The 56,318-nt window shown below is 70.1% G+C and carries 56 protein-coding genes and 1 riboswitch (2 of these 57 only partly in view); of the genes, 30 read left to right on the top strand and 26 right to left on the bottom strand.

Features of this window, described 5'->3' with window-relative positions; genetic code table 11:
• The 13 genes from adhE to AC3DEV_RS07210 all read left to right on the top strand — a co-directional run.
• Positions 1-353: the final stretch of a bifunctional acetaldehyde-CoA/alcohol dehydrogenase gene (gene adhE / locus AC3DEV_RS07270; protein WP_488371684.1), read on the top strand. Its footprint begins 2,269 nt before the window's first position; 353 of the gene's 2,622 nt are visible here — the last part of the coding sequence; the start codon falls outside the window, past its left edge; the stop codon is at positions 351-353.
• Positions 343-780 (top strand): SRPBCC family protein, encoded by a 438-nt coding sequence (locus tag AC3DEV_RS07265; RefSeq protein WP_154830652.1) that lies wholly within the window; start codon positions 343-345, stop codon positions 778-780. Before adhE ends, AC3DEV_RS07265 begins: the two co-directional genes overlap by 11 nt.
• Positions 781-896: 116 nt before the next feature.
• The gene (locus tag AC3DEV_RS07260) at positions 897-2,036 is read left to right on the top strand and encodes a hypothetical protein (RefSeq protein WP_488371683.1); all 1,140 of its coding nucleotides are present in this window, start codon (positions 897-899) and stop codon (positions 2,034-2,036) included.
• Positions 2,037-2,123: 87 nt separating this feature from the next.
• Positions 2,124-4,421 carry an accessory Sec system translocase SecA2 gene (gene secA2 / locus AC3DEV_RS07255; protein WP_488371682.1) on the top strand — a complete coding sequence of 766 codons (2,298 nt, stop codon included), beginning with the start codon at positions 2,124-2,126 and terminating at the stop codon, positions 4,419-4,421.
• Positions 4,418-5,182, top strand: a complete 765-nt coding sequence (locus tag AC3DEV_RS07250; protein ID WP_259820298.1) for a CDP-alcohol phosphatidyltransferase family protein — start codon at positions 4,418-4,420, stop codon at positions 5,180-5,182. The genes secA2 and AC3DEV_RS07250 overlap by 4 nt, the downstream gene beginning before the upstream one ends.
• Before the next feature lie 47 nt (positions 5,183-5,229).
• Entirely contained in the window at positions 5,230-5,634 is a 405-nt protein-coding gene (gcvH, locus tag AC3DEV_RS07245; protein ID WP_067715784.1) for a glycine cleavage system protein GcvH, read from the top strand.
• 121 nt (positions 5,635-5,755) lie between these two features.
• Positions 5,756-6,175, top strand: coding sequence for an oxoglutarate dehydrogenase inhibitor Odhl (odhI, locus tag AC3DEV_RS07240; RefSeq protein WP_172812138.1), 420 nt, complete (start codon positions 5,756-5,758; stop codon positions 6,173-6,175).
• Positions 6,172-6,906 carry a transcriptional regulator FtsR gene (gene ftsR / locus AC3DEV_RS07235; RefSeq protein WP_488371681.1) on the top strand — a complete coding sequence of 245 codons (735 nt, stop codon included), beginning with the start codon at positions 6,172-6,174 and terminating at the stop codon, positions 6,904-6,906. The genes odhI and ftsR overlap by 4 nt, the downstream gene beginning before the upstream one ends.
• 80 nt (positions 6,907-6,986) lie before the next feature.
• Positions 6,987-7,487, top strand: coding sequence for a bifunctional nuclease family protein (locus AC3DEV_RS07230; protein WP_096907250.1), 501 nt, complete (start codon positions 6,987-6,989; stop codon positions 7,485-7,487).
• 248 nt (positions 7,488-7,735) lie between these two features.
• A complete protein-coding gene (locus tag AC3DEV_RS07225; protein ID WP_069390214.1) occupies positions 7,736-8,377 on the top strand; it encodes a MerR family transcriptional regulator in 642 nt (213 codons plus the stop codon).
• Between the two features lie 34 nt (positions 8,378-8,411).
• Positions 8,412-8,511, top strand: a riboswitch (glycine riboswitch).
• 177 nt (positions 8,512-8,688) lie between these two features.
• Entirely contained in the window at positions 8,689-11,568 is a 2,880-nt protein-coding gene (gene gcvP / locus AC3DEV_RS07220; protein WP_488371680.1) for an aminomethyl-transferring glycine dehydrogenase, read from the top strand.
• Positions 11,569-11,618: 50 nt separating this feature from the next.
• Positions 11,619-12,446 (top strand): 8-oxoguanine DNA glycosylase OGG fold protein, encoded by an 828-nt coding sequence (locus AC3DEV_RS07215; protein ID WP_488371679.1) that lies wholly within the window; start codon positions 11,619-11,621, stop codon positions 12,444-12,446.
• Positions 12,447-12,472: 26 nt separating this feature from the next.
• A complete protein-coding gene (locus AC3DEV_RS07210; protein ID WP_488371678.1) occupies positions 12,473-13,321 on the top strand; it encodes an alpha/beta fold hydrolase in 849 nt (282 codons plus the stop codon).
• Positions 13,322-13,336: 15 nt separating this feature from the next.
• Here AC3DEV_RS07210 and AC3DEV_RS07205 read toward each other — a convergent pair whose 3' ends face one another.
• A complete protein-coding gene (locus AC3DEV_RS07205; RefSeq protein ID WP_488371677.1) occupies positions 13,337-14,893 on the bottom strand; it encodes a fatty acyl-CoA synthetase in 1,557 nt (518 codons plus the stop codon).
• Between the two features lie 42 nt (positions 14,894-14,935).
• Positions 14,936-15,184, bottom strand: a complete 249-nt coding sequence (locus AC3DEV_RS07200) for a hypothetical protein (RefSeq protein WP_488371676.1) — start codon at positions 15,182-15,184, stop codon at positions 14,936-14,938.
• 140 nt (positions 15,185-15,324) lie between these two features.
• Between AC3DEV_RS07200 and AC3DEV_RS07195 the strand changes: the two genes are divergently transcribed.
• The gene (locus tag AC3DEV_RS07195) at positions 15,325-15,708 is read left to right on the top strand and encodes a YchJ family protein (protein ID WP_096905534.1); all 384 of its coding nucleotides are present in this window, start codon (positions 15,325-15,327) and stop codon (positions 15,706-15,708) included.
• Here AC3DEV_RS07195 and AC3DEV_RS07190 read toward each other — a convergent pair.
• The 7 genes from AC3DEV_RS07190 to AC3DEV_RS07160 form a co-directional block, all read right to left on the bottom strand.
• Positions 15,705-16,247: a hypothetical protein gene (locus tag AC3DEV_RS07190; RefSeq protein ID WP_488371675.1), complete on the bottom strand. Its 543-nt coding sequence runs from the start codon at positions 16,245-16,247 to the stop codon at positions 15,705-15,707. The two genes, AC3DEV_RS07195 and AC3DEV_RS07190, sit on opposite strands and share 4 nt — an antisense overlap.
• Positions 16,248-16,302: 55 nt before the next feature.
• Entirely contained in the window at positions 16,303-17,304 is a 1,002-nt protein-coding gene (locus AC3DEV_RS07185) for a TY-Chap domain-containing protein (RefSeq protein WP_488371674.1), read from the bottom strand.
• Positions 17,305-17,383: 79 nt separating this feature from the next.
• Positions 17,384-18,199: an NUDIX hydrolase gene (locus tag AC3DEV_RS07180; RefSeq protein WP_067715878.1), complete on the bottom strand. Its 816-nt coding sequence runs from the start codon at positions 18,197-18,199 to the stop codon at positions 17,384-17,386.
• Positions 18,200-18,251: 52 nt separating this feature from the next.
• The gene (locus AC3DEV_RS07175) at positions 18,252-18,872 is read right to left on the bottom strand and encodes a TetR/AcrR family transcriptional regulator (RefSeq protein WP_067715815.1); all 621 of its coding nucleotides are present in this window, start codon (positions 18,870-18,872) and stop codon (positions 18,252-18,254) included.
• Entirely contained in the window at positions 18,869-19,327 is a 459-nt protein-coding gene (locus tag AC3DEV_RS07170) for a DUF3817 domain-containing protein (RefSeq protein ID WP_096905531.1), read from the bottom strand. Before AC3DEV_RS07170 ends, AC3DEV_RS07175 begins: the two co-directional genes overlap by 4 nt.
• Before the next feature lie 85 nt (positions 19,328-19,412).
• Positions 19,413-21,959: a DEAD/DEAH box helicase gene (locus AC3DEV_RS07165; protein ID WP_159148027.1), complete on the bottom strand. Its 2,547-nt coding sequence runs from the start codon at positions 21,957-21,959 to the stop codon at positions 19,413-19,415.
• Positions 21,960-21,986: 27 nt separating this feature from the next.
• A complete protein-coding gene (locus tag AC3DEV_RS07160) occupies positions 21,987-22,937 on the bottom strand; it encodes a proteasome assembly chaperone family protein (RefSeq protein WP_067715823.1) in 951 nt (316 codons plus the stop codon).
• A 286-nt stretch (positions 22,938-23,223) separates the two neighbouring features.
• Here AC3DEV_RS07160 and AC3DEV_RS07155 point away from each other — a divergent pair, with 286 nt between their 5' ends.
• On the top strand, positions 23,224-24,381 hold the full coding sequence (locus AC3DEV_RS07155; RefSeq protein WP_488371673.1) for a DUF4192 family protein: 1,158 nt from the start codon (positions 23,224-23,226) through the stop codon (positions 24,379-24,381).
• A gap of 11 nt (positions 24,382-24,392) precedes the next feature.
• Here the strand turns inward: AC3DEV_RS07155 and galE are convergent, their stop codons facing one another.
• A complete protein-coding gene (gene galE / locus AC3DEV_RS07150; protein ID WP_069390204.1) occupies positions 24,393-25,373 on the bottom strand; it encodes a UDP-glucose 4-epimerase GalE in 981 nt (326 codons plus the stop codon).
• Positions 25,370-26,059 carry an iron-dependent transcriptional repressor DtxR gene (locus AC3DEV_RS07145; protein WP_069390229.1) on the bottom strand — a complete coding sequence of 230 codons (690 nt, stop codon included), beginning with the start codon at positions 26,057-26,059 and terminating at the stop codon, positions 25,370-25,372. The genes galE and AC3DEV_RS07145 overlap by 4 nt, the downstream gene beginning before the upstream one ends.
• Positions 26,060-26,288: 229 nt before the next feature.
• Here AC3DEV_RS07145 and AC3DEV_RS07140 point away from each other — a divergent pair, with 229 nt between their 5' ends.
• Together AC3DEV_RS07140 and AC3DEV_RS07135 are read left to right on the top strand one after the other, a co-directional pair.
• Positions 26,289-27,521: an acetoin utilization protein AcuC gene (locus AC3DEV_RS07140; RefSeq protein ID WP_096905527.1), complete on the top strand. Its 1,233-nt coding sequence runs from the start codon at positions 26,289-26,291 to the stop codon at positions 27,519-27,521.
• Between the two features lie 57 nt (positions 27,522-27,578).
• The gene (locus tag AC3DEV_RS07135) at positions 27,579-30,329 is read left to right on the top strand and encodes a bifunctional acetate--CoA ligase family protein/GNAT family N-acetyltransferase (RefSeq protein WP_488371672.1); all 2,751 of its coding nucleotides are present in this window, start codon (positions 27,579-27,581) and stop codon (positions 30,327-30,329) included.
• A gap of 178 nt (positions 30,330-30,507) precedes the next feature.
• Here the strand turns inward: AC3DEV_RS07135 and AC3DEV_RS07130 are convergent, their stop codons facing one another.
• The 4 genes from AC3DEV_RS07130 to AC3DEV_RS07115 all read right to left on the bottom strand — a co-directional run bounded on the left by AC3DEV_RS07130 (position 30,508) and on the right by AC3DEV_RS07115 (position 34,105).
• Positions 30,508-31,476 carry a sigma-70 family RNA polymerase sigma factor gene (locus AC3DEV_RS07130; RefSeq protein ID WP_096905525.1) on the bottom strand — a complete coding sequence of 323 codons (969 nt, stop codon included), beginning with the start codon at positions 31,474-31,476 and terminating at the stop codon, positions 30,508-30,510.
• A gap of 162 nt (positions 31,477-31,638) precedes the next feature.
• Complete coding sequence (gene dtd, locus AC3DEV_RS07125; protein ID WP_067715834.1) at positions 31,639-32,076, bottom strand: D-aminoacyl-tRNA deacylase; 438 nt, start codon at positions 32,074-32,076, stop codon at positions 31,639-31,641.
• The gene (locus AC3DEV_RS07120) at positions 32,073-33,668 is read right to left on the bottom strand and encodes a DUF7782 domain-containing protein (protein ID WP_488371671.1); all 1,596 of its coding nucleotides are present in this window, start codon (positions 33,666-33,668) and stop codon (positions 32,073-32,075) included. Before AC3DEV_RS07120 ends, dtd begins: the two co-directional genes overlap by 4 nt.
• Positions 33,665-34,105, bottom strand: coding sequence for a DUF3099 domain-containing protein (locus AC3DEV_RS07115; RefSeq protein ID WP_132063283.1), 441 nt, complete (start codon positions 34,103-34,105; stop codon positions 33,665-33,667). Before AC3DEV_RS07115 ends, AC3DEV_RS07120 begins: the two co-directional genes overlap by 4 nt.
• Before the next feature lie 58 nt (positions 34,106-34,163).
• Between AC3DEV_RS07115 and AC3DEV_RS07110 the strand changes: the two genes are divergently transcribed.
• Together AC3DEV_RS07110 and AC3DEV_RS07105 are read left to right on the top strand one after the other, a co-directional pair.
• The gene (locus AC3DEV_RS07110; protein WP_017837712.1) at positions 34,164-34,409 is read left to right on the top strand and encodes a DUF3039 domain-containing protein; all 246 of its coding nucleotides are present in this window, start codon (positions 34,164-34,166) and stop codon (positions 34,407-34,409) included.
• Positions 34,402-36,240, top strand: coding sequence for a DEAD/DEAH box helicase (locus AC3DEV_RS07105; protein ID WP_488371670.1), 1,839 nt, complete (start codon positions 34,402-34,404; stop codon positions 36,238-36,240). Before AC3DEV_RS07110 ends, AC3DEV_RS07105 begins: the two co-directional genes overlap by 8 nt.
• 75 nt (positions 36,241-36,315) lie before the next feature.
• Here AC3DEV_RS07105 and AC3DEV_RS07100 read toward each other — a convergent pair whose 3' ends face one another.
• Together AC3DEV_RS07100 and ppgK are read right to left on the bottom strand one after the other, a co-directional pair.
• Positions 36,316-37,677, bottom strand: a complete 1,362-nt coding sequence (locus tag AC3DEV_RS07100; protein ID WP_120283123.1) for an RNA polymerase sigma factor — start codon at positions 37,675-37,677, stop codon at positions 36,316-36,318.
• A 178-nt stretch (positions 37,678-37,855) separates the two neighbouring features.
• Positions 37,856-38,701: a polyphosphate--glucose phosphotransferase gene (ppgK, locus tag AC3DEV_RS07095; RefSeq protein ID WP_488371669.1), complete on the bottom strand. Its 846-nt coding sequence runs from the start codon at positions 38,699-38,701 to the stop codon at positions 37,856-37,858.
• A 226-nt stretch (positions 38,702-38,927) separates the two neighbouring features.
• On the opposite strand from ppgK, the gene AC3DEV_RS07090 reads away from it, so the two are divergent.
• Positions 38,928-39,803: an inositol monophosphatase family protein gene (locus AC3DEV_RS07090; RefSeq protein ID WP_488371698.1), complete on the top strand. Its 876-nt coding sequence runs from the start codon at positions 38,928-38,930 to the stop codon at positions 39,801-39,803.
• Here AC3DEV_RS07090 and cei read toward each other — a convergent pair.
• The gene (gene cei / locus AC3DEV_RS07085) at positions 39,793-40,431 is read right to left on the bottom strand and encodes an envelope integrity protein Cei (RefSeq protein WP_206471992.1); all 639 of its coding nucleotides are present in this window, start codon (positions 40,429-40,431) and stop codon (positions 39,793-39,795) included. The two genes, AC3DEV_RS07090 and cei, sit on opposite strands and share 11 nt — an antisense overlap.
• A 203-nt stretch (positions 40,432-40,634) precedes the next feature.
• Between cei and AC3DEV_RS07080 the strand changes: the two genes are divergently transcribed.
• The gene (locus tag AC3DEV_RS07080; RefSeq protein WP_067715850.1) at positions 40,635-40,937 is read left to right on the top strand and encodes a DUF4193 domain-containing protein; all 303 of its coding nucleotides are present in this window, start codon (positions 40,635-40,637) and stop codon (positions 40,935-40,937) included.
• 28 nt (positions 40,938-40,965) lie between these two features.
• Here the strand turns inward: AC3DEV_RS07080 and AC3DEV_RS07075 are convergent, their stop codons facing one another.
• Positions 40,966-41,472, bottom strand: coding sequence for a DUF3093 domain-containing protein (locus AC3DEV_RS07075; RefSeq protein ID WP_120283141.1), 507 nt, complete (start codon positions 41,470-41,472; stop codon positions 40,966-40,968).
• A gap of 53 nt (positions 41,473-41,525) precedes the next feature.
• Between AC3DEV_RS07075 and dut the strand changes: the two genes are divergently transcribed.
• The 4 genes from dut to AC3DEV_RS07055 all read left to right on the top strand — a co-directional run bounded on the left by dut (position 41,526) and on the right by AC3DEV_RS07055 (position 44,139).
• A complete protein-coding gene (gene dut / locus AC3DEV_RS07070) occupies positions 41,526-42,005 on the top strand; it encodes a dUTP diphosphatase (protein ID WP_488371668.1) in 480 nt (159 codons plus the stop codon).
• A gap of 80 nt (positions 42,006-42,085) precedes the next feature.
• A complete protein-coding gene (locus AC3DEV_RS07065; RefSeq protein WP_120283145.1) occupies positions 42,086-42,985 on the top strand; it encodes a DUF3710 domain-containing protein in 900 nt (299 codons plus the stop codon).
• Positions 42,963-43,424: a single stranded DNA-binding domain-containing protein gene (locus AC3DEV_RS07060; RefSeq protein WP_488371667.1), complete on the top strand. Its 462-nt coding sequence runs from the start codon at positions 42,963-42,965 to the stop codon at positions 43,422-43,424. Before AC3DEV_RS07065 ends, AC3DEV_RS07060 begins: the two co-directional genes overlap by 23 nt.
• Positions 43,425-43,503: 79 nt before the next feature.
• A complete protein-coding gene (locus AC3DEV_RS07055) occupies positions 43,504-44,139 on the top strand; it encodes a DUF3159 domain-containing protein (protein WP_240341332.1) in 636 nt (211 codons plus the stop codon).
• A gap of 94 nt (positions 44,140-44,233) precedes the next feature.
• Here AC3DEV_RS07055 and AC3DEV_RS07050 read toward each other — a convergent pair whose 3' ends face one another.
• The 3 genes from AC3DEV_RS07050 to AC3DEV_RS07040 all read right to left on the bottom strand — a co-directional run bounded on the left by AC3DEV_RS07050 (position 44,234) and on the right by AC3DEV_RS07040 (position 46,488).
• Positions 44,234-45,193 (bottom strand): DUF2189 domain-containing protein, encoded by a 960-nt coding sequence (locus AC3DEV_RS07050; protein WP_119191653.1) that lies wholly within the window; start codon positions 45,191-45,193, stop codon positions 44,234-44,236.
• Between the two features lie 177 nt (positions 45,194-45,370).
• Positions 45,371-45,895: an alkylhydroperoxidase, AhpD family gene (gene ahpD, locus AC3DEV_RS07045; RefSeq protein ID WP_067717410.1), complete on the bottom strand. Its 525-nt coding sequence runs from the start codon at positions 45,893-45,895 to the stop codon at positions 45,371-45,373.
• Complete coding sequence (locus tag AC3DEV_RS07040; protein ID WP_067717408.1) at positions 45,892-46,488, bottom strand: peroxiredoxin; 597 nt, start codon at positions 46,486-46,488, stop codon at positions 45,892-45,894. The genes ahpD and AC3DEV_RS07040 overlap by 4 nt, the downstream gene beginning before the upstream one ends.
• 152 nt (positions 46,489-46,640) lie before the next feature.
• Here AC3DEV_RS07040 and AC3DEV_RS07035 point away from each other — a divergent pair, with 152 nt between their 5' ends.
• On the top strand, positions 46,641-47,576 hold the full coding sequence (locus AC3DEV_RS07035; RefSeq protein WP_488371666.1) for a hydrogen peroxide-inducible genes activator: 936 nt from the start codon (positions 46,641-46,643) through the stop codon (positions 47,574-47,576).
• Positions 47,577-47,596: 20 nt separating this feature from the next.
• Here the strand turns inward: AC3DEV_RS07035 and AC3DEV_RS07030 are convergent, their stop codons facing one another.
• Genes AC3DEV_RS07030 through gndA form a run of 3 tightly spaced genes read right to left on the bottom strand, consistent with a single transcriptional unit; the run spans position 47,597 to position 51,341 of the window.
• On the bottom strand, positions 47,597-48,544 hold the full coding sequence (locus AC3DEV_RS07030) for a hypothetical protein (RefSeq protein WP_488371665.1): 948 nt from the start codon (positions 48,542-48,544) through the stop codon (positions 47,597-47,599).
• Complete coding sequence (locus AC3DEV_RS07025) at positions 48,541-49,827, bottom strand: DEAD/DEAH box helicase (RefSeq protein WP_271800066.1); 1,287 nt, start codon at positions 49,825-49,827, stop codon at positions 48,541-48,543. The genes AC3DEV_RS07030 and AC3DEV_RS07025 overlap by 4 nt, the downstream gene beginning before the upstream one ends.
• A gap of 41 nt (positions 49,828-49,868) precedes the next feature.
• Positions 49,869-51,341 (bottom strand): NADP-dependent phosphogluconate dehydrogenase, encoded by a 1,473-nt coding sequence (gene gndA / locus AC3DEV_RS07020; protein WP_119191654.1) that lies wholly within the window; start codon positions 51,339-51,341, stop codon positions 49,869-49,871.
• 297 nt (positions 51,342-51,638) lie between these two features.
• Between gndA and AC3DEV_RS07015 the strand changes: the two genes are divergently transcribed.
• Together AC3DEV_RS07015 and AC3DEV_RS07010 are read left to right on the top strand one after the other, a co-directional pair.
• Complete coding sequence (locus tag AC3DEV_RS07015; RefSeq protein WP_488371664.1) at positions 51,639-52,403, top strand: hypothetical protein; 765 nt, start codon at positions 51,639-51,641, stop codon at positions 52,401-52,403.
• A gap of 107 nt (positions 52,404-52,510) precedes the next feature.
• On the top strand, positions 52,511-52,927 hold the full coding sequence (locus AC3DEV_RS07010) for a PaaI family thioesterase (RefSeq protein WP_096905514.1): 417 nt from the start codon (positions 52,511-52,513) through the stop codon (positions 52,925-52,927).
• 100 nt (positions 52,928-53,027) lie between these two features.
• Here AC3DEV_RS07010 and AC3DEV_RS07005 read toward each other — a convergent pair whose 3' ends face one another.
• Positions 53,028-54,467 carry an NAD(P)/FAD-dependent oxidoreductase gene (locus AC3DEV_RS07005; RefSeq protein WP_472982802.1) on the bottom strand — a complete coding sequence of 480 codons (1,440 nt, stop codon included), beginning with the start codon at positions 54,465-54,467 and terminating at the stop codon, positions 53,028-53,030.
• Between the two features lie 228 nt (positions 54,468-54,695).
• Here AC3DEV_RS07005 and AC3DEV_RS07000 point away from each other — a divergent pair, with 228 nt between their 5' ends.
• Both AC3DEV_RS07000 and AC3DEV_RS06995 read left to right on the top strand, forming a co-directional pair.
• Positions 54,696-56,036, top strand: coding sequence for a class I SAM-dependent methyltransferase (locus AC3DEV_RS07000; protein WP_488371663.1), 1,341 nt, complete (start codon positions 54,696-54,698; stop codon positions 56,034-56,036).
• A gap of 10 nt (positions 56,037-56,046) precedes the next feature.
• A protein-coding gene (locus tag AC3DEV_RS06995; RefSeq protein WP_163375753.1) for a nitroreductase family deazaflavin-dependent oxidoreductase crosses the window boundary here: on the top strand, positions 56,047-56,318 show its 5' portion. 208 nt of this gene lie beyond the right edge of the window; only the first 272 of its 480 coding nucleotides appear in the window; it begins with the start codon at positions 56,047-56,049; its stop codon lies beyond the right edge, outside the window.

Below are 56,318 nucleotides of genomic sequence, written 5' to 3'. Positions count from 1 at the left end.
GATACAACGCGAGTCTGCCCACCAAGTTCATGCCGGCCCCGGGGTACTCCGCCTACATCGCACCGGAAAAATACGCCCAGCTCGGCCGCGTCGTGTTCGGCGGTCGCGAGCCCGAGGAGAGCCGGCGTCGGCTCTTCGACGGAGTCGACGCGCTCCTGCGCCGTCTGGAGATTCCCCGTACGCTCGCTGAGCTCGACATCGCCGAGCACGACTTCCTCGAGGCGCTGCCGGAACTGGCGATGACGGCGTTCCAGGACCTGAGCAATCGCACCAACCCACGGATGCCGATGGTCGCCGAACTCACCGAGCTACTCCGACTCGGCTACTACGGGGAGGCCTCCGTTGCCCACTGACACCGCCACTCGGACGGTTGAGATCGCCGTGCCACTGGCCACGGTCCTCGAGACGATCCGCGACCTCGAGGGGCAGACCGAGTGGGTCCCCGAGATCCTCGAAGCCGAGGTCCTCGAGATCTATGAGGACGACGGGCTGCCCGCCACCGCCCGGTTCAAGGCGTCGGCCACGGTGGGCACGGACGCCTACGTGTTGACGTACGAGCACCGGGACGACGGTCTGGACTGGTCGATGGTCGAGGGGCGGCTCCAGACCGGGCAGGAGGGGGTGTACGACCTCGTGGAGACCGGCCCGGGGTCGACCTCGGTCTCGTTCCGCCTGACCATCCACCACAATCTCCCCCTACCGGGATTACTGCGCCGACGTGTGATCAAGGGGCTCGTCGACAACACTGTCAACGGGTTGAAAAGGCACCTCGAATCCTGAGTGGGTGACGGTGACCCGGAAGTGGCGCCGGGGAACACGGGGCCGGGGCCTACCGTTGTATCCGATAGGTATCCCGTGAGAAGAGCCGCGCGCCGGACGCGCGGGCGAGGAGGGGCATGGCCGACGAGCGCACGCCACAGACGGCACGGGACCGGATCGTGTCCGACGTCGACCGGATGTGCCGGGGGGAGGGGCAGGCCCCGGTGGCGGAATTGTCCGACAGGGCCGCGTTGCTCGTGGCCTGCGGGCTGGTCGAGCCCCGCGTCGGCGACGTCGTCCTGGCCCGGTTGCACCGTAATCTCCCGTTCCCGACGGTCAACGGGTTCCACCAGGTCCGGATCATCGAGGAACAACGTCACGACCTCCGACGGATCCTCGGCACCCCGGTGCCGTCCATGTTGCGCATGGCGTTGCGTACCCGGTTGGCGGATCTCGATCGGAGGTATCTCGTCCTGCGGACCGGGTTCACACGGGGTACCGGCGTCTGGGCGTTCCGGGTGAAGGACATCCGCGCCGACCGTCGACGCGGTGTGCACCTGGACACCGATGACCGCGGCCGGTTGTTCGACGCACTGGCGTCGACGCCGACGATGGCCGCCGTTCCGCTCGTGCCCCGGACCCTCGCAGAACTCGGGACCGTCGCCGCGGCCAGGGGTCAGCGTGAGATGGGCAGGGTGGTGCTGCCACAGCGGGTGCAGTCGGTTGTCCAGTCGCTGCCCTCGCTCCCGCACATCCGGGCGGACCGGCGCCGGATCCCGGAGATGTACACGGCCACGCTCATGGAGGTCGGTGGTCTGTACGACCGGTTGTCCCGCGCCTACGCGCGGGGCGGACGGTCGGTCGAGGAGATCCGGCTACAGTTCGATGCCGAGGCCGAGGTGGTCGGACTCGCCGGGGACCTGTGTCGACTTCGTGAAGCGGCGGCCACGGCCGGGGTACCGCCTGCGAGCGACGGATTCACCACCCTGACCGGCATGGGCACGTCGATCGACGGGGTGTGGGTAGAGGTCGTCGACCGGGCGGTCGCGTTCCGTGAGCTCGTCGAGTCGGTGGAGTCACGGGCGGATGCCGCGGTGGCGGAGGCGGAACGCCTCGCCGGGATCGCGCGCGACAACGGTGTGGCATCGCCCGCGACGCCCTACCGCCCCTCACCGGCGGACGTGGTGGCGGAGAATCTCGCGGCCCGGGCGGGGGATCGCATGCTCTCGACGGAAGCCATGCGGCGGTTGCGGGGCCAGATCGACCCGGAGCGCTAGACGCCGTGACCGGCGGGGCACGTCCCCGCCCGCGTCCCGCCTGCGTACGGTGGACGCATCTGTTCGTGACCGGGAAGGACTCCACGCGTGGGATTGGCCAACCGCTTCTGGAAGCTCATGGGCTCCACCCAGGGACGCGACACCTCGCGCGCGCAGAGCGCGGTCGAGGCCTCGCACGAGTACGACGGGTGGGCGGCGGGACTGGACGACGGCGAGTTCGCGGACACGGCGCACGACCTGCAGCTCTTCGGGGATCCTCCCGAGGACCTCGCCCGCTTCCTCGCACTGGCCAGGGAGGCCGCCGACCGGACGGTGGGGCTGAGGCCGTTCGACGTCCAACTCCAGGGCGCGTTGCGCATGTTCTCCGGCGATGTCGTGGAGATGGCGACGGGCGAGGGCAAGACCCTCTCCGGGGCGGTGGCGGCGGCGGGGTACGCCCTCCAGGGACACACCGTCCACGTCGTCTCCGTCAACGACTACCTCGCCGCCCGGGACGCCCGCTGGATGGGCCCGATGTTCGAGCTGCTGGGACTGTCGGTCGGCCACGTCACCGAATCCTCGACACGCGATGAACGGCGTGACGCCTACGGCTGCGATGTCACCTACGGCTCGGTCTCGGAGATCGGTTTCGACGTCCTCCGCGAGCAATTGGTGACCAACCCGTCGGACCTCATCTCCCCGACGACGGACGTGGCCCTCGTGGACGAGGCCGACTCGGTGTTGGTGGACGAGGCTCTCGTGCCGTTGGTGCTGGCGGGGTCCACGTCCGGGGAGGCGCCGACAGGGGAGGTCCTGGCCGCGGTGCGCAAGCTGCGCCCGGGGCGGCACTACGAGACCGATTCCGAGCGGCGCAACATCTTCCTCACCGAGGACGGTGCCGAGGCCATCGAGACCGAACTCGGCATCGCCGACCTGTACGACGCCGACCACGTCGGTACCACCCTCGTGCAGGTCAACGTGGCCCTCCACGCGTGCTTCCTCCTGCGCAGGGACGTGGACTACATCGTCCGCGACGGACGGGTGCAACTGGTCAACGCCTCGCGCGGGCGCGTGGCCGAGCTCCAGCGGTGGCCGGACGGACTCCAGGCCGCCGTGGAGGCCAAGGAGGGCGTCCCGGTGTCCGAAGCGGGCCAGATTCTGGACAGTCTCACGGTCCAGGCCTTCATCGGGCGGTACGACAAGGTGTGCGGCATGACCGGTACCGCGCTCGCCGCCGGTGCCCAGCTGCGCGAGTTCTACTCCCTGGGCGTGTCCCAGATCGACTCCAATGCGCCGAACATCCGTTTCGACGAGGCCGATCGGACCTACATCGACACCGACAGCAAGACTCGCGCCGTGGTCGAGCACATCGTGAGCGTCCACGCCACCGGCCAGCCGGTCCTGGTGGGCACACACGACGTGGCCGAGTCCGAGGAACTGGCCGCGCGGCTCGCCGAGAAGGGTGTCGACTGCGCGGTCCTCAACGCCAAGAACGACGAGGAGGAGGCGGCGATCATCGCCGAGGCGGGCGACGTGGGGAACGTCACCGTCTCCACCCAGATGGCCGGCCGCGGGACGGACATCCGGCTCGGTGGTTCCGACGAGTCGCGGCGCGACGAGGTCGTGGAGCTCGGCGGACTGCACGTGGTGGGTACCGGTCGACACCGGACGGAGCGACTCGACAACCAGCTCAGAGGACGGGCGGGGCGTCAGGGCGACCCGGGTAGCTCGGTGTTCTTCGCGTCCATGGACGACCCGGTGGTGACCTCGGCGCTCGAACCCGAGAAGATCCCGACCGCCCACGACCGGATCACCGGGTTGCTCAAGGGCAATCGCGGTCGTGACGCCGTCGATCACGCGCAGCGGGTGACCGAGGGACAGATGCTGGAGATCCACGCCAACACCTGGCGCTACAGCCGTCTCCTCGCCGAGCAGCGCGACATCCTCGCCGAGCGACGTGCCGCGCTGCTCCGCACGGACAAGGCGTTCGAGGAACTCACGGCACATGATCCCGAACGGAGTGCCCGACTGGTGGAGGCGCACGGCCGCGACGCCGTGGTGCAGGGATGCCGCGAGATCATGCTGTGGCATCTCGACCGTGGTTGGGCGCGACATCTCGAGACGATGAACGACGTCCGCGAGTCGATCCACCTCCGCGCGCTGGGACGCGAGAACCCCCTCGACGAGTTCCACCGGATCGCGATCGACCACTTCCGCGATCTCGCCTCCGACGCGGTCCGCAAGTCCGAGACCACGTTCGCCGAGATCGAGTTCACCGCCTCCGGGGTGGACCTCGAGGCCAATTCCATGGCACGGCCCACCTCGACCTGGACCTACATGGTCCACGACAACCCGATGGCGGCCGGCGGGACCGTCTTCTCCGGGATGATGTCGACGTTCCGATGAGTGCGGCGCGTGACGGTCGACGGGAGACCGACCTCCGGGAATGGCGGACCGGCGAGGGCAAGGTCCTCGGGGCCAGGATCCCCCCGCCGCGGGACGGCCACCTGTCCGCGGCGGTCCCGCCCGGCCTGGGGCCCGATACGCCCGCGAGGGTTCCGGAGGTCAGCGACCGGTTCTGGACGTTGCCCAACGCGATCTCCCTGGGGCGCATCGCCCTGATCCCGGTCCTCGTGCTGAGCATCCTCGCGTGGGATGACCCACCCCTGGCGTTGTGGCTCCTCGGGGTGCTGGTGGTGTCGGACTGGCTCGACGGCAAGATCGCCCGCCTGTGGAACATGCGCTCGACCTGGGGTGAGCGTCTGGACCCGATCGCCGACAGGATCCTCGTCGCCGCCGTCCCCGTCTCCTTCGCCGTGGCGGGATACATCCCGGTGTGGATCGTGGTGGTGCTGATCGCGCGTGATCTCCTGCTGACGGCCACGCTCCCGGTCTATCGCCGGCGCGGGCTGGACCCCGAGGTCACCTATCTGGGCAAGGCGGCGACCTTCGCCCTGTTCTGGTCGCTCCCACTGCTGCTGACCGGCCACGCCGGAGTACCGGGAGGCCAGGCCTTCGAACTCGTGGGGGAGGCGTGCCTGTACTGGGGTGTCGGCCTGTACGCCTGGAGTGGGGGCATCTACGTCTGGCAGGCGTCGAGGATCGCGCGGGCGGTTCCCCCGCGCGGGGTCCGATCGGCTGATGTGGGGGCGCCCGACGGTGTGTAATGTCGCCAGATGGAATTCGAAGTGAGCCACTCGAGAAGGGCGCGTCAGTGAGCGATCAGAACATCCCCGACCAGCTCCGGTACACCGATGAGCACGAGTGGGTGGAGCGGGTGTCGGACACCCGCGTGCGCATCGGAATCACCGAGTACGCGCAGTCCAAGTTGGGCGACATCGTGTTCGTCCAACTCCCGGATGTCGGTGGGGAGACCGAGTCGGGTGAGCCCTTCGGTGAGGTCGAGTCGCCGAAGAGCGTGTCCGACCTCTACGCGCCACTGAGCGGCAAGGTCGTCGAGGTCAACACCGCCCTCGAGACGTCTCCCGAACTGGTCAACTCGGATCCGTACGGTGAGGGGTGGATCGTCGTCCTCGAGATCGCCGATGTGGACGACCTGGAGTCCCAGCTCGAGCAGACCCTCGATTCGGACGGGTACGCCAAGATCACCGAGGGCTGAGCGGGTAGTCGCCGCCCCCGGGCCCCGCGACCGGGGACTCCGACATAGAATCAACAGCACCGCACGGTGAGCCCCCGCTGGGCTCGGACGAGGAGATACGAACGTGACCGAGAACAAGAACATGCCCGAGGCGACCGCCGAGACCACCTCGGTGTTCCGTGCCGAGCTCCTCAACGAATCCGACCAGCAGGCGGCCCAGTCCGACTCCGCCGTCACCGGTGTCGAGGGGCTCCCCGAGGGGCAGGCGCTGCTCGTGGTTAAGCGTGGCCCCAACGCGGGGTCGAGGTTCCTGCTCGACCAGGCCACCACGTCCGCGGGACGGCACCCGGACAGCGACATCTTCCTCGACGACGTGACGGTGAGCCGGCGGCACGCCGAGTTCCGGAGCGAGAGCGAGACCTTCACCGTCGTCGACGTGGGGTCGCTGAACGGTACCTACGTCAATCGTGAGCCCGTGGACTCGGCGTCGCTGTCCAACGGCGACGAGGTCCAGATCGGCAAGTTCCGTCTCGTCTTCCTGACGGGTACGCCCGGGCAGTGACCGCCGCCGGGCAGGGCGCCCCGAGGGAGGAGTACCTCTCCATCGGGGGCGTCATCGCACTTCTGAGTGCGGAGTTCCCGGACCTGACGGTGTCGAAGGTCCGGTTCCTCGAGAACGAGGGGCTGGTCACCCCTGAACGCACCGCGAGCGGGTACCGGCGCTTCAGCGTCGAGGACCGCGAGCGGCTGCGGTACGTCCTGACCGCCCAGCGCGATCGGTATCTGCCCCTCAAGGTGATCCGGCAGGAGCTCGACGCGCTGGACGCCGGCATCGCCGACGGGTCGACCACCGCGCTGCGGCCGCGGCCCGGCGAGGACGGCGTCCCCGGGTCGACCCCGGACGACTTCCGAAGCGACACCCTGAAGAGGCTCACCCGCGAGAACGTGGTCGAGCAGTCCGGGGTGGACGCCGCTCTGGTCGACGCGCTGATCGACGCGGGCCTGATCGCCGCGGGCCCCGGCGGGTTCTTCGACCCGGAGGCGGTGCTCGTGGCGCGGACCGCGCACGACCTGGCCGCGCACGGGGTGGATGTGCGTCACCTCAGGGGGTTCCGCACGGCGGCGGATCGGCAGACCGGGTTGATCACCCAGATCGCCGGCCCGGTGGCTCGCCAGGGCGATGCCGATGCCCGTGACCGGGCCGCGGAGTTGGCGCGGGAGATCGCGGCACTGTCGGTGTCGCTCCATTCGACCCTGGTGACCGTCGCCGTGAGGCACGCCCTCGAGTCCTGACGGGAACAGCGCCCGCTCGCGGTGAACCGGATCGGGGCTACGCTTGAGACGTGGGAGAGGCGGAGAACATGGGAAAGAACATGCGCGAGGTCGACATCGTCGGCGTCCGTTTCGAGGAGCCGGAGTACGCACCCGTACTGATCCTGCACGAGAAGGACGGTGGCCGGTACGTACCGATCTGGATCGGGGCGGCCGAAGCCGCGGCGATCAGCCTCCAACAGCAGGGGGTGCGGCCGAGCAGGCCGCTGACCCACGACCTCGTGGCCGCGCTACTGGACACCTTCTCGCATCCGCTGGAGCAGGTGGAGATCATCGGAGTGTCCGAGGGGACGTTCTTCGCGGAGTTGGTCTTCGGCGACACGAGGGTGTCCGCGCGCCCGTCCGACGCGGTGGCGGTCGCACTGCGGACCTCCTCGCCGGTACTCGTGAGCCGGGAGGTGCTCGACGAGGTGGGGATCTCCCTCGTGGAGCAGGGCGAGGAAGAGGTCGAAGCCTTCCGGGAGTTCCTCGATCAGGTGAACCCTGACGATTTTCTCGGCGGGCCGGAGGCGCCCAGAGAACCGGGCGGGTCATCGTCCTGACGCCTGCGAACTGCGAGTTTGGCATTCACAATGGCCACACCGATACCAGTTCGCAGGTCAGGACAGACTCTAAACTTCAACTTGAGGTTGAGGTTTACCGCGTGTCCTATTGATCAGGGCCCCCGGCGGGCATAGCGTTGCCCTCAGTGAACTACACCGATGGTGTTCACGCGTCCAGGATCCGGGCCTCGCCGCCCGGTACCGTGTCGTCACGATCGTGGCGACACCCGCAGCTTGAGGGAGCAATCGTGGCCGACCACACCCGGGTCTCGGAGCCGTCCGTCGCCGATACGAACACGGAGAGTCTCTTCGGGGACCGAGGAGAGGGCACCCAGGCTTCCTTCGACGAGGTGCAGCCCGGGTTGTTCCCCGATGACGGGATCCCGGACGGCACGAGCGGGTACCGGGTCCCGATCGCATGCCAGATCGCCGGGATCACCTACCGGCAGCTCGATTACTGGGCACGCACCGACCTCGTGGTGCCGTCGATCCGCAATGCGGCCGGCTCGGGTAGCCAGCGCCTGTACTCGTTCAAGGACATCCTCGTCCTGAAGATCGTCAAGCAGCTGCTCGACACCGGTATCTCGCTCCAGAACATCCGGAAGGCCGTGGATCAGATCCGGTCACGGGGCGTGGAGGATCTGGCGACCATCACCCTGTTCTCGGATGGCCGCACCGTGTTCGAGTGCACCTCCAAGGAGGAGGTGTTCGACCTGCTCCAGGGCGGGCAGGGCGTGTTCGGCATCGGTATCGGGGGCGCGATGCGTGAACTCGCAGGGTCGATCGCCGAGTTCCCCGCGGAGACGGTCTCCGAGGACGACATCCTCGCACCGGTGGAGGACGAGCTGGCGGCCCGTCGGCGCGCTCGCGCCTCACGCCGCACGGGCTGATCGGCGCCGGTGGTCTAGACTCGGCCATGCGTTCACGCGACTCACGGGAGAGCTCCGCGGCCTTGTCGGTCGCGGGCGCCGAAGGAGCAACTCCTCTCCGAGAATCTCTCAGGCACCCGGACCGTGTAGTCGCCTAACGCCTCTGGAGAGCGGTGGAACAGACCACCCGCCCACGGGGAAAGCCGGGGCCGCACACGCGGCCCGGTGAATCTCTCAGGCGCCGGCACCCGTCCGGCAGGGGACAGAGCGGAGAGGGTAGCACCGGCCCGCAGGCCGCCTTTCCGGGCGGCCCCGCCACCTGAGGAGCACCTGTGACGACGACCCCTGACACCGCCCGGACCGGAGGCGAGTTCGTCGCCCGCCATCTGGGCCCCGACGCCCACGGCCTGGAACGCATCCTCGACACCATCGGCGTGGGTTCGCTGGATGAACTCGCCGAGCGGGCCGTGCCCTCGGTCATCCTCGACGAGGTGGGACCGGACGGGCGCGCGGAGGGGATCGACGCCCTACCGGAGCCGCTGTCGGAAGCGGACACCCTCGCGGCGCTGCGCGAACTCGCCAACCGCAACACCGTCGCCGTGTCGATGATCGGACAGGGCTACTACGACACGCTCACTCCGCCGGTACTGATCCGGAACATCATCGAGAGCCCGGCGTGGTACACGGGCTACACCCCCTACCAGCCGGAGATCAGCCAGGGCCGTCTCGAGGCGCTCCTGAACTTCCAGACGATGGTCTCTGACCTGACCGGTATGGACATGGCTAACGCTTCCATGCTGGACGAGGGCACGGCCGCGGCCGAGGCTATGACGATGCTGCGACGGGCCAACCGCTCCTCCAAGAGCCCCCGCTTCGCCGTCGACACCGACATCTTCCCCCAGACCGCGGCGATCCTCGCCACCCGCGCGGAGCCCCTGGGCATCGAACTGGTCACGGCAAACCTGCTGGACGACGGCCTGCCCGAGGGCGAGTTCTTCGGGGCGCTCGTGCAGACCCCCGGCGCGTCCGGTCGTGTCGCCGACGTGTCCCGGCTCATCGAGCAGTGCCACGAACGGGGCGCCATGGTCGCCGCGGGTGTCGACCTGCTGGCGGCGACGGTCCTGACCCCAGCGGGAGAGAAGGGCGCGGACGCGTGCTTCGGCACCACCCAGCGCTTCGGGGTCCCGATGGGCTTCGGCGGGCCGCACGCCGGATTCCTCGCGTGCCGCAGCGCGCACGCCCGCAACCTGCCGGGTCGACTGGTCGGGGTGTCGACAGACGCCGACGGACAGGTCGCGTACCGGCTCGCCCTCCAGACCCGTGAGCAGCACATCCGTCGCGAGAAGGCGACGTCCAACATCTGCACCGCCCAGGTCCTCCTGGCGGTCCTGGCCGCGATGTATGCGTCCTATCACGGCGCCGACGGTCTCTCGGCGATCGCCCGCCGGGTGCACGCCCACGCCGATGCTCTCGCCCGGGCACTGCGCTCGGCCGGGGTCGAGGTGGTCCACGACGCGTTCTTCGACACGGTCCTGACCCGTGTACCGGGACGCGCTGATGAGGTACTGGCCGCCGCCGCCGAGCGTGGGGTAAATCTGTGGAAGGTCGACGACGACTCCGTGTCGATCGCGTGTGACGAGGCCACCACCGCCGAGCACGTCGGGATCGTGCTCGAGGCATTCGGCGCAGGTGCCGTCGGGGCCGTCGAGATCTCGGTGGACCCGGGACACGGGGATCGCACGAGCGAGTTCCTCCAGCACGACGCGTTCGTGCGGTACCGCACCGAGACCGCGATGCTGCGATACCTGCGTGCGCTCTCGGACAAGGACATGGCGCTGGACCGGACCATGATCCCGCTGGGCTCGTGCACGATGAAGCTCAACGCCACCACCGAGATGGAGCCGATCACGTGGCCGGAGTTCAACCGACTCCACCCGTTCGCCCCCGCGGACCAGAGCGCCGGACTCCGCGAACTCGTCGCGGATGTCGAGCAGTGGCTCGTCGACATCACCGGGTACGCGGCGGTCAGTCTGCAGCCCAACGCCGGTAGTCAGGGCGAGTACGCCGGACTCCTCGCGATCCGCGGTTATCACCGATCGCGCGGGGAGGAGGACCGGACGGTCTGCCTCATCCCGTCGTCCGCCCACGGCACCAACGCCGCCTCCGCGGTCATGGCCGGGATGAAGGTCGTCGTGGTGGCGTGCCGTGAGAACGGCGATGTCGACGTGGACGACCTGCGCGCGAAGGTGGACAAGTACGGCGCCGAACTGTCGGCGATCATGATCACCTACCCGTCCACACACGGCGTCTACGAGCACGACATCGAGGAGATCTGCGCGATCGTCCACGATGCCGGGGGTCAGGTCTACATCGACGGGGCCAACCTCAACGCGCTGGTCGGGGTCGCACGTCCGGGCCGGTTCGGGGGCGACGTGAGCCACCTCAACCTGCACAAGACCTTCTGTATCCCCCACGGTGGCGGTGGCCCCGGAGTCGGCCCCGTCGCGGTCGCCGAGCATCTGCGCGATTTCCTGCCCGGGCATCCCCACGAGGACGGCCTGGGCTCGGGTGGAGTGGTCTCCTCGGCCGCGTTCGGCTCCGCGTCGATCCTGCCCATCACGTGGGCGTACGTGCGGATGATGGGGGCCGACGGACTGCGCCGGGCCACGCTCACCGCCATCGCCAGCGCGAACTATCTGGCCCGGCGTATCGGGGAGCACTTCCCGGTGCTGTACTCCGGTGACGGCGGGTGGGTCGCCCACGAGTGCATCCTCGACCTGCGCTCGCTCATCGACTCGGTCGGCATCTCGATCGACGACGTCGCGAAGCGTCTCGCCGACTACGGCTTCCACGCGCCCACCATGAGCTTCCCGGTGCCCAACACGCTCATGGTCGAGCCGACCGAGAGCGAGGACCTGTCCGAACTGGACGCGTTCTGTGATGCGATGGCGGCCATACGCTCCGAGATCGACCGCGTCTCTGACGGTGAGTGGACGGTGGACGACAACCCGCTCAGGGGCGCGCCCCACACGGCTGAGAGCGTGTCCGCCGACGAGTGGACGCACGCCTATCCGCGCAGCGTCGCGGGGTACCCACTGGGGTCGACCTGGCGCCCGAAGGTGTGGCCGGCCGTCCGCCGGATCGACGGGGCCTACGGCGACCGCAACCTGGTCTGCTCCTGCCCGCCGTTGGACGCGTTCGCACAGGACTGAACCGGCGCCGGGGTCCGGTGTTGTCGTACCCGCATGACACGGTACGGGGCATGACGACGACCGGACCCCACCCGATCCCCGCACTCCCCGCGGCCTGCCGCGAGTGGTGCCGCGCGCAGCCTCCCGCGCTGCTGGTCGCCGACGAGTACGTCGGGATCGATCTGGACCTGTGGAACCTGCGCCTCGCGGAGAAGGGCGTCGACCTACGCCTGGTCGCCGGTGGCCTCGACGGCGGGCGGGTCGAGTCCGGGCCCGGGTACCTCCGCAGGAGCGACCTGTGGGCGGCGGGTCGGCGTGCCCGGGGCAGTCTCGAGGAATCCGTCGTGGCGCTCTACATGTGCGCCGCCTGGCTGTCCGGCCACCCGTCGCGATCGGGGGTGAGGCGCGGGCTGCCGGACTTCCGGGTGGCCGAGCGGGACCGGCACGGTCGGGTATCGGTCTCCTCCCACGGATACCCACTCGTGCTGCACGAGGTGGTGGACTGGCTCGACGCGCCGGTGGAGGCGATGAACCTCCTGCGGCACGGGGCTCCCGCCGGCAGAGCGGGGCGCGGCGTTCCCGACCTGGGGTACCCCCTGGCGTCGCTGTACCTGTCGTCGTTGGGCATGGCCTGGTCGGCGCCGGATATCGTGCCGGTCGATCCGGCGGGGATCGGCACCCTGATCCACGCCGGGTGGACCGAGATCGACTCGTCCTCCCGGCTGACCCCACGGCGCTACCAGCGTTACCTGGACGTGGTCGCCGCGTGGGCGCGCGAGGCGGCCGTCGACCCGCTGGTGATCGAGATGTGGCTCGTCCGGGAGTGGCACGACCGGCGGGCACCGGCCGACTGCTCGGGCGCGTCCGACCGGACGCATCGGGGAACCCGCCCGCGCTGACCCGGTGGCGCGCTAGGGTCCGCTCCATGGAACCCCGGAGAACGACCGTGGACGTCCCGGTAGGCACCCTCGACGTCCTGGTGTGGGAGCCGGACGGCCACGCGGCCGACACTGCACCGGTGCGGACGGTGGTGGCCCTGCACGGCTTCCCCGAGTCGGCGTGGGAATGGGAACGCGTCGCCGCGGACCTGGTGACTCAGGGTGTCCGGGTGGTGGCCCCCATGCAGCGTGGATACTCGCCCGGAGCGCGTCCGCACGATGTGGCGGACTATGCCATCGAGCACCTGTCGGCTGACGCCCTCGCCGTGGCGGACAGTCTGGGGCTCGAGCGTGTCCACGTGGTCGGTCATGACTGGGGGGCGTCCGTGGCATGGTGGCTGGCCGCCCACCACGCCGATCGGGTCGCCAGCCTCACGGCCATCTCGATCCCGCATCTCGCGGCGTTCTCCGACGCGATCGGGGCGGATCCCGATCAGCAGGCCCGGTCGGCGTACTTCGGATTGTTCCGACAGGAGGGCAAGGCCGAGGACGTGCTCCTCGAGGGAGATGCTCACCGATTGCGTGCCATGTTCGGCGGGCAGGTACCGCCGGATCTGGTGGACAGGCATCTCGAGGTGTTCGGGGAGCGCTCGGCCCTGACCGCAGCCCTGCACTGGTACCGCGCGATGCGGAGGTACGACCTCCCCGACGTCACTGTCCCCACTACATTCCTGTGGGGCGGGCAGGATCCCGCGGTCGCGCGCAGCGGGGCCGACGCGACGGCGGAGCGGGTGACGGCCGAGTACCGTTTCGTCCCGCTCGATGACCTCGGTCACTGGATACCGGAACAGGCCCCCGCGTTGGTGGCACGCGAGGTCCTGGCCCGGATCGCCTGACCGCCCCGAGGCGTGTCAGTCCTGCCGCAACTCCCGCTTGAGGAGCTTTCCGGACTGGTTGCGGGGCAGTTCATCGACGAACACCACCCGCTTGGGCACCTTGAACGGGGCGAGGTGCTCGCGCGTGCCCGCGACGATCTCGTCCTCCGTGGCGTGAGCTCCGTCCTTGAGGACGACGACCGCGGTCACCGCCTCGATCCACTTGGGATCCGGGGTGCCGATCACGGCGACCTCGGCGACCCGCTCGTCCCGGTACACGGCGTCCTCCACCTCGCGGGAGGCCACCAGGACACCGCCGGTGTTGATGACGTCCTTGATCCGGTCGACCACCTCGACGAACCCCTCCGGGTCACGCACCACGAGGTCCCCGGAGTGGAACCACCCGTCGCGGAACGCCTCCTGCGTGGCCTCGGGCTTGTTCCAGTACCCCTGGCACAGTTGCGGGGAGCGGTAGACGATCTCGCCCTGCTCGCCGGCCGCGACCTCGGCACCGCTCTCGTCGACGACGCGCGCCTCGACGAAGAAGACGGGACGGCCGGCACTGGCCGGGCGTGCATCGTGCTCCTCGGGACGCAGGACGCACGCCAGCGGCCCGATCTCGGACTGCCCGAAGCAGTTGTAGAAACCGAGTTCGGGGTACTTGTCGCGCAGGCGCTGCAGCACGGTGACCGGCATGATCGACGCGCCGTACTGGGCCTTGCGCAGGCTCGACAGGTCACGCGTGTCGAGGTCGGGGTGGGAGGCCAGCGGAACCCAGACCGTCGGGGCGAGGAACAGCGACCCGATCCCGTCCTCCTCGACGCGCCGGAGGATCTCCGGGATGTCGGGCGCGGCCATCAGGTGCACCGTCGCCCCCAGCGAGAGGTAGGGCATCGCGAACACGTGCATGGCCGCGGAGTGGTACAGCGGCATCGTCACCAGTGGTGCGTCATCCGCTGCGAGGTCGAGGGAGAGGATGCAGCTGACGTATTCGTGCGCCAGTGCCGAGTGCGTCATCATGGCGCCCTTGGGCCGGGAAGTGGTGCCCGAGGTGTACAGGAGCTGCGCGAGGTCGCTCCCGGATGCGGGGGAGTCGACGGGCCGGGCCTCGCCCCGATCCACTGCCGCGCCCAGCAGCGTGCCGTCGACGGGGTCCCCGGCGGCGGGTTGCAGCGCGAGAGTCTGCAGCGACGGCAGGGTCTGGACGACGGTCTCGAGGGTCGGCGCCTGTGCGGGGTCGACCAGCAAGAGTGAGGCGCCGGAATCCGTCAGGAGGTACTCGAGCTCTCCGCCCGTCAGGGCGTAGTTCACGGGCACGTGGGTGTATCCCGCCCGTGAGGTCGCGAGGAAGCCGATGATGTAGGCGTCGGAGTTGACCCCGTAGGCGGCTATCCGCGCACCGTCGTCGAGCCCGCGACCGGCGAGCAGGGAGGCGACCCGGTCGACGGCGGTGTCGAGTTCGGCGTAGGTCCAGCGACGGTCGGCGAAGGTCAGGGCGACCCGGTCGGGGAACCGGCGGGCGGACCGTCGCAGGATCGAGTCGACGGTCCCGGCGCCGGCGGACGAGAGGGGGGACAGAGGGGTCGTGGTCATGGTCCGACTCTATAGCGGACGGTGACGTCGTACCCCGGGTGGTCAGTCGTCGGACCGGAGGAGGTCCAGGACGGCCCGGGGGATCTCCCCGGTGGCCTCGCGCGGGGTCCACGGTTCACTCGGGACCCACTGGGATCCGCATCCGCGGCACGCGAACAGCGGCTCTCCCCGACGCTCGACCGGGGTCTCGTTCCAATTGCACAGGTCGCGGCAGGAGCGCACGCGCAGGGGTGCGAGGTCGGGGTCCGGGCGGCGTCGCGCGAGCGAGCGGAGGGAAGCGAAACCAGTCATGTCACCAGCGAGGATAGACCGTCGGGAAGGCCGGGGGTGGACGCGCGGCGTCCGGTGGCGGTACGGGGCGGGTCGGTGGCCGCCCGGTGCGACGGCGGTAACCTGATCGGATCGGATCGCAGGGTGAACGGAGTGGACCGATGAGCGCATGCCCGTGCGGCAGTGGGGACGGGTTCGGGACGTGCTGCGGTCCGATCGTCGAGGACGGCCTTCCGGCGCGCACCGCCGAGCGGTTGATGCGGTCGCGGTACACGGCGTTCGTGCTGGGGCACACGGACCATCTCTGGCGCACGTGGCATCCCCGGACCAGACCGCCGACGGTCGAGGCATCCGACGTGGAGTGGACCGGGCTCACCGTCGTGGAGGTGGTCGCCGGAGATGAGGGCGACGACGACGGGGTGGTCGAGTTCGAAGCGCGGTACACCGGCCCGGAGGGCCCGACCGTGATGCGGGAACGGTCGCTGTTCGAGCGCAGGGGCGGGCGCTGGACGTACCTGACGGGGTCGGATCCCGCGGGCGACTAGGACCGGGCGGGGTCGTCCGGCTGGCGGGTCACGATGAACGAACCGATCGTGCCGGGGGTGGTCACATCGATCCGGCCGATCCTGACACCGCGGGGCACCGTCCAGGCCACCATTCCCCGGATCTCCTCGCCGGGGGTGGCCAGGACCGAGGGGACCAGCGGGTCGTCGACGATTCCCGCGGGGTTCTGGATCCGCTCGAAGGGTCGTCCCGAGGGGTCGAAGGCGGAGAAGTCGGCCGGACCCAGCTCGGGCTGCCCGGACGACTGCACGGCACGGACATCCACCACCAGCACGGCGTCCGAGTACGCGGAGGACGGCTCGATCCGCAGGTTCGACACGGTGACGGTGGCGTCCCACAGATCGCCCGAGACGGGGAACGGGCGGTCGAACTGCTGGGATGAGGGCAGCGGGCCGCTGGGCTCGGCGGTGGGGACGGGCACGGCGCGTTCGTCGTCGTCGTCGCCGAGGAGCGACGGAGAGCAGGCACTGGTCAACACGGTCGCCGCCGTGATCACGGCGGCGAGGGCGGCGCGACGCATAGGGGCGCTCCTGTGGCGGGATCGTGCGCCGGGCCGGTCCCGGCAGTCCCTGATCCTACGGCCCGTCGGGGTCGGGGTCATCGGAGGCTCGCAGGTCCCGCGAGTGTTTGCCCGCGACCCGGCGTACGAGGTCCGGGTAGACGTCATCGAGCTCCGCGGAGATCTCGGCCAGCTGGATCTTGAAGTTGACCGGCACGAACACCCGGTCGACGAACTCCGACTCGGCGGTGATCGCCTCGCCGTCGAAGACGTACCGGCACCACAAGGAGTCGCGGTTGAGGATCGCGACCTCGGTCTCCGCGGCGGCTGCGTCCTCCACCGCCGACACCAGCGGACTGCGGAACACGATGAGCGGCAGGGAACGGTGCGCGCGCACGAAGAGCAGGACGCACCCGGCGGGGACGGTGAAGACATCGTGCTCGTCGGCCCGGACGCGCCGCCGGTAGACCTCGGTGAGGGCCGCTTCCACAGCCCGGGTCGCCTGGTCCGGATCGGTGATCGGCTGCGGGCGGAAGTCATCCTCGCCGCCCGGGGGGCTCCCGGCGTCGGACGGGTCCCCGTCCGGGTCCCCGTCCGGAGCCCCGGGCTCGACCGGACACGCGCCGACGAGGTCATCCGGATCGGAGTCGGTGACATCGTGCAGGAACACCGGGTGTCGGATCCCGAACACCTGTTCCAGGGTCCCGGCGACGAGGTGGGACAGCTCGCGGGCCCGGTCCGTCGTCAGGCTGACACGTGGGCCGGCGGCGGGATCCGGTTCACGACCCGTGTCGGCGGCCTGCCATCCGAGGGCCGAGAGCTGCGCCAGTTGCGCGGGGCGCAGGGGGGTGGGGGTGTCCTCAGAACCGCCGCCGGAGACCTCGGCGTCGACCCGCCCGGAGGCGACGGCGGTGAACCGGATGTACGGCGTGTGCGCGGAGGGCGCACCGAGGACGGGTACCGCCAGGTCGAAGATCGCGCCGGGGACCAGGTCGCGCAGTAGATCGGCCAGGTGGGAGGCGAAACGGTCCCACCCGGCCGCGATCGACGCGTCCACGTCGAACTCGAATGCCGGCATGCAAGGCAGTCAACCACCGAGCCACCGTCTCCGTGAGCGGTTCGACAGGGTCCGGCGCACGGGTCCCGGCGCGCGCCGGTCAGTTCCCGGTCGGCGGATGCCCTGCCTGATAGTCCGACCAGTACTCGTCGGAGCCGTCGAACCCGACCCTGATGCCGCCGCGGTGCTCGATGATCTCCGGTTGGATCGGCGCGATGGTCCGGGACGCGGCCAGTGCGGAGTCGACGTCAGCGAACTCGGCGAGGTGGCGTAGCTGGGTCCAGGTGGGCGGCAGCAGCATCGAGTGGCCCGTACGGAAGTCCGCCAGCAGGTCCACGGGGCGGGCCCACATGGTCAGGTCCACCTCGGTGGTCAGGTCGTCCGGCTCCTGCCCGCCCGGCAGTGCGGCGAGGAAGAACCGGGTGTCGTACCGGCGCTTCTCGACCTCGGGAGTGATCCAGTGGTCGAACGGACGGAGACGGCCGGCGGCCAGCGAGAGCTCCTCCCGCTCCAGGAAGCCGCTGAACGACAATTCGTGGGCTTCGAGCTCGGCCCGGGCCGAGTGGTACCTGCCGGCATCCGAGACCGCGGCTCCGTCGAGGTGATCCGCCAACAGGACACCGCACTCCTCGAACGTCTCCCGGGCGGCGGCGCAGACCAGCCGGCGGGCCCGCGGCTCGTCGCACCCGAGGCGCTCGGCCCACCAGGTGGGGGCCGGGCCCGTCCACGCGAGGTCGGGGTCGTCGTCGGCGGCGTCCACCCCTCCACCCGGGAAGACGGTCATCCCACCGGCGAACGCCATACCCTTGACGCGGCGGGCGACGAACACCTCCGGGCCGGCGGTGGAATCGCGGATCACCATCACGGTGGAGGCGTCCTTGACGGGGCGGGCGGTGCTCTGGTCAACCTCGGTCATGCTGTCAGTCTCGCCCGACGCGGTGGCGCGCCCCACACCGGGGTGGGTGTGGTCAGTCGGAACCCGTGGCGGCCGGAGGCAGGACGCCGTAGAGCACGTGGCGGACCTGCTCGGTGACAGTCCCGCGGCTGTCGCTGACGGGGGAGCGCTCCACCCCGCACCGCACGATGGTCATGTAGAGCACGTCGAACACGGTCTGGGCCGGACCGGCGAGGTCGTCCGCGGTCGCGGAAGTGCCCGAGTGACCTGCGAGGACGCCGGCGATGAGGTCGCGAAGCTCTCCGAGGATGCGTTGCGCCTCCGCGCGGTGCGGCCCGGGCTCCCCGAACAGCGTCTCGCGGTGGTACGCCGCGATGTTCTCCGGCTGCCTGTCGAGCGCCACCAGGAGAGGTTCGCACAGGGTGACGAGATCGTTCACCGGGTCGCCGGTGGCCGGGACGGTCTCGACCATCGCGCGGAACTCGTCGTTGGCGACCATGCACAACAGTTCGCCCTTGGACTGCGCGTACCGGAACAGCGTCCCCGTCCCGACCTCGGCCAGATCGGCGACCTCCTGGGTGGTCACCGAGGAGTAGCCGCGACGGGTGAACAGGTCGCGGGCGGCCGCGTGGATGCGCCGCTGCTTGTCGGCCTTGTTCAACTCCCGGCGGCCGGGTTCGCGGGTGGGGGTCACGAGAACCACTCGGTCGGCGGGCCGGCCATCAGCAACAGCGAGAACACGATCGCCACCACGACGAGCGTCGCCACCAACGCGAGGGCGGGCGACCGCACCGCGAAGGCCAGCACGCGCTCCGGGAGCGTACGCGGGGCGTCGCCCTCCGGGCCGACCCGCCACGGGCCGTCGAGCAGTCCACGACGCTCCACCGACCGCTCGAACGGGACGGTCGCATAGGGGATCACGGCGGAGGCCAGACCGAGGACACCGGTCCCTGCGGTCCACCGCTTGTCGGTCCAGACCGCGACGGTGGCCACCGCGTAGCAGAGGAACACGAACCCGTGGACGCTGCCGCCGACCATGGTCGCCCAGTCGAATCCCAAGCCGTACTTGCCGATCATGCCCAGGATCAGGAGCGTCCAGGTGACCACCTCCGCGAGCGCGAGTCTCTTGTACAGGATGCGGGGGGTCACAACTGTCCTCCATCGATCGGGTCGGGGTTCGTCGCACATGCTACGGACCCGGGCCGCGCGGGTAGGTTCCAGGTCGGGGGCGGGTTCACCCGTGGAGGGCGAGTGAGGCGAAACGCACCTCGCCCGCCTCGTCGCAGGCCGCCAGGTCCACCACACCCTCGATCGCCCAACCGTGGTCGCCCTCCGGGTCGTCGAGCACCTGCCGGACCCGCCACGTATTGGTCTCCACGCCGGGGCCCGACTCGGTGACCGTGAACAGTGCGGGGCCACGGGCCGCCGGACCGGTTCCGATGGCGTCGTACTCGTCCCAGTAGGCGTCGATCTCCGAGTCCCAGTCGGGGTGGTCGGGCACGTCGGCGTCAAGTTCCGCCAACCGCTCGATGTCGTCGCGCGAGAGCAGTTCGACGCGGCGGAACATCGCGTTGCGCACCATCACGCGGAACGCGCGCCTGTTCGCGGTGACGGGCCTGGTGTTCCCGGCGGACTCACCGAACGCGAGCTCCGCGACCTGGGCGGACGACACATCCGGGTCGGTGAGGAGCTCCCACTCGTCCAGCAGGCTCGAGTCCACCTGTCGGACCAGTTCGCCCAGCCACTCGACCAGGTCCTCGAACTCCTCGGAGCGTCGGTCGGCGGGGACGGTCTGGCGCAGTGCCCGGTAGGCGTCGGTGAGGTAGCGCAGGACGGCTCCCTCGGAGCGGCCGAGCCCGTAGGCCGAGACGAGGTCCGAGAACGTCATGCCCCGTTCGACCATCTCCCGGATGACCGATTTCGGTGACGGTTCGATCCCGGCGACCCACGGATGCCCTGCGCGGTAGGCGTCGTAGGCGTCGGCGATGAGGTCCCCGAGCGGCTTGGGCCACGAGATGTCCTCGACCAACTCCATGCGCTCGGAGTACTCGACCCCGTCGGCCTTGAGCGCCCCGATCGCCTCCCCACGGGCCTGGCGCTGCTGGGCGTACAGGATCGGCCGGGGATCGTCGAGCACGGCCTCGATCACCGAGACCAGGTCCAGCTCGGGGGTGGGGGACTCCGGGTCGAGCACCTCCATCGCAGCGATCGCGAACGGCGCCAGCGGCTGGTTCAGCGCGAAATCCCGTTGGAGGTCCACCGTCAGCCGGACGTGCCGCCCGTCGCCGTCGGGCTCCGGGAGCCGTTCCACGATCCCGGCGGCCTCCAGCCCGCGGAACAGCTCGATCGCGCGGAGCACGTGCCGACGTACCCGCGCGCGGGTCTCGTGCGAGGACAACAGCAGGTGCCGCATGTGGTCGTAGCAACTGCCGGGTCGGGAGATGATGTTGAGCAGCATCGAGTTGCTCACCTCGAAGCGACTGGTCAGTTGCTCCGGCTGCGCGCCGACGAGCTTGTCGAAGGTCGACCGGGACCAGTTGACGAACCCCTCGGGGGGCTTCTTCTTGCCCGCCTTGGCCTTCTTCTTGGGGTTGGCGGCGGCTTTCGCGGCGGCCTTGGCGTTCTCGATCTCGTGCTCGGGGGCGAGCACCACCACGAACCCCTCGGTGTCGAACCCGGCCCGACCGGCACGGCCCGCGATCTGGTGGAACTCGCGGGCCTTGAGGACCCGCTGACGACGGCCGTCGAACTTGGTCAGGCCGGTGAACAGCACGGTCCGGATGGGCACGTTGATCCCGACGCCGAGGGTGTCCGTACCGCAGATGACGGTGAGCAGGCCGTCCTGCGCCAGCCGCTCCACCAGCCGCCGGTATTTGGGGAGCATGCCCGCGTGGTGGACGCCGATCCCGTGGAGCAGGAGTTTGCGCAGGGTGCGGCCGAACGCGGTGCTGAACCGGAACCCGCCGATCTCCTCGGAGACCGCGGCCTTGCGCTCCTTGGTCGCCACCGAGAGCGAGGTCAACGCCTGGGCCTGTTCGAGTGCGGCGGCCTGGGTGAAGTGGACGATGTAGACGGGGGCCTTGCCGTCACGGAGGAGCAGTTCCACCGTCTCGTGGACGCCGCTGAGCTCGTACTCGAACGACAGGGGGACGGGGCGTTCGGTGCCGCCGATGTGCACGCACTCCCGACCCGTGCGCCGACGCAGGTCCTCCCGCAACCAGTCGACGTCCCCGAGGGTCGCGGACATGAGTAGAAACTGCGTGTCGGGCAGTTCGATGAGCGGCACCTGCCAGGCCCACCCGCGGTCCGGCTCGGAGTAGTAGTGGAACTCGTCCATCACCACCTGGCCGATGTCGGCGGCCGACCCCTCTCGCAGGGCGATGTTGGCGACGATCTCGGCGGTGGCGCAGACGATGGGGGCGTCGGCGTTGACCGAGGCGTCGCCGGTGAGCATGCCCACGTTCTCGGCGCCGAAGACCTCGCACAGGGCGAAGAACTTCTCGCTGACGAGCGCCTTGATGGGGGCGGTGTAGTAGCTGCGGACACCTCGTGCCATCGCCGAGAAGTGGGCCCCCAGCGCCACGAGGGACTTGCCGGAGCCGGTGGGGGTGGCCAGGATCACGTGGCTGCCGGCGGCGATCTCGAGGACGGCCTCCTCCTGCGCCGGGTACGGCGTCAGCCCCCGGTCGGCGGCCCACGCCACGAACGCGTCGAACACCGCCTCGTCGTGCAGGTCGGCGGGGACGTCGTCGAGGTCGGCGAGGAGGTGGGGCAGATGCACCGGTCCGAGCCTAGTCGCCGAGGTCGGTCAGCCGTTCATCTCCGGGCCCCGGCCCGACCCGTCGTCCTCGGCCTGCTGGGCCAGGAACCGCTCGAACTCGGCACCGATCTCGTCGCCGGAGGGCAACGGCTTGCCGCCGGGGTTGAGTGAGTCGGAGCCCAGGCGCGTCTCCATGAACTGGTCGTACTGCTTCTCCATGAGCTCGACGGCGGTGAGGACCTCGGGGTTGTTCTCGATCTGCGCGTTGACCTGCGCGGTGAACTCCTCGGCGGCCTTCTCCAGTCCGGTGGTCGGCAGCTCGAGGTCCGCGAGCCGCGAGACGTTGTCGACGAGGTTGAGCACCGCCGCGGGGTACGCGGTCTGGGAGAGGTACTGGGGGACGTGCACGGTGAAGCCCGCGGACGGGATCCCGTGCTCGGCCATCCGCAGCTCGAGCAGTGAGGTCACGTTGCCGGGCACGGAGAACTCGCCGGGCCAGGCGGTGAACCCCTGGATGAGGTCCACATCACTGGCGTGGGCGCTGGAGTTGGTCGGCCGGGTGTGCGGCACGCCCAGCGGCATGGCCCCGAGTCCGATCGACATGCGGACGCCGAAGGTGGCGGCCAGATCGATCACGGAGTTGGTGAAGCCGTCCCACTTCAGGTCGGGTTCGAGGCCCGAGAGCAACAGGAACGACGTGCCGTCGGTGGCCTTGACGGCGTGCAGTTGGATCGTCGGCTGGTCGTACTCGGAGAACCGATCGAACGAGTACTTCAGGTGGGGGCGGCGGGACCGGTAGTCCACCAGCTCGTCGACGTCGAACTCGACGATCAGCTGGGAGTCCAGGGTTTCGCGGAGGTGTTCGGCCACGCCCTGGATCGCCTGGCCGGCGTCCGAGAACCCCTCGAGTCCGTGTACGAGGACCGGCCCGCGACCGTCCTCCGAACGCAGGTCGGGAACGGGTTCGATCATTCGGTACAGATCGCTGTGCCTGGCCATGTCGACTCCTCTCGTCACCACACCCCGTCCGTCGGGAGTACGGGGTCGCCCGGTCGTCCATCCGGGACGGGGTTCACAACTGTGACAACGACACCGCGCCCGGGTTGATTCCCCGGTGGCGGTCCCCCGGCCGTTCCCCACAGGTCGTCCCCCTCTCCACAGGCGGGGCGCGACAGGACGCCCGCAGGCCTCCGGTGGCCGACCACGTGCTCGATGGTGAGACCGGTGCACGGCACCTGCGGGCCGGGACCCGGGCGGGGCCCAGGACGCGCGAGACAGGAGACGGATGAGGACGATGACGACCGGCGAGATGATCGACGATGACGGGGCGGACGGACGGGCGACGGTGGTGATCTCCTCGCCGGAGGAGTTGATCGCCTCCATACCGGCGATGCTCGGGTTCCCACCGGGCCGGGGGTCGGTGGTGGTGCTGTGCGGCGAGACGGCCGACGGCGGGCAGGGGCCGGTGGTCCGTATGGATGTCGACGGGTTGCTGGGGGCGGGACGGGGCAACCCCGATGACGACGAGTTGCTCGACGGTGACGACGACGTGGACGGTTATCACGACGGCGGTCCCGACGACGCTTCCGTGGGGCGCTCGAACCCGGCTGTCGATCCCGGTCCCGCGCGCGGGTTGGCGCAGTTCTGCGCGCGGGAGGGGATCGGGTCGGTGCATCTGGTCGTGGTGCACGAGGACTGCGTGGAGGACTACCACGCGGGCTTGCGGGCGGAGGACGCCGCATCGGCGTTCGAGTACTGGCTGGGTGTCGCGGGCACAGAGGTCGCGGCGGCCTACGGCGTCGGCGAGTTCGCCGAGGGCGCACCGTGGGTGGAGCTGTTCGGGATGGTCCGTGGGGTCCAACTCGATCCCGACTCGACGCAGATCGCCGCGGTCCACGCGTACGGTGGCCGGGTCCGGGCCGGCTCGCGGGACGAGATAGACCGGATGTACCTCGTGCGGGACGCGGACGCCTGCGACGAGGATCCCCACGAGTCGGGGCCGCCGCGGGTGGACGGGGCCCGTCGGGTGGCGGAGGCGGTGGTGGCCGAGGCGGTCGAGCGTCACGACGACGCCGCACGTCGACTGGAGGTGGGGGAGAGTGTCGACGACGACGAGCTCGCCGGAATCGGCCGGGACCTGCTCGTCATCGCGGTTCGGGACGAGATCTACCGGCGGCTGGCCCAGCGGGGTCTGGGCGACGGCGACGGCCGACGTCTCGTGTGGTGGGCGGTCGCGCGTCGGAGGCCGGGGCGCGAACGCTCGGTGGCGCTCCTGCTACTCGGCGCCGCGGCCTACTTCGACGGTAGCGGGGTGCACGCCTGGTCGGCCCTGTCGGCGGCCCTGGACGCCGACGCCGGCAACTCCCTCGCCCGGCTCCTGATCGACAGCCTGCACGCGGGCCTGTCTCCGGAACGGCTCAGGCAGGTGGCCGCGGCCGCCTGAGCCGCTCCGGGTCAGCGCGGAGCCGAGTGCGCGCGGTCGCCGAGCGCCTCGGTGAACGCCCAGGCGTCCTCGACGACCGTACGCAGGTCGGTGCGGGAGGGGTTCCACCCGAGTTCGGCGATCGCCCGGGCGCTGGAGGCCACGAGCACCGCCGGGTCGCCGGCGCGACGTGGGGCGACGACGTCGGGGATGGGATGTCCGGTGACCTCCCGGCACACGTCGATGACCTCACGGACGGAGAACCCCTCACCGCTGCCCAGGTTGAGCACCCGGTGGGTGCCGGGAGTGTTGGTCTCCAGCGCCAGCAGATGGGCGTCGGCGAGGTCGGCGACGTGGATGTAGTCGCGGATGCACGTGCCATCGGGGGTGGGCCAGTCGTCACCGAAGACCTTGATATCGGCGCGATGGCCGAGCGCGACCTGCAGCACGAGGGGGATGAGGTGGGTCTCCACGACCCGGTTCTCGCCCGCACCGTGATAGGCCCCGGCGACGTTGAAGTAGCGCAGGCTGGTCGCGGCGAGACCGTACGCGGTGGCGTACGACGTGATGGCGTGATCGATCGCGAGTTTGGTGGCCCCGTAGGTGTTGGTCGGACGCGTGGGCATGTCCTCGGTGATGGGGACCTGCTCGGGCTCGCCGTAGGTGGCGGCGGTGGAGGAGAACACCAGGTTGCCCACCCCGGACTCACGCATCGCGTCGAGGAGGGCCAGGGACGTGACGACGTTGCCCTGCCAGTACTCCCCGGGCTTCTCGACGGACTCGCCGACGAGGGAACGCGCGGCGAAGTGCAGGACTCCGTCGAACGAGGAGTCGAGAACCTCCGGCGCGCGTACGGCCACGTCCCCCTCGACGAACGTCGCCCCCTCGGGAACCCCGTCCCGGTTACCCGTGGACAGGTCGTCGAGCACCACCACCTCGTGACCGCGCTCGATCAGGACCGTCGCGCAGACCCCGCCGACATACCCGGCGCCGCCGGTGACGAGCAGCTTCACGAGACGATCTCGACCTGGATCGCGTGGGCGTGGTCGCCGTCGAGTTCCACCGTGCGCCCCTCACCGGAGTCGAGCTCGACGAGGTGCCCGCGGCGGGTGGCGGTGACGGTTCTGAGCGGTTCGACGCCCGCGGCCCGGAGCTCGGAGATCAGTTCCGTGTCGATCTGCACGTTCTCACCGATCGCCCGGATCCGGACCCGGTGGGCCACGTCGCTCTCCAGCGCCGAGAGCCTGATCTGGTTGGGGTCGTCGAGGGCGGAGGCGGGGTACCCGATCCGCTCCAGCCCGGGGATCGGGTTGCCGTAGGGAGAGGTCCGGGGGTCATCGAGGACCTCGATGAGCCGCCGCTCGACGTCGTCGCTCATCACGTGCTCCCAGCGGCACGCCTCGGCGTGGACCTTCTCGAGCTCCAGTCCGATCACGTCGACCAGGAGACGCTCGGCGAGGCGGTGCTTACGCATCACACCCACCGCGAGTTCCCTGCCCGTGGCGGTGAGCTGGAGATGCCGGTCGGGGGCCACGAGGACCAACCCGTCGCGCTCCATCCGCGCGACGGTCTGGCTCACGGTCGGCCCGCTCTGCTCGAGGCGCTCGGCGATCCTCGCCCGCAGCGGGATCACGCCTTCCTCCTCGAGCTCGTAAATGGTGCGGAGGTACATCTCGGTGGTGTCCACCAGGTCCTTCACGCTGCAGTCCTCCACGGTCGGATCGTCGATAGGTGTGCGACTCCCCGCAGGCGCGGGCGCCGTCAGGGTTCTGCCTCCGAGACTACCGTCGGGCCACCGACCGGGGTGGAGAGCGGACAATCGGGGGCCGAGCCCGGTGCCACACGCGTAGATTCACGGGTGACGTGCCCCACTGCTCGCTCGGGGTGCTCGGGCCGGGAACGACCCGGCCCACGGGAGGACGGTGGCTATGGCCGGGATCGGGGACGGCGTCGCGGCGAAGGTCGTGTGGAGTCCGTCATTGCTGGAGTACCGGCATTCCGCTGACCACCCGATGAGTCCACGGCGGCTCGATCTGACCATGTCGCTCGCGACCGAGCTCGGCGTCCTGCAGGGTGTCGAGATGCTGGACCCCGGGTCGGCCAGCGAGGACGAGCTACTGAGGGTCCACACCTCCCGCTACATCGACGCCGTCAAGGCCGCCGGCGACCTGCCGCCCGGTGAGCATGTCGGGATGAGCCACGGGCTCGGGACGGCCGACAACCCGACGTTCCCGGCGATGCACGAGGCCAGCGCGGCGGTCGCGGGCGGCACGCTGACGGCCGCCCGGGCCATCGCCAGCGGGGCCGCGACGCGTGCGGTCTCCGTCGCCGGGGGGATGCACCACGCCATGCCCGCTGCCGCCGCCGGGTTCTGCGTCTACAACGACGCGGCGGTGGCGATCAGCTGGTTGCTCGACAACGGGTACGACCGCGTCGCCTACGTCGACATCGACGTCCACCACGGGGACGGCGTCCAGACCGCGTTCTACGAGGACCCGCGGGTCCTGACGGTGTCCCTGCACCAGCACCCAGCCACCCTGTGGCCGTCCACCGGCTGGGCGTCGGAGACCGGTGTCGGCCGCGCGGAGGGCACCGCCGTCAACCTGGCGTACCTCCCCGCGGTCACCGATGATCTCTGGCTGCGGGGCTTCCACGCCGTGGTCCCCGGAGTGCTGCGGACGTTCGAACCCCAGATCATCGTCATGCAGGCCGGGTGCGACTCGCACCGTGAAGACCCGCTCGCCGACCTCTCGTTGACCGTCGACGGTCACCGGCAGTCGTATCTGGAGGTCGTGGCGCTGGCTGACGAACTCTGCGAAGGGAGACTCATCGCGATCGGCGGGGGCGGCTACGAACTGGTGCGGGTGGTCCCGCGGTCGTGGACCCACCTCATCGCTGCCGTGCTGGGGGTCCCGCTCGACCCGGCGACCGCGATCCCGGACCAGTGGCGGGCCGCGGCCGGCAGGTTTACCGTCCCCGACCGCGTCCCGCAGACGATGGGGGACGGGGAGACCCCCGGCTACACCCCGTGGGAGCCCGCGGGATCCGATCGGGGGGTGGAGATGGATCGTTCGCTCGCCCGACTCGACCAGTCGATCCTCGACACCCGCCGCTCGGTCTACCCCCTGCTCGGACTCGACCCGGACGATCCCCGCGACTGACCGGCGGCGCTGCAACAGACTCATCGACCCCCTACCCCTCAGTCCCTGGAGGACCCCATGGCGCACCCCGGCGACCGCGAGACCGTTGACACGGTGACCGAGAACCCGACCGACGCCACCCCGGCGGTGGACCCACCCGAGCACGCGTCGACCGACACCTCCGTCGACGAGTACCCGGAGGGCTATCCCCACGAGTGGGCTGCGGACGTACTCGGATCCGACGGGCGGGCCGTGCGCGTGCGGCCGATCCTGCCCAACGACGCCGAGAAGATCTCCCGGTTCCACACCAGCCTGTCCGAGCGCACCCGCTACCTGCGTTACTTCGGATCGCACGATGTGCTGTCCGACCGTGAACTCGCCCGGATGACCAACGTCGACTACCGCGACCGGATGGCGTTCGTCGCCGAGTTGGGCGCGGAGGTCATCGGCATGGCGATCTACGAGCGACTGCCGAACTCGACCTTCGCCGAGGTCGCGTTCACCATCTCCGACCAGCATCAGGGGCGTGGGCTGGGGTCGATCTTCCTCGAGCACCTGGCCGGCGCCGCGGCCGAATGCGGGATCGACCACTTCGAGGCCGAGGTGCTCTCCGAGAACCGGTCGATGATCCAGGTGTTCCGGCGGGCCGGGTACGAGATCTCCCGTTCGTTCGATGGGTCCACTCTCCACCTGGAGTTCGCGATCGACCCATCCGAGGCCCTGACCAATGTCCGGAACTCGCGGGAGGCGGCGGCGGAGGCACGGAGTCTGGCGCGTGTGCTCAACCCCAGTTCCGTCGCCGTGATCGGCGCCTCGGACCAGGTGGGCAAGATCGGGCACACGGTACTGCGCAACCTCATCGGCAACGGGTTCTCCGGTCCCGTGTACCCCGTCAATTCCGATGCCACGTCGGTGCAGTCCGTGCGCGCCTATCCGAGCGTCAGGGACATCCCGGATCCCGTGGACCTCGCGGTAGTGGCAGTACCGGCGGCGTCCATGTCGGAAGTCCTCGACGACTGCCTGTCGAAGGGCGTGTCGACCCTCGTTGTCATCTCCGCCGGGTTCTCGGACGTCGGCAGCGCCGGCGTCGTCTCCGAACGGCGTCTGGTCAGCGAGGCCCGCGCCCACGGGATGCGCGTGGTCGGCCCCAACGCGCTCGGGGTGATCAACACCTCACCCGACGTGCAGCTCAACGCGACCCTCGCAGAAGTCGTTCCGGGACCCGGCCGCACGGGGTTCTTCTGCCAGTCGGGTGCGCTCGGGATCGCCATCCTCGCCGCCGCGGCCCGACGTGGGCTCGGGCTGTCCACGTTCGTCTCCGCCGGTAACCGCGCCGACGTCTCCGGCAACGACCTGCTGCAGTACTGGGACACCGACACCGCCACCGAGGTGGTGCTGCTCTACCTGGAGAGCTTCGGTAACGCCCGCAAGTTCTCCCGGATCGCCCGACGCGTGGCGCGCAACAAGCCGGTGGTGGTGGTCCGCCGAGCGGCCGACGATCTGGAGTCGGGCGTCGAGGGGCTGACGGCGAACGCCATCGGTGGACTGTTCCGCGACTCCGGCCTCATCCAGGTGGATTCCATCACGGACATGTTCGACACCGCCACGCTCCTGGCCTACCAACCGCTGCCCACGGGAGGTCGCCTCGGCATCGTCGGCAACTCCTCCGCGGTCGGACGCCTCGGCGGGGACTCCGCGCGTCAACAGGGCTTCACCGTGGCGCATTCGGTCGATCTGGGTGCCGGCGCGTCCCCGGAGGAGTTCCGCGAGGCGATCGCGGACGTCCTCGCACGTGACGAGGTCGACTCGGTCCTGACGGTGTTCGTCCCTCCGGTCGCGACGGAACCCGACGCCTATGCCGAGGCGATCCGTTCCGCCGCGGGCGAGAGCAGCAAGCCCGTGGTGAGTACCTTCCTCGCGGGGGAAGGGCTGCCGGAGGGACTGACGGTGACCGACGAGTCCGGGGTGGCGGCGCGGGGCTCGATACCCTCCTACCCGTATCCTGAACGAGCGGTGTCCGCACTGGTGCGCGCCCGTCGGTACGCCGAGTGGCTCGACAAGCCGGCCGAGGAGCCCGCCGAGTACGAGGACATCGACCGCGCACGCGCGCGGGAGCTCGTGGACTCGCTCTGCCAGCTCCACGCCGGAACCGAGTCGTTCGAGCTCACGCAGGGCCAGGTCCGAGCCCTGTTGGAGTGCTACGGGATCGACATCGTCGACTACCGCGTCGTGACGGATGTCGACCAGGCCGTGATGGCCGCCGACGAGTTGGGCTACCCGGTGGCGGTCAAGGCGATGAGTGACCGGTGGCGGACCCGCAGCGATCAGTCCGGGGTGCGACTCGACCTCGTCGACTCTGCCGCGGTGCGGCATGCCTTCGCGTTCCTCCAGTCCACGACGGGCTCACGTTCCCTGCACGTGCAGAAGATGGCGACCAAGGGGGTCGCCGTGACCATCCGGGTCGCCGATCACCCGATCTTCGGCACCCTCATCTCGTTCGGACTGTCCGGGATGTTGTCGGATCTGCTGGCCGACCGGGCGTTCAGCACGCTGCCGATCTCACCCCGCGAGGCGGCCGCCCTGCTCGACCGGCCCCGGGCCGCAGCGCTCCTCGACGGGTATGCCGGGGACGCGCCTGTGGACCGTGACGCGTTGGTGGAGCTCATGGGGCGGGTTTCATGCCTGGCAGAGGACGTGCCGGAGATGCGGCGCCTGTCGGTGGACCCGGCGCTCGCCGGACCCGACGGTCTCGCGGTGCTCTACGCAACGGTCCGGCTGGGGCCGCCCCCCAGGTTCAGCGCCGACGAGGGGCCCCGCCGGCTGCGCTAGGCGCTGTGGTCGGCCCTGGACGGCACCGCGAAGGCCCCGCCCCTCCCAACCGGGGGAGGCGGGGCCCTGGGATTGCGACCTCACGGTGTGAAGGGCTCCGGGGAACCCGGCTCGCGTCTGATCGGGCGGCGTCCGATCGGGCAGCGTCTGATCGTGCGGCGTGCGATCCGGCGTCCGGTCAGACGGCGTAGGAGCGGAGCTTGTCCGCGCGACGGCCCTCGCGGAGCTTGGCCATGACCTCGCGCTCGATCTGGCGGACCCGCTCGCGGGACAGACCGAAACGCTTGCCGATCTGATCGAGGGTGCGGGGCTGGCCGTCGTCGAGACCGAAACGCAGCGTGATGACCTGCTGCTCACGCTCCTCGAGCGTGGCCAGGACCGCGCGCACGTCGGAGTGCATCACATTGGTCACCACGGTGTTCTCGGCACTGGTGGCCTCGGCGTCCTCGATGAAGTCACCGAGCGGCGCCTCCTCGTCCGCGCCGACCGGCATGTCGAGGCTCACCGGGTCACGCGAATGGTCCAGCAGCTCCTCGATCTTGTGCGCGGGGATGCCCGACTCCTCGGCGAGTTCCTCGAGGGAGGCCTCACGGCCGAGCTGCTGGTGGAGTTCACGCTTGATCCGGGCGAGCTTGTTGACCTGCTCGACCAGGTGGACCGGCAGACGGATGGTGCGGGACTGATCGGCCATTCCGCGGGTGATCGCCTGACGGATCCACCAGGTGGCATAGGTGGAGAACTTGAAGCCCTTCGCGTAGTCGAACTTCTCCATCGCACGGATCAGGCCCAGGTTGCCCTCCTGGATGAGGTCCAGCAACGGCATGCCGCGGCCCGTGTAGCGCTTGGCCAGCGACACCACCAGGCGCAGGTTGGCCTCCAGCAGATGGGCGCGGGCGGCCTCACCTTCCGCGACGATCGCCTTGAGGTCGGCCTTGCGGACCGGACCCAGACGCTTCTTGGTCTCCAGCACGTGCTTGGCGTAGAGACCGGCCTCGATCCGCTTGGAGAGCTCGACCTCGTCCTCAGCGTTGAGCAGTGCCGTCTTGCCGATCCCGTTGAGGTAGACACGGACGAGGTCAGCGCTCGGGCTCTGGCCGTCCGGCCCCGCCTCCGTCCGACGGTCCGATCGGGTGGTGGCTGACGTCATGTCTCCTCCTCCTGCCTGGCCATGTGACGAGGCCGGCGTTCGGTTGCTGGTGGACGGATCAGGCGCGTGGCCGGGTCACGGTCACGTACCTCTACAACGACGGGGGTACCGGGAATGTTCCCGCGCCGATGATGTCGGTCACGATCCGTCGAGGAAACCCGCTCAGCCCGAGCCGGGGGTCTCCACCAGCAGCGTGAACGGGCCGTCGTTGACCGAATGGACCTGCATCATCGCGCCGAAGACTCCCGTGGCCACCTCGAGGCCGCGTTCGCGCAGACCGTGGACCACGGCGTCCACCACGGGTTCGGCCACCTCGCCCCGAGCCGCTCTCGACCACGACGGCCGCCTGCCCTTCGCGGTCGACCCCATGAGCGTGAACTGGCTGACGACCAGGACGGGGGCGCCCACCTCCGCGGCGCTGCGTTCCTCCCGCAGGATCCGCAGGTCCGAGATCTTGCGGACCATCGTGGCGACGTCGGTCTCGTCGTCGTCGTCCGACACCCCCAACAGGACCAGCAGTCCGGGGCGTGACAGGGCCCCGACGACCTCACCGTCCACCGTCACCGACGCCTCGGTGACCCGGGAGACGACGGCCCTCATCCCGCCGCCCCTGCGGCCACGGCCGCGGCGACCCCCGGGGGCAGGAGGCCTGGCATCCCCGCCGGGACGACGAACCCGTGGAGGAACAGGTCGGCGACCACCCGGCGGACGGGGCCGGCGAGGGCGTCGGGATCCTCCCCGGCACCGACCGCGGCGAGCACCACCAGGTCCTCCAACTGCAGCGCGCCCGTCCGCGCCCCACGCAGGACGCTCGCGGTGAGCGGATCGATCTCGTGGCGCCACCGGGCGCCGGTGACCCGCTCCACCACGACGGTGGACGGACCGGGGGAGCCGACCTCGTCCGGCCCGGCGGGGGCGAGGGATTCGGAGAGGTGGAGGTGGACGTCCGGCGACACTGTGAAGACCGTGGCATCGAGGGCGCGCTCCTGTCCGCCGTGTTGCTCCGCGGCCTCCCGCAGCCACGCCGTGCGCGCGAAGTAGGCCTCCGCCTCGTCACCGAGGCCGTCGCCGAACGGGTGCGTGAGGTCCTCGCACAGGACGGACGACGGCCCGTCGATCCGCCGGAGGTAGACGTAGCCGAACCCGATCCCGGCCACACCCTCCTCGGCGAAGTGGTCCAACCAGGCGTCCGCGGCCCGCGTGGTGGCCTCGTCGCGTGGGTCCATGCCCTCGTCGGTGAGCCAGGTCCACACGTAGAGGCCGGGGTCGGAGACGTCCCGCCGCACGATCCATGCGTCGACGCCCTCGGCCGGCACCCACGACGACACGTGGGCCCGCCAGTCCGAGTCCTCCCGCTCCACCCAGGACGCCAGCAAAACCGCGGTGCCACCGTCGGCCAGATGCTGCGGCGCGCCCGACACGACCGTCCGACTGGCACCGTCGAGCTTCAGGCCGGACTCGCGGTAGGAGTGCCCGGTCTCGGGCGGGCCCACCACGAACGGGGGATTGGCGACGATACGGTCGAACCGGCGCCCCGCCACGGGCTCGAACCACGGACCGTGCAGGAGCTCCGCACGCTGGCCGTTGATCGCCAGGGTGGCGGCCGCCAACTCGAGGCACCGAGGGGTGATATCGGTCCCGGTGACGGTTCGGGCGGACCCCGACGCGTGGACCATCTGGATCCCACACCCGGTGCCGAGATCCAGGACCGACCCGGTGGTGGACGAGGGCGTGACACGCAGCAGCGAGAGCGTCGCCTGCCCGACCCCCAGGACGTGGTCCGGCCGGGTCGTGGTGTGGACCATCGACCCGTCGACGTCCGCGAACACCCAGCGGGTCCCGTGCCCGGTGTCGACCGGACGCAGGTCGATCTCCGCACGCAGGGAGGCACCGGCGTCGATCGCGGTCCACAATCCGGCAGCGACGCCGTCCCGCACGTCGACCCCGGGCAGGGTCGCGGCGACCTCGGAGCGGGGGAGCGGATCGCCCAGGACGAACAGCCGCACCAGGGTCCCGACCCCCCTCGCGTCACGCGCGTGACGGCGGACCGTCGCGGCATCCGATCTGTACAGGGCCGAGACCGCCTCGGGCCCCAGCGCGCGCTCCAGTCCCTCCACCGTGTAGTCGTGCCGCCGGAACGCCTCGGCCAGCGCGGGCGCGAGTTCGGCGAGGGTCGGGTTCGGGCTGCTCACGTGTCGAGGTCGCTCTCGTCGGCGGACGGGGTGGGATCGGGTGCGGCGTCGGGGGCGCTCGTGTCCCGGGGCGGTGAGTCCGTCCCGGTGAGCCCGGGTGGCAGCGCATACGGGATGTTCGACGACAGGCGACCCGCCGTGTAGGTGCGGGCCTGTCCCTTGGGCAGGGGAGGCCGGTCATTGGCCCCGATGACGGCGATCCACGGGATCGGGATGGACCCCGCCACGATCGCCAGGGCGATCCACGGGTTGTTCCAGAGGGCCAGCGACCCCGCCGCCAGGAAGAGCGCGGGGATCCGGATACTCATCAGCAGGAAGTAGCGCTTCTTCCGGGCCGCCAGCTCGTCGTGGTACGACTCGCGCGCGCCCGTGATGAGAACGGGCCTCGAGGTGTCGTCCCGTTCCCCGGATCGCTGACGGCGGAAGTCGGGTGCCATGGGGCCCAAGGTACTCCGGCGTTGGCGCCGCGACGCCCGGGTGCGGCATCATGAGGGGGTGAGTACCACCCGGACGAAGACACTCGAGCGTCCCGAGGTCACGACGACCGAGGAGACGCAGGACGACGCACCCAAGTTCTTCCACTATGTGGACAAGAGCAAGATCGCCGAGAGCGCGGTCATGGGTTCCTACGTGATCGCCCTGTGCGGTGAGGTCTTCCCGGTCACCCGATCCGCGAAGCCCGGATCGCCGGTGTGCCCGGAGTGCAAGCGCGTCTACGAGACCCTGAAGCCTGGTGAGTGATCCCGGCGCGGTCCCGGGCCCAGACGAACAGACCGCAGAACACTCCACCCCGCCGGCCGGGGGTGCGTCGCTGCGCGCCTGGCAGCGCACCGCGCTGCGCAAGTACCTCATGGCGCGGCCGAAGGACTTCCTCGCCGTGGCGACCCCGGGCGCCGGCAAGACGACGTTCGGCCTGAGAGTCGCCTCCGAACTGCTCGCCGACCGCACGGTCGACGCGATCACCGTGGTGGCCCCCACCGAACACCTCAAGTACCAGTGGGCCGCCTCGGCCGCGCGCGCCGGCATCGCTCTCGACCCCGAGTACTCCAACACCTCGGGCGCGCTCGCCCCGGAATACCACGGCGTGGTGGTGACATACGCCCAGGTGGCCGCGCACCCGTTCAAGCATCGGGAACGCACCGCGTCCAGGCGCACCCTGGTGATCCTCGACGAGATCCACCACGGTGGTGACGCCAAGAGCTGGGGCGACGCGATCCGCGAGGCGTTCGAGGACGCGGAGCGCCGCTTGTCGTTGACCGGCACCCCGTTCCGGTCCGACGACAGTCCCATCCCGTTCGTCACCTACGAGCCCGACGGGCAGGGACACCAGCGCTCCAAGGCCGACCATTCCTACGGCTACGCCGATGCTCTGGCCGACGGCGTCGTCCGCCCCGTGGTGTTCCTCGCCTACTCGGGCGAGGCCCGGTGGCGCAGCAACGCCGGCGAGGAGTTCTCGGCCCGCCTCGGCGAGCCGCTGAGTGCCGACCAGACGTCCCGTGCCTGGCGCGTCGCCCTCGACCCCCACGGTGACTGGATGCCCGCCGTGCTCCAGGCGGCGCACACCCGGCTCCGGCAGATCCGCGCCGGCGGAGTGCCCGACGCCGGCGGTCTGGTGATCGCCACCGACCAGGAGCGCGCCCGCGAGTACGCGGCGCTCCTGACGGAGATCACCGGTACCCCGCCGACCGTCGTCCTCTCCGACGACCCGACCGCCTCGAGTCGGATCGGTACCTTCTCCGACTCCACCGACGAGTGGATGGTCGCGGTCCGGATGGTCTCCGAGGGCGTCGACGTGCCACGACTGAGCGTCGGCGTGTACGCCACCAGTGCCTCGACACCCCTGTACTTCGCGCAGGCGATCGGGCGGTTCGTCCGGTCCCGTCGGCCCGGGGAGACCGCGTCGGTGTTCCTCCCGTCCGTACCCGTGCTGCTGCAACTGGCTTCGCAGATGGAGGCGCAGCGCGACCACGTCCTGGGCAAGCCCCACCGGGAGGAGGGGCTGGAGGACCAGCTGCTCGCCCAGGCGAACCAGCAGCAGGACGAGAACACCGAGGACGACGAGGACCGCGGTTACATCTCCCTCGGCGCCGACGCCGAGCTCGACCAGATCGTGTACGAGGGGTCGTCCTACGGCACGGACACATTCGCCGGCAGCGAGGAGGAGGCCGACTACATCGGGCTACCCGGACTGTTGGGTGCCGACGACGTCAAAGCCCTGCTGCGGCAGCGCGAGAAGGAGCAGATCAAGCGCACGTCCGCCCAGTCCGCCTCCGGGGCGGGGTCGGTCGCGGTCGTGGGTGCCGACCCGGCGGTGTCCGGGGCGACCATCCCCGGCAACGCCGCCGGACCCGGCGCGCATGCCGGCGCGGCTGCCGAGCGGGTCGCCTCCGCCGCCGAGCTCAAGGACCTGCGGCGTCAGCTCAACACCCTCGTGTCGGTGTACTCGGGTCGCCTGGGCAAGTCGCACGGGGCGATCCACACGCAGCTCCGCAATGCGTGCGGCGGCCCGCCCGTGCCGATGGCCTCGGCCGAGCAGATCCGAGAGAGGATCACCCTCCTGCGGAGCTGGTGACGTCCGGACCCCGGCTGACAGACGACAGCGGGCCCCCGCCGAGATCTCGGCGGGGGCCCGCTGTTCGCGGTCGACTCAGTCCAGGTAGTCGCGCAGCACCTGGGACCGCGACGGGTGGCGCAGCTTCGACATGGTCTTGGACTCGATCTGCCGGATGCGCTCGCGCGTGACCCCGTAGACCTGGCCGATTTCGTCGAGGGTGCGGGGCAGGCCGTCGGTGAGCCCGAAGCGCAGCCGCACAACGCCCGCCTCACGCTCGGACAGCGTGTCGAGGACGGAACGGAGCTGGTCCTGCAGGAGTGTGAAGCTCACGGCGTCCACGGCCACCACGGCCTCGGAGTCCTCGATGAAGTCACCGAGCTGCGAGTCGCCCTCGTCGCCGATGGTCTGGTCGAGCGAGATCGGCTCCCGGGCGTACTGCTGGATCTCCAGCACCTTCTCCGGCGTGATGTCCATCTCCTTGGCGAGCTCCTCGGGGGTGGGCTCGCGGCCCAGATCCTGGAGCAGTTCACGCTGGATACGCCCGAGCTTGTTGATGACCTCGACCATGTGCACCGGGATACGGATGGTGCGGGCCTGGTCGGCCATCGCGCGGGTGATGGCCTGCCGGATCCACCAGGTGGCGTAGGTCGAGAACTTGTAGCCCTTGGTGTAGTCGAACTTCTCGACCGCGCGGATCAGACCGAGGTTGCCCTCCTGGATGAGGTCCAGGAACGCCATGCCGCGGCCGGTGTAGCGCTTGGCCAGGGAGACGACGAGTCGCAGGTTGGCCTCGAGCAGGTGGTTCTTGGCGCGGACGCCGTCGCGCTCGATCCATCGGTAATCACGCTTCTGCGCGGTGGTGAGCTTCTCCCCGCGCTCGGCGACCTGTGCCTGGAACCAGGTGGCGTACAGGCCGGCCTCGATGCGCTTGGCCAGCTCGACCTCCTCCTCGGCGTTGAGGAGGGCGACCTTGCCGATCTGCTTGAGGTACGCGCGTACAGAGTCGGCGGAGGCGGTCAGCTCGGCGTCCTTGCGCGCCTGGCGCAGGGCCTCCGACTCGTCCTCGTCCCAGACGAAATCGCCCGACGCCTTGTCCTTGGCGGTGGGCTCTTCCTTGGTCTCCTCGTCCGCTTCGACGTCCTCGACGTCGACCTCGACATCCTCCAGCTCGGAGGTGTCCGGCTCGGCCTCGGGAGCATCGGTCGGCTCTTCGTCGACCTGGTCGCCGTCGACGCCCTCGGGCTTCGTCGGGGCGGCGGTCTTCTTGGCCGCGGTCTTCTTGGCGGCCGCCTTCTTCGCCGGGGCCTTCTTCGCGGCGGTCTTCTTGGCCGCCGTCTTCTTCGCGGGCGCCTTGCGCGCGGCGGTCTTCTTGGCGGGGGCCTCGCCAGCGACCTCGCTGTCCAACGGATCGCCGCTCGCCGCGGAATCCGAACTGGTGGTCTTCGTGGCTGCCACAAACGCCCCTTCACAACCGGTTACTTGATGGGAATCGGGGATCGATGCCGCCTTCTGCAGACACTCGAGCCGTCCGCCTTGCGGTACCGGGCCCGTCCCCGGCCGGTACGTGTTCCCGGCGTGGGCCATTGTAACGAGATTCTGGTCGGGGGGTCGCATCCGGCGGGGTTGGTCCGGGTCAGTCCTCGTCGTCTGGTAGGGCCCCGCCGAGGTCGAGAACGCCCGAATGGCCGGCCGCGTACAGCGCTGCGCCGATGATCCCGGCGTCGCCTCGCCGGACCGCGGCCCGCACCGGGGTCCGGTTCTCGAGGAGAGGGAACCACTCGTCGGCGACCTCGCTGACGCCGCCGCCCAGGACGAAGGCCCGGGGCCACAGCAGGTCCTCGATCGATCGCAGCACGTTGGACACGTGGGGGGCCCATTCGGCGAAGCTCAGGCCGTCGCGGGACCGGACCGCGGCGGAGGCCAGGTGCTCGGCCTCGTCGAATCCGCGTCCGGCGATGTCCTCCACGATCACGTGACCGAACTCGGAGTTCGGCAGCAGTTTCCCGTCGAGCAGGAGGGCGGAGCCGATGCCCGTACCGAAGGTCAGGAGGATCACCAGCCCGTCGATTCCCTCGCCGGCGCCGTAGTGCACCTCTGTGAGGCCGGCGGCGTCGGCATCGTTGAGCATGAGCACGGTGCGGCCGGGGAGATGCCGGTCGAAGAGCTCCGCCACGTCGCACCCGATCCACGACTTGTCGATGTTGTGGGCGATCCGCGCCACCCCCTCGTGGATGACGCTGGGCAGGGCGACCCCGACCGGGCCCGTCCAGTCGAACTCCTCGGTCATCTCGCGGATGGTCTGCGCGATCGCGTCGGGCGTGGCGGGCTGGGGGGTGCCCCGCACCACTTTGTTCCCGATGAGTTCGCCACGTGCGAGGTCGACGAGCCCCACTTTGATCCCGGTGCCGCCCACGTCGACGCCGAGGCCCGTGGGGGTGCCCGGTGAGAGGTCGGTCGCTGCGGGGGTGGGGACGGACATGTCGGGCTCCTGGGTGGCGGGACGTACACGGGTGCGGCGTGGGTCGTCAGGCGCCCGCGTCGTCGGGGCACGATGGGCGTGGGGCGCCCGCCAGGGTATCTGTCGGTCGCGCCGCCGGGCGGGATCATCGCCGGAGGGGCACCGGGTGACGACAGTGGGTGAGGACGATGTGGGATACGAACATGTGGGATACGACCATGTGGGATACGACGACGAGGAGACGCACATGACGGGGCGGGGGACAGACGCGGCGGTCGGCCGACCGGGCCCGGAGTTCATCGACGACTTGCTGGCCCTCGCGCTGCGGTTCGCCTCTTCCGGCGGTGACGTGGCGCGGCGAATGCTGGCCGAGTTCGACACGTCTGGTCTGGACTCGCGCTCCAAGACCTCGGCCACGGATCCGGTGACCGTCATCGACACCTCGGTGGAGCAGCATCTGCGCGGGGAGATCGAGTCCAGCCGTCCGGGTGACCGGGTGCTGGGCGAGGAGGGCGGCGAGGAGTCCGGTTCGGCCGACGCCCCGGGTGGCCGGGGAGGCGTGCGCTGGATCGTCGACCCGGTCGACGGGACCGTCAACCTGCTCTATGGCATCCCGTTCACGGCGGTCTCGGTGGCCGCGGAGGTGGACGGCGTCGTGGTGGCGGGGGCGGTGCACAACATCGTCACCAGTGAGACGTGGTCGGCAGGCCTCGGCCGCGGGGCGACCCTGCGGGAGGCCGACGGCACGTCGAGGGCGCTCCGGACCTCGGGGTGTGTGGACCTGTCCCTGTCGCTGGTCGGTACCGGCTTCGCCTACGACGCCGGGATCCGGGCCGAGCAGGGTCGGGTGGTCGCGGGCCTTCTGCCGCGCGTACGGGACATCCGGAGGTGTGGGTCGGCGGCACTGGATCTGTGCATGGTCGCCGGCGGCCGGCTGGATGCCTACTACGAGCGCGGGTTAAAGCCGTGGGACTACGCTGCCGGGGCCCTCGTCGCGGCCGAAGCCGGTGCGATGGTGGCCGTGTCAGACGACCCCGCGGTGCCGACGACCGCTGCGTCGCCCGGTGTGGCGGGGGAGTTCCTCGGCGCGCTCGACGACCTGTCGGGCGGGGTCAGCAGCTGACCATGCGGGCCGCGTCGAGTTCGGCGGAGATGGGCTGACGCCCGACCTCGAGTTCGTCGAGTGCCCCCACCGCCTCCGTCGAGTCGGACAACCGCGAGAAGATCGTGCCCAGTGCGAGGTCGACCGTGTCGTCCTCACGGCCGTCCCTCACCAGTTGCATGCACGGCGCCGCGAGCGAGAGTGACCGCGCGGCCGCCTGTCCCGCGTCGCCGTAGCGGATCTGTCCGTGGCACTCGAGGGCCTGCCCGTAGATCGGGTCGTTGCCGATGGCGTCCGAGCCGGCGGGCTGGAATCCGCGTTCGGCGAGTTGAGCGGCCACGGCTCCGGCCTGGCCGCTCTGCCCGTTCGCGTTCAGCACGCGGACGCGGGTCTTGTCCAGTAGTGCCGGCTCGACCCCGTCGAGGGCGTCCGCGGGCTGGTCACGGAGGCCCGCGTCCTCGGCCGCGGGGGGTACCGGACATGCCGCGGCCTGTGTGGCGGCATCATTTCCCCGTAGTGCAGTGGCCCAGACGAGTGCTCCCAGCACCAGCGCCACCACCACGAACAGGACGTAGGCGGAACGCAGACGGTGTATCCCCCGGGTGGGGGTCGGACTCGGTGTCGCCTGGGTGCTGAGGTGGACGACCATGAGGTCCTTTCCTGCAGGTGGACGGAGTGAGAGCCTCTCCGGGCCCTGACCCATCACTGTAAACGCCCGGAGCCTGTCGTCCCGGTCGCCGCACTGGCGGATGCCGCGGATGAAAATGCCGGGTAATTCCGTTACTATGCGTGCGCTGGTCAGTCCGTGACCGGCCCGCGCGCCCCCCACTCAGACCCGCAGAAATGAGACTCATGGCAACCGACTACGACGCCCCCCGCCGGACCGAGGCAGACGAGCTCACCGGTGATTCGCTGGAGGAGCTGAAGGCCCGGCGTGCAGAGGGAGCGACCGGCGAGGTCGACGTGGACGAGACGGACACCGCCGAGTCCTACGAACTGCCCGGCGCCGACCTGTCCGGTGAAGAGCTCACGGTGCGGGTCGTGCCGGAGCAGGACAACGAGTTCACCTGTGGCGAGTGCTTCCTGGTCCATCACCGCAGCCGTTTCGCGGAGGAGCGGGACGGCATGCCGATCTGTGTGGACTGCGCAGGCTGAACCGTCACCGTGCGGCGGGCGTGACCGATCAGCTGTAGTGGTTGTCCGGTAACGCCGCCGCGAGCCCCTCGGGGTCCCGTGTGCTGATGAGCCAGTACGGTGTGGGATCCATCGGGTCGTCGAGGACCACGATGACCATCGTGGGAATGTACCCCCGGTGGACGACGAACGCCTCGGGGTCCAGTTGGCGCCCCATCGCGGCCTGCTTGGCGGTGGCGGGCACCACGGCGCTGCGGGCGATGGCGTCGAACGGCAGGCGGGCCTGCCCCGCATAGAGGGTGCCCCCTCCCTGTCCATCGGACTCGACCTCGATCTTCACGCGTCCGACCGAGATGAACAGCCAGGCGAGCAGCGCGGGGACGACGACCGCCAGTAGCCACAGCCACCACCTGGCGTCGAGCACGATCGCCTGGGCGACCACCACGAAGGTGACCACGGCGAGTACGGCCCACCACCATGCCGGGACCCGGAGGGTTTCGGAGTGGACCGGACGCGGAGTGCGGTCGGGGGGCGGGCGGAGATCTTCTTCGGTCACGACATCAAGACTATCGAGCAACCGGGCCGGGCCCGGCAGGAGGGCGAGAGGCCATGAGCAATCCGGACGACGAGAACGGCACCGGCGAGGTGCTACGGGTACGCCGTCTGGACCGTGGGCTTCCCCTTCCGGTCCGGGCACACGCCACGGATGCGGGGATCGATCTGCACGCCGCGCACGACTGTGAGCTGGCGCCGGGGCACCGGGCCCTGGTGGGCACGGGGGTGGCGGTGGCGGTCCCCGCGGGCTACGTGGGCCTGGTCCATCCGCGGTCCGGCCTCGCGGCACGGGCGGGTCTGTCGATCGTCAACGCCCCGGGGACGGTCGACGCCGGCTACCGGGGGGAGATCAAGGTCAACCTCGTCAACCTGGACCCCACGGAGCCGGTCCGTATCGGACGTGGTGACCGCATCGCCCAGCTCCTGGTCCAGCGCGTCGAACTGTGGGATGTGGTGGAGGTCGACGAGCTCGGCGAGACCGACCGGGGTGAGGGCGGCCACGGGTCGACGGGCGGGCACCACCGCCTGACCTGACCGGCGTCCACCTCGTTGGGTAGCGTCGACCCGAGACGGTCCCGTTCGGGGCCGGGTCGCACGGGGAGAGGATTTCCACCATGTTCGGACGAAAGAAGCCGGTGACCGGGGCCCGCGACGCCACCACGGCCACCGAGCAGGAGTCGCAGCCCCCTTCCACGACGGGGCCTCATGACCGCTCGTCCGTCGGTGACGTGCCCGGGTACTACACCTCGCTCGGCTACGGCCACATCGATCTCGGTTCGCTGGTCATCGGAGTTCCCAAGGGACGTGACCTGAACGTCGCGCTGGACCCCAACGGTCAGCCCGAGTTCCATGTGGTCACCCAGGTCTCGAGGGTCATCCCACGCGCGTTCGCCGCGCCCAAGTCCGCGGGTCAGTGGCGGACGATGGTGACGGGAATGCGCGAGCAGCTCGAGCAACAGGGCGCGGACGTCTCCGTCGAGGACGGGCCGTGGGGGCGTGAACTGGTGGCGGTGATGCCGGGAGCCGTTTTCCGCGCGATCGGGGTCGACGGCCACCGTTGGACCGCCGAGGTGCGGATCATGGCCACCCCCGAGCTGGCGGACCAGGCTGCGGAGGAGGGCCGCGAGGTCTTCCAGCACCTGCTCATCCATCGCGGGGACGGCCCCATGCCGGTTCGTGAGCAGCTACCGCTCACCATTCCGGACGAGATCCAACAAGCACTGACGCAGGCGCAGTCCCAGCTGGCCGCGCAGCAGCAGGCACAGGCGTACCAGCAGCAGATGGCGGCAGGCCAGACCGGCCAGCCCGGCAGTGCCGGCCAGACGCGCCAGCCAGGCCCTGCCGGCCAGGCTCAGGCCCAGTCGCCGGCATCGCAGGAGGCTCGAGCATCCCGGAACCCCCAGGCGCAGCCTGCCGCTCCCGCGGCGTCGCCCGCGCCGGACAGTGCCCCCAGGGCGCCGCGGAGAGACGGTAGCGCGATGGACAGGCTCCGTGACGGAGACGACGACCTGTGAGGTCTCCCGCCCAGCGAGCGGGGTGGTGACGGTGCCGTTCCCCCGAACGCTCCGGGCATTGACCGCCCGGCTCACCGATCCGGTGGAAATGCTCGACGCGGCTGACCTCGCCGGCCGGGTGCACCGTACCGGATGCTCGCATGTCGCGACTGTGTCGCGTGGGGATCACGTGACCCTGACGGGGCGTGTCCGCACCGTCCTGACATGTGGGGGAGAGGACTTCCTCGGTCTCACCGCCGAGGTCTTCGACGGCACGGGGGCGGTCGAGGTGTGTTGGCTCGGGCGACGCACCGTTCCGGGCATCGACACCGGCCGGTGCCTCCGTGTCACCGGACGGGTCGGCGTCCGGCACGGACACAAGATCATGTTCAACCCGCGATATGAGCTACTGGACGAGCAGCCCCGCACCGCCGTGGAGGAGTCGCGTGACCGAGTCTGAACGGGCGACCCCGCAGGCGACCGGTGCGACGCGCCGGAGATCGTCCTTCGGGGACCCCGACGCGTCCCTGATCGATCAGATGGGCGGGATCCGCGGGCTGGTGTACTCGTCGATCCCGATTCTCACGTTCGTCCCCCTCAACGGGATCTGGGGGCTGACCGTCGCGATCTGGGGTGCGCTGGGCGTCGCCGTGGCGATGCTGGCGTGGTCGCTGGGACGTCGCGAGAACCCGCAGCCCGCGATCTCGGGTTTCATCGGTGTCGCCATCTGCGTCTTCATCGCCTGGCGGACCGGGGACGCCAAGGGTTACTTCCTCTACGGGATCATCACCCAGGCCGTGTACGGCGCGGCGTTCGCGATCTCCGCGCTCGTCCGCTGGCCTCTGGTCGGAGTGATCTGGGGATTCCTCGACGGCAGGGGGATGGCCTGGCGCCGGATTCCGGCGGCCCGGCGGTGGTATACGGTCGCGACGTCGTTCTGGGCCGGACTGTTCGCCATCCGAGCCGTCCTGCAATACGCGCTGTACCTCAATGACGAGGTCACCTGGCTCGGTGCCGCGCGCATCGGCATGGGATGGCCGTTGGCACTCGTGGCCTTCCTGGGAACCGTCTGGGCGGTCCGACGGGCCTCGACGCACGAGAAGGAGATGCTGCACGAGGCTGACTCGGACACCGGGGCCCCGGCGTCACCCGAGGACGAGACCGGCGGCGCCTGACACTCCGCTCCGCGGGACGGGACAGCCCCGGCGACCGGATGGTCGCCGGGGCTGTCCCGTTGCTTCGCGAGCAATGGACGACGTTGGCGGGAGGTCAGACCGCCGCGGTCGCCGCGCGGGAGAAGTCGCTCGGCCCGGTGATCGCCCGGTAGGCGTAGACCGAGGCGAGTGTGGTGACCGGAATCGCCACGAACAGGCCGACGAGCAGTGCCAGCGCGCCCACCACGAGGATGAGGACGTTGAGGAGGGCGAGTGCGAAGAGGTTGCCGGCGTCCGACTTGATCGCGTTGAAGCTCGAGACGATCGCGTCGGTGGCGGTCATGTTGCGGTCGACGACGAAGTACTGCGTCCAGTACAGGAAGAACGCCACGACGAACGCGCCGATGATGAAGCCGATGAGCCCGACGAACGTCGCGATCCCGACGAGGATCGCCGCGACGACGAACCAGCCGAAGTTGTGCAGTTTGAAGAAGTCGCCGATAGCGGGCCTGTGTCCGTCCACCTCGAGCAGGGCGCCGCGCAGGATGAACGCCTGGAACAGCAGTCCGACGACGAAGGAGATGATCTGGGCCAGGAACACCACCGCGAGAGACTCGGAGTTCGCGAGCTGCCCCGCGATACTGCCGACCACCACGCTCGCCAGGGTGATGAGAACCCAGGGCAGCGGGTTGTTCTTGAACAGCTGCCAGCCGGCACTGACCGCGTCGGTCGCGGACACCTTGCCCGTCATGACCGGGCCGCCGCCCGGACCGCTCTGCCCGTACACCCCGCCGTAGGCGGGATCGCCGAAGGACTGGTGGCCATAATTCTGCTGTCCGTAACCCTGCTGCCCGTATCCCTGGCCGGGGTAGGGCTCGTGACCTTGAGCCTGACCGGGGTAGGGCTCCTGGCCGTAACCCTGCCCCGGGTAGGGCTCCTGACCCTGCGTCGGGCCGTAATTCTGGTTCCCGTGGCCCTGTTCCCCGTAACCCCGGCCCCAGTTCGGCTCGCCCGGGCCGGAGTTGGACGGATCGTTCGGGAAGCCGTCCCCTGACGGGGTACCTCCGGTAGTCATGACGTCTCCAGATCGCTAGGTGCGCCGCGAAGGATTTCCCCGGCTCTACATACGAACCTAGTGCCGGGGAGTGCTTTGCGGGAGGGGCAACTCGCCGCGCGCCCGCAACCGAAAGAGACCGACAGGGCCCCGCTGACGCGCGGTCAGCGGGGCCCGTGTTCACCGGGGAGGGTGAGGTCAGATGTTTGCGTCGATCTCGACGGCCTGTGCGACGCCGGCGACGGTGCCGGCGATCTTCACCGCCTCCCAGGCCTGCTCCTTGGTGATGCCCTCCTTGCGGATCACGGCATCGTGAGCGGCAGTACAGTTCTCGCAGCCGTTGATCGTGGAGACGGCCATCGACCACAGCTCGAAGTCGGCCTTCTCCACGCCCGGGTTGGCGATGATGTTCATCCGCAGGCCCATGCGGACCTGGGTGTAGTCATCGCCCAGGAACTCCTTGGCGCGGTAGGCCACGTTGTTCATCCCCATGATCGAGGCGGCGCCGAGGGCGGCGTTGAACGCCTCGTCCGACAGGTGCTGGCGGGCCTCGTCCGCGATCTCTGACAGGACGGTCGCCGACTTGGTCGCAGCGGCGGTGGCGAGGAACGTCCCCCAGAGCTGCTGCTGGTTCAGCTCGGTGGATCGCGCGAGCGAACCCAGGTTCAGCTTGAGATCCTTGGCGAACTCGGGGAGTCCGGACTTCAGGTTCTCAATGCTCACTTGATGCCCTCCTGCAGCATGTCCATCTTGTTGATGTTCTTCGTCGGGTCGTTCTTCTGCCAGTTGCAGGCGCAGACCTCGGACGACTGGAGGGCGTCGAGGACGCGGAGAACCTCGTCCACGTTGCGGCCGACAGCGTCCGGGGTGACCGAGACGAACTGGATGACGTTGTCCGGGTCGACGATGAAGGTGGCACGATCGGCGACACCGTCGGCATTCTCCACGCCGAGAGCGCGGATGAGCTCGTGCTTGATGTCCGACAGCAGCGGGAACGGCACGGTCTTGAGCTCATCGTTGGTCGCACGCCAGTTGAAGTGCGCGAACTCGTTGTCGATGGAGCCGCCGAGGATCTGCGTGTCGCGGTCCTGGAAGTCCTCGTCGAGCTTGCCGAACGCGGCGATCTCCGTGGGGCAGACGAAGGTGAAGTCCTTCGGGTAGAAGAAGATCACGCGCCACTTGCCCTCGTAGGACTGGTTGGTGACGGTCTCGAAGTAGTCCTCCGGCTGCTGGGCGTTGACCGCCTGCAGGTCACCGCCCTTGAGCGCAGTGAGTTCGAAATCGGGGAACTGGTCGCCGATGGTGAGAATAGCCATGTGATCCTCCTGAGGATGTGCCTGTGTCGGACGGACGACCCCGACTATGCCCCACTTCTTGTGAGAGGTAAAGTCGATGAGAGGTAGATCACTCATAGGATTGTGCAAATAATCATCGACTTCTGGTTATCGCCGGGCATAGACTCATCGACATGGCCGATCATCGGTTCGTTCCGAGCCTCATGCAGCTCCGGGTGTTCCTCGCGGTGGCGGAGCGACTGCACTTTCGTAGCGCCGCGGAGGACCTCGGCATGAGCCAGCCCTCGCTGTCCCAGGCCCTGGCGACGCTGGAGGACGGGCTCGGTCTCCACCTGGTCGAGCGCAGCACCCGCTCCGTCCTCGTCACCCCCGCGGGGCACCGGCTCCTGCCGTACGCCCGGGCCGCGGTGACCGCGATGGACGCGGTGGCGGACGCGGCGGCGGGAAGCGACGGCCCGTTGTTCGGCTCGCTGCGCATCGGGGTCATCCCGACGGTGGCTCCCTATCTCTTGCCCGGGCTGCTGCCCGCACTGGGGGAGCGGTTCCCGGACCTGCGACCGAGGGTCGTCGAGGATCAGACTGCCAGGCTCCTGGACGGACTCCGGAGCGGCGTGATCGACCTGGCGATCATGGCCGTCCCCACGGACGCGGTGGGGGTGGCCGCCACGCCGCTGTACAGCGAGCCCTTCGCGCTCCTCGTGCCTGCGGATCACGAACTCGCAGGCAGAGAGGGGTTGCCATTGGAGATCCTCGTTGACCAACCGCTGCTGATGCTCGACGAGGGGCACTGTCTGCGCGAACAGACGGTGGAACTGTGCCGCCGGGTGTCCGCCCCCGTGTTGGGCAGGGGGGAGTCCCGAGCCGCATCGCTGACCACCGCGGTTCGGTGTGTGGCAGGTGGTCTGGGAGTGACGCTCGTCCCCGAGTCCGCGGTCGGTCCCGAGACCCGGGATCCGGGGATCGCGGTCGCGAGGTTCGCGGATCCCGTCCCGGGCCGCACGATCGGATTGGTACTGCGCAGCGCCACCGCGGGAGCGGAAGCCTATGGCGAGTTCGGCAGAGTCGTCGCCGAGGTGGCCGTCGACCAGTTCGGGGCGACCCCGGTGTGACGAGTCCTCAGCTCACGTCCTCAGGTCACTAGATCGCCCACGGGGGACGCCAGGTCCTCCACCGTGTCGACGGCGGCGAGGAATCTCGACCTGAGGCCCTGCGTGCGCTCCGTCCACTTTTTCTGGAACGCGACGAACTCGGCCCGACCCTCGCTGGTCTCCACCCGGATCGGTTGGAGCCCCCAGGAGGACAGATCATAGGGGGAGGACCGCATGTCCACCTCCCGCGCGTCGAATGCCGCCGCGAGCGAGTCCAGGAGGAGTTCCCCAGGTGCTCCCGCCTCCACCGTCGCGGTGTGGGCGTAGATGTCCATTCCGGCGTGGAGACAGGCAGGCTGCTCCAGTCGGAGTTGGTCGTCCCGGGTCAGCGGATCCTGGTTGCGGGGGACGGCGGCATCGGTGAAGAAACGGAAAGCGTCGAAGTGCGTGCACCGCAGGCGGGAACCTCGGACGACCTCGTCGATCCGCTCGTGTGGGAGCCGCAGGGGCACCCGGCCGTGCCGGACGTCCCCTTGCGCGGTCTTGTACAGCATCGCCCATTCGTGCAGACCAAAGCATCCGGTGGCGCCCCGGCGGGACGCGGTGGACGCGATCACGTCACGTGCCCGTGCGATCCTGCCGCCGGCGCGTCGCCACACCGAGGGTGCGTCGACCACGAGCCCCTCACGGCCGGCCACACCCTCCCGGCGGTAGTGGCGCCAGTCCTGACGTTCGGTCAGATGGGCGTTCTCCAGTAGGACACCCGGGCCCGGGTGCCACCGTCGGACGGTGGCGACGCTGGTGCGGTAGTAGGTGAAGAGGAAGTCGACGACCGGGTGTTGCTCGCCCCTGCGACGTCGCTCCAGGTGGTCGGTGGTGAGACGGTCGACCCTGTCGTGGTGTCGCTGTTCGCGAAGGCGCCACAGCTCTTCGGGAACGACGACCGGGGCACCGACTCGATGACGGTTCCGTCGACGCGCCGAGGTCACGAGCGCTTCTTCCGTTTGGGGCGGTGAACCCGGGACTGCGTCGGACGTCGGGGTTGCGAGGGGCGGCGGGACCGCTCCGACGGTGCGGGTGCCCTGCGGGTACGTGGCAGGACGATCTCCGGGCCGAACAGCGCGTCGATGACCCGCTCGGCGTCGGACCGGGAGGTGTCGACGATCTCGACCGTCATGCCGGCCGAACGTGCCTGGTCGGCGACCTTGGCGACCTCGAAGGGACGGAGAACCGCGGCGACGACGCCGGCCCGGGCGTCGCCTCGACCGGTTCTCCCGGAGCGGTGGACGAGGTCGTCCATCGAGTGCGGTGGGCCCACGTGCACCACGTGTCCGATGCTGTCGATGTCGAGGCCCCGCCCCGCCAGGTCGGTGCTCACCAGGACCCTCACCGCGCCCGATGCCAGATCGGCGAACGCGGCCGCCCGGCGGGTGGGGGAGGCGGACCCCGCGACCCCGGCAGCGGTGACACCGGTGTCGGCGATTGCCGAACGCAGGGGCTCCACGGCGTCCCGTCTGGGGACGAAGAACAGGCCGCGGGTGCACCGTGCCGCCAGGCGGACCACCAGACGGTCCGGGTCCGGGGTCGAGAGCACCACCAGTCGGCGAGGCGCCCCGGCCGCCTCGGAGTCGCCGCGGGTGGGGGCCGACGACGGGAGCGGCGAGTGCTCCACGCGGTGCACCCGTAGTCCCGGGCGCGTGCGTTCCAGAATCGACTCGATGTCGTCGTCGGCCGTGGCGGTGGTCGCCACGAGGCCCGCGCCGACGCAGTCGGCGAGAAGGGCCTCCGTCTGCTCGGCGAAGGACGGACCCAGCAGTTGATCGGCTTCGTCGAGCACCACCAGGTCCACACCGTCCAGGGACAGGGCCGAGGCGCGGACCAGGTCGGCGAGACGCCCGGGGGTCCCGACGGCCACGTCGACCGGCGCGATGAGCGCGCGCCGGTCCCGTTTGAGGGGTTGTCCCCCGACGAACGTGGCGATCTTCAGCCCGGCGCCCGCGCCCACCGCGGCGAGGACCTCGGCGTTCTGCTCGGCCAGTTCGCGAGTGGGGGCGACGACCAGGGCGCGGGGCCGGCCGGTCAGGCTCGGTGACCCGGCGAGGCGGTGGGCCACCGCGATGGCGAACACCAACGTCTTGCCCGATCCGGTGGGGGCGACGGCCAGGAGGTTCGCGCCCCCGACGGCATCCGCGAGGGCGGCGGCCTGGATCGGGGTCGGCGTGCCCGGAACCAGCCCCGACACGGCGTGCCGGATCGGGACCGCGACTCCCAACTCCTCGAGCAGGCGGCCCAGTTCCCCGGGCCGCGGGCCGGTCAGGCCCGCACCTCTGAACGGTCGCCGCTCCAGAGGGTGTGGTAGCTCCCCTCCCGATCGGTGCGCTGGTAGGTGTGCGCGCCGAAGAAGTCACGCTGGCCCTGGATGAGCGCGGCCGGCAGGCGTTCGGTCCGGAGGCCGTCGTAGTAGGCCAGGGCGGCGGAGAACCCGGGTGCGGGGATCCCTGCGGTCACCGCGGTCGTCACGACCCGGCGCCAACTGTCCACGCAGTCGGACAGGGCCTCGGCGAAGTACGGCGCGGCGAGGAGTGAGGGGAGATCGCCGTTCTCGGCGTACGCCTCGCGGATGCGGTCGAGGAACGTGGCACGGATGATGCAGCCCCCGCGCCAGATGGTGGCGAGGTCACCGCGCGCCACGTCCCAGCCGTGCTCGGCATTGGCAGCGGTGATCTGATCGAACCCCTGGGCGTAGGCGATGACCTTGGACGCGTAGAGCGCCTTGCGCACGTCCTCCACGAAATCGGGGCCGATCCCGGCAGGAGTGGATACGGAGCCCGCGGGCAGGGCCCGACCGGCTTCGCGCTGCGGAACCGAGCTCGAGAGGGCTCGCGCGAACACCGCCTCGGCGATACCGGTGACGGGGACGCCCAGGTCGAGAGCGGACTTGACGGTCCAGCGACCGGTGCCCTTCTGGCCGGCCCGATCCACGATCACGTCCACCAGGGGGGCGCCGGTCTCGGCGTCCACCTGGGCGAGGACCTCGGCGGTGATCTCGATGAGGTAGGAGTCGAGTTCGCCTGTGTTCCAGTCGCGGAATGTATCGGCCATGGCGGCCGGCTCGATCCCGGCCACGCCCCGGAGGAGATGGTAGGCCTCGCCGATGAGCTGCATGTCCGAGTATTCGATGCCGTTGTGGACCATCTTGACGAAGTGCCCCGAGCCGTCCTCGCCGACATGGGTACAGCAGGGGATGCCGTCGACCTTCGCCGAGATGTCCTCGAGCATCGGCCCGACGACCTCATAGCTGGAGGCCGGGCCGCCCGGCATGATGGACGGTCCCTCCAGGGCCCCTTCCTCGCCGCCGGAGATCCCGGCACCGATGAACCGGATTCCGCGCGCGGCCATGGCCTTCTCGCGCCGGATGGTGTCCGTGTACAGGGAGTTGCCACCATCGATGATGATGTCGCCCTCGTCGAAGGCATCGGCGAGCGCGTCGATCACTGCATCGGTGGGTGCGCCGGCCTGGACCATGACCAGTGCCCGACGGGGGGAACGCAGCGCTGCCGCGAACTCCTCGATCGTCTCGGTGCGGACGAAGTCCCCGTCATCACCGTGCGCGTCGAGCAGTGCGTCGGTCTTCCCGGCGGAGCGGTTGTGGACGGCGACCGTGTACCCGTGCCGGGCGAAGTTGCGGGCGATGTTCGAGCCCATGACGGCGAGACCGGTCACACCGATATCGGCGGTTCCGGCAGTGTCGGAGGTGGGCGTCGCGCCTTCGCGTTCAGTACTCATGGGGTTCAGAGTAGTCGACGCCCCCGGGCTGGTCGGACCTGCGGTGATGGGTGCGGACACTCACCGCGCGGCTGAACACCACCTGTGCTTTTGCTGACAGATCAGACGTGCACTGAGTGCACCGTTTGGCCGAACCGGGCGAAATCCCTTGGTTACGGACAGGTGTCTGTTGTAACACTTAATACCGGCCGGATGACCTGGGCCACTGCGGATCGGGGGGTCGGATCGCGGTGCCGGGACGTACTTCGTAGGGACGGAACGGCCGTGCAAGGGAACCGACTAGGGGGAAGACCAGACATGACCGGCTCAACGCTGCCCACGCAGTTGATGGGGACACGCACCGTGTTCGACGACACGGTGGAGGCGCTCGGCGGCTTTCGCGCGGGCTATCCCAAGTTCTACTCGATCGCTGATCTGGGCACGCAGTCGCGACGTCGGTGGGTGCCGCTCGAGCAGGCGGTCGACAGTGGGCGGGTGGAACTCATGTTCCGTAACCACTTCGCGGAGTCCGGCGATATCCGTTTCTCGACCTACCTCGTGGCGGAGGCATTCACCCACGGTGTCCTCGGCAGGGCCGTGGCCAGTTTCGTCACCATCGGCAGGGTGTGGGACACCGGCGCCGAGAACATGGCCGTGCGAACCGACATCGAGGGCGGCCTGGACTGGGCGGGCGTCCGCGACACCACCCTGAGGGTGCTGCCCGACGACCCGGTCGCGGGTTCCCCCGGCACCGTGATCCTGCCCTGCGAGCAGGCCTTGGCCCAGTGGCTCGCCTGCCGGTCGCGCGCGACACTGACGACGGTGTTCGAGGGGCTGTCGGCGGTGAGCAACTGCAGTGTGGAGGCGCTGTGGTCGATGGCGGGCGAGTGCGTCCTCGGCGCCGCGACGATCGTCCCCACGTTCGCGGAGACCAGTCAGGAGACCGGCTACCGTCGCGGGCAGATGGTCCTGCAGGCTCTGCACGACTCGGGCCTGGCGGTCCGGCGACGGAGCCGGCTCCCACGCACCCCCGGTGCCGGTCCGATCCCCGTGCGGGACCGCGGTTGGCGGTCGGTCCGCTGAGCGTCGTCGGCGCGCTGCGCGTCGAGGGAGTCGCGACGGGCGCCCGTCCCCGCGGGTAACGTTCCGTCCCGGACGCCCGGGCACGCCGGGCCGGGGAAAGAGGTCGGATGTCCGAGGCGGCTCGTAGCGAATTCATCGACATGATCCGTTCCCATTCCGGGACCGGGTTCGGCGGCGGGATCGGGATGGAATACACCGAGGTGACGCCCGACAAGGTGGTCGTCACGGTGACGGTGGGGCCGCATCTCCACCAGCCCTACGGGATCGTCCATGGCGGTGTGTACTGCGCGATCGCGGAGGAGGTCGCGAGTATCGCCGGCGCGGTGTGGCTCGGTGGCGAGGGCAAGGTGGTCGGTGTCAACAACTCCACCGACTTCCTGCGCGCCGTCACGGAGGGCACCCTCACGGCGACGGGCACGCCCGTCCACCGCGGCCGCTCCCAGCAACTCTGGCGGGTCGAGATCGAGGACGACCGGGGGCGTACCGCAGCGGTCGGGCAGGTACGGCTAGCGAATCTCCAGTAGACGGGTAGGGAAGCGGCTGAGACCGGGATAACTCCCTGACAGAAGCGAAAGACGCGCCCGGCGGGTGGATCCCGCCGGGCGCGTCGCCGTCTCGCCCCGGTCAGTCGGACGTGGCCGAGGCGGACGCCGACTGCTGCGCCTCGACGCGGGACCGCTCGGCCGACTGGAGTGCGGCCGCCTCGTCCGCGGCCACCCGCTCGATGGCCTGGCGCGCGTAGACCCACTGCTTGGTGGAGGTCAACTGCGACCGGTGGTCGCCGCCCATGTGCATGCCCCACGAGAACATGGTGGTGATCCGGTTCTTGAAGCCGATCAGGTAGGCGAGGTGGACCACCAGCCACATGACCCAGGCGATGAAGCCCGAGATCTCGATCGGTCCCATCTTCACGACTGCGCTGTAGCGCGACACCGTGGCCATGGACCCCTTGTCGAAGTACTTGAACGGCTTCCGCTCGGCGGGGGTCCGGCCCTTCTCGACCTCGGCCATGATCTGCTTGGCCGCATACTTGCCGCCCTGGATGGCGACCTGCGCGACACCGGGCAATCCATCGAGGCTCATCATGTCGCCCACGACGAAGATCTCCGGATGACCGGGCAGTGAGAGGTCCTTGTTGACCAGCACGCGCCCGGCACGGTCGATCTCCGCATCCGTCTGGTCGGCGAGTTGCTTGCCGAGCGGGCTGGCCTTGACGCCCGCGGACCAGATCTTGCACGAGGCGTCGATCCGGCGGACCGAATCGTCCGGGTCCTTGACCTCGATGCCCTGGTAGTCGACGTTGGTGACCATGGCGTTGAGCTGGATCTCGACGCCCATCTTCTCCAGCCGAGCGCGGGCCGCGTTGCCGAGGTTGTTGCCGAACGGGGGCAACACGGCCGGGGCGGCGTCGAGGAGGATCACGCGTGCGGACGCCGGATCGATGCGGCGGAAGCTGTCCTTCAGGGTGTGCTGGGCGAGCTCGGCGACCTGACCCGCCATCTCGACCCCGGTCGGGCCGGCCCCGACGATGATGAAGGTCAGCAGCCGGCGGCGCTCCTCCTCGTCGTCGATGACCTCGGCCTGCTCGAAGCAGCCGAGGATGCGGCTGCGCAACTCGAGCGCATCGTCGACGGTCTTCATCCCCGGCGCCCACCGCTCGAAGTGGTCGTTCCCGAAGTAGGACTGGTTGGCCCCCGCGGCGACGACCAGGCTGTCGTACTCGAGATCGAAGTCGATGTGTCCTGCCGAGGCGTGGATCCTCTTCCCGGCCACGTCGATCGTGTCGACATCACCCAGGACCACGGTGGCGTTCTTCTGATCCCTCAGGATGAGTCGCGTCGGCGGGGCGATCTCGCCCACAGAGAGGATGCCGGTGGCCACCTGGTACAGCAGGGGCTGGAACAGGTGGTGGCCGGTCCTGGCCACCAGGGTCACGTCGACGTCCGCCTTGGCGAGCTGCTGCGCGGCGAACAGACCGCCGAAGCCGGAGCCGACGATGACGACGCGGTGCCGGCGGCCGGCCGGTGCGGTGGCTGTGACCTGGTCGGTTGCGGGCTCGGTCATGGCGGCTCCTGATGAGGCTGGTCTGGGTTGAGGGGCTCGGTGGCCTCGTCGGTCTGGGGCCCGCGCGGGATGACGCCGGGCACGGGTCCCCAGGATAGTGCTCCGCCTGACCCCGTGCACAGGTAGCCGCACCGCACGCGGGTGGGTGGCCCCCCGCCGCGCCTGACCGGGCGGACGCGCAGGCGACGGTACCGTCCACCTGACGAGAGCCCCGGAGGGAGGGACAGGGTGGTCAGAGTCGAACCGCAGACCGTCGACCTCGAGCGCTGGCCCGCGCTCGCGCCACCGTCCGGACCGGGGGGACAGCCCTCGGCGCTCGTCGCCCAGGCGCTCCGGCGGTCGGCGCGCGAGCTCGGGGTGCGGATCGACTACCCCGATTCGTCGGCGGCCGGAGAGTACGACGCTCCGGTGCGCGTGGTACTGCGCGAACCCGATCACTTCTGGGCCCGGCTGGCGGACGCCGGCGTGGTGGGGCTCGGCGAGTCGTTCATGGCGGGCGACTGGGCCACTCCGGACCTGTGTGCCGCCATCGCGGTGCTGGCCCCGTGGATCGCCTCGAACGCCGACTGCGCGCACCCTGGTGAACACGCGTACGGCCGGGAGGGTCGCGGCCCCGCCGGCGGCGGTCGTCGGCGGGGCCGGCCGGTCGCCGTGGAACTGGAGGACTCGGTCCCCGGCGCGCTGACCTCGTTGTACACGGACGAGACGATGTCGACCGCGGGCGCGGTGTTCGCTTCCGGAGCGCGCACCCGTGCCCGGTTGGACGACGGGACCGAGGTCGTACACCTCGAAGCGCCGGCGGCTGCGCCCCGCCGCACCGACCTCGGCGACGCCCAACGCCGGGCCGCGGACACCCTGTTGACGCTGGCCGGGATCGGGGAGGGGACCCGTGCCCTGGTCGCCACACCGGGGTGGGGCGAACTGCCCATGAGGGCTGCCGAGCGCGGGGCGCACGTCCGAACCATGACATCGTCGACGGAGAGACTGGCGACGCTCGGGTCGAGGTTCACCGCGGCAGGTCTCGACGAGGAGATCTCGCTGTTCCTCGGAGCGCCGTCGGAGGTCGCGGGCGCGGTCGACTCCGTCGTCGCGGTGGACCCCGGCGTCACCGCCGGATCCGCCGGGCACGCCGAGGTCCTCGCCGTGGCCGCCCGGCTTCTCGGCCCGGGGGGCCGTCTCGCCCTCCAGACGACGGTCTCACCGGGTCGGCCCACCCCGGCGGTCGTGGAGCTGGCCGCGTGGGAGTCCCGGTACGTGTCCGAGGCGGGGCCCCCGGTGGCGTGGTCGGAACTCGTCGAGATGGTCGACCGGGCGCCCTGTCTGACGCTCCGGGGGCGGGTGGAGATCACCGCTCATCATGCGGAGACCGTGCGCCTGTGGTCGGAGACGTTCGCGCAGCGCGGCCGCGATGCCGCCGCGCTGGGGTTCGACGCCGTCTACCGACGGATGTGGTCGTTCCACCTGGCGGCGATGGAGACGGGGCTCCGCAGGGGATGGGTCGAGTCGGTTCAGCTGCTCGCGACAGCCGGTGAGGCGGTCCGGCGGCGCGCGGACGGGCCCACGACATAGGGTTTGCCCCATGGGCAACATCCTCACCCCGATCGCCGTGTGGTTCGGCCGACAGGACGCCACCCGGGAGAACTCCCACCTGGTCGTGACGGTGGACCGGTGGCTCGACCGGGTCACGCGCGGACGGGTGCCGCTTCTCCGGGTCGCGGGGCTGCCGACTCTGACCCTGCACGTCGCTGGTCGCAGGAGCGGCGCACCGCGCAGCACGCCGCTCCTGTGTGCGTCCTGGGGGAACGGGCTGGTCGTCGTCGGCTCGAACTGGGGCGGGCAGAAGACCCCGGC

The organism is Dietzia sp. IBK-p2-15D, assembly GCF_057773105.1.
Note: the sequence above shows the minus strand (reverse complement) of the source record. Positions and strands in the feature narration are given on the sequence as shown.

Excerpts from the sequence above, each read along its gene's own strand:
- AC3DEV_RS07205 (WP_488371677.1), bottom strand. The coding sequence starts at position 14,893 with ATGACCACGACCCCTCTGTCCCCCCTCTCGTCCGCCGGCGCCGGGACC.
- cei (WP_206471992.1), bottom strand. The coding sequence starts at position 40,431 with ATGGTCGTCCACCTCAGCACCCAGGCGACACCGAGTCCGACCCCCACC.
- AC3DEV_RS07135 (WP_488371672.1), top strand. The coding sequence starts at position 27,579 with ATGGCGCACCCCGGCGACCGCGAGACCGTTGACACGGTGACCGAGAAC.
- AC3DEV_RS07065 (WP_120283145.1), top strand. The coding sequence starts at position 42,086 with ATGTTCGGACGAAAGAAGCCGGTGACCGGGGCCCGCGACGCCACCACG.
- AC3DEV_RS07015 (WP_488371664.1), top strand. The coding sequence starts at position 51,639 with ATGACCGGCTCAACGCTGCCCACGCAGTTGATGGGGACACGCACCGTG.
- AC3DEV_RS07260 (WP_488371683.1), top strand. The coding sequence starts at position 897 with ATGGCCGACGAGCGCACGCCACAGACGGCACGGGACCGGATCGTGTCC.
- AC3DEV_RS07005 (WP_472982802.1), bottom strand. The coding sequence starts at position 54,467 with ATGACCGAGCCCGCAACCGACCAGGTCACAGCCACCGCACCGGCCGGC.
- dut (WP_488371668.1), top strand. The coding sequence starts at position 41,526 with ATGAGCAATCCGGACGACGAGAACGGCACCGGCGAGGTGCTACGGGTA.
- AC3DEV_RS07010 (WP_096905514.1), top strand. The coding sequence starts at position 52,511 with ATGTCCGAGGCGGCTCGTAGCGAATTCATCGACATGATCCGTTCCCAT.
- AC3DEV_RS07195 (WP_096905534.1), top strand. The coding sequence starts at position 15,325 with ATGAGCGCATGCCCGTGCGGCAGTGGGGACGGGTTCGGGACGTGCTGC.
- AC3DEV_RS07050 (WP_119191653.1), bottom strand. The coding sequence starts at position 45,193 with ATGACTACCGGAGGTACCCCGTCAGGGGACGGCTTCCCGAACGATCCG.
- AC3DEV_RS07200 (WP_488371676.1), bottom strand. The coding sequence starts at position 15,184 with ATGACTGGTTTCGCTTCCCTCCGCTCGCTCGCGCGACGCCGCCCGGAC.
- AC3DEV_RS07180 (WP_067715878.1), bottom strand. The coding sequence starts at position 18,199 with ATGACCGAGGTTGACCAGAGCACCGCCCGCCCCGTCAAGGACGCCTCC.
- AC3DEV_RS07080 (WP_067715850.1), top strand. The coding sequence starts at position 40,635 with ATGGCAACCGACTACGACGCCCCCCGCCGGACCGAGGCAGACGAGCTC.
- AC3DEV_RS07230 (WP_096907250.1), top strand. The coding sequence starts at position 6,987 with ATGCGCGAGGTCGACATCGTCGGCGTCCGTTTCGAGGAGCCGGAGTAC.
- AC3DEV_RS07035 (WP_488371666.1), top strand. The coding sequence starts at position 46,641 with ATGGCCGATCATCGGTTCGTTCCGAGCCTCATGCAGCTCCGGGTGTTC.
- ppgK (WP_488371669.1), bottom strand. The coding sequence starts at position 38,701 with ATGTCCGTCCCCACCCCCGCAGCGACCGACCTCTCACCGGGCACCCCC.
- AC3DEV_RS07040 (WP_067717408.1), bottom strand. The coding sequence starts at position 46,488 with ATGGCTATTCTCACCATCGGCGACCAGTTCCCCGATTTCGAACTCACT.
- odhI (WP_172812138.1), top strand. The coding sequence starts at position 5,756 with ATGCCCGAGGCGACCGCCGAGACCACCTCGGTGTTCCGTGCCGAGCTC.
- AC3DEV_RS07155 (WP_488371673.1), top strand. The coding sequence starts at position 23,224 with ATGAGGACGATGACGACCGGCGAGATGATCGACGATGACGGGGCGGAC.
- AC3DEV_RS07055 (WP_240341332.1), top strand. The coding sequence starts at position 43,504 with ATGGGCGGGATCCGCGGGCTGGTGTACTCGTCGATCCCGATTCTCACG.
- AC3DEV_RS07190 (WP_488371675.1), bottom strand. The coding sequence starts at position 16,247 with ATGCGTCGCGCCGCCCTCGCCGCCGTGATCACGGCGGCGACCGTGTTG.
- AC3DEV_RS07185 (WP_488371674.1), bottom strand. The coding sequence starts at position 17,304 with ATGCCGGCATTCGAGTTCGACGTGGACGCGTCGATCGCGGCCGGGTGG.
- AC3DEV_RS07130 (WP_096905525.1), bottom strand. The coding sequence starts at position 31,476 with ATGACGTCAGCCACCACCCGATCGGACCGTCGGACGGAGGCGGGGCCG.
- AC3DEV_RS07210 (WP_488371678.1), top strand. The coding sequence starts at position 12,473 with ATGGAACCCCGGAGAACGACCGTGGACGTCCCGGTAGGCACCCTCGAC.
- gndA (WP_119191654.1), bottom strand. The coding sequence starts at position 51,341 with ATGAGTACTGAACGCGAAGGCGCGACGCCCACCTCCGACACTGCCGGA.
- AC3DEV_RS07160 (WP_067715823.1), bottom strand. The coding sequence starts at position 22,937 with ATGGCCAGGCACAGCGATCTGTACCGAATGATCGAACCCGTTCCCGAC.
- dtd (WP_067715834.1), bottom strand. The coding sequence starts at position 32,076 with ATGAGGGCCGTCGTCTCCCGGGTCACCGAGGCGTCGGTGACGGTGGAC.
- AC3DEV_RS07090 (WP_488371698.1), top strand. The coding sequence starts at position 38,928 with ATGACGGGGCGGGGGACAGACGCGGCGGTCGGCCGACCGGGCCCGGAG.
- AC3DEV_RS07250 (WP_259820298.1), top strand. The coding sequence starts at position 4,418 with ATGAGTGCGGCGCGTGACGGTCGACGGGAGACCGACCTCCGGGAATGG.
- AC3DEV_RS07215 (WP_488371679.1), top strand. The coding sequence starts at position 11,619 with ATGACGACGACCGGACCCCACCCGATCCCCGCACTCCCCGCGGCCTGC.
- AC3DEV_RS07140 (WP_096905527.1), top strand. The coding sequence starts at position 26,289 with ATGGCCGGGATCGGGGACGGCGTCGCGGCGAAGGTCGTGTGGAGTCCG.
- AC3DEV_RS07115 (WP_132063283.1), bottom strand. The coding sequence starts at position 34,105 with ATGGCACCCGACTTCCGCCGTCAGCGATCCGGGGAACGGGACGACACC.